55 protein-coding genes are annotated in these 54,284 nt (G+C 38.8%); 10 read left to right on the plus strand and 45 right to left on the minus strand.

The genetic code is table 11. The annotated features are described in order from the left end of the window. Positions 1-712: 712 nt before the first annotated feature. The 35 genes from EKM78_RS05315 to EKM78_RS05485 all read right to left on the minus strand — a co-directional run bounded on the left by EKM78_RS05315 (position 713) and on the right by EKM78_RS05485 (position 29,473). Positions 713-1,747 carry an alpha/beta hydrolase fold domain-containing protein gene (locus EKM78_RS05315; RefSeq protein ID WP_245994788.1) on the minus strand — a complete coding sequence of 345 codons (1,035 nt, stop codon included), beginning with the start codon at positions 1,745-1,747 and terminating at the stop codon, positions 713-715. Positions 1,748-2,309: 562 nt separating this feature from the next. After that, positions 2,310-2,879 (minus strand): cob(I)yrinic acid a,c-diamide adenosyltransferase, encoded by a 570-nt coding sequence (locus EKM78_RS05320; protein WP_125770120.1) that lies wholly within the window; start codon positions 2,877-2,879, stop codon positions 2,310-2,312. 94 nt (positions 2,880-2,973) lie between these two features. Beyond that, the gene (locus EKM78_RS05325; protein ID WP_125770122.1) at positions 2,974-3,684 is read right to left on the minus strand and encodes a uroporphyrinogen-III synthase; all 711 of its coding nucleotides are present in this window, start codon (positions 3,682-3,684) and stop codon (positions 2,974-2,976) included. Next, positions 3,671-4,276 carry a histidine phosphatase family protein gene (locus EKM78_RS05330; protein WP_125770124.1) on the minus strand — a complete coding sequence of 202 codons (606 nt, stop codon included), beginning with the start codon at positions 4,274-4,276 and terminating at the stop codon, positions 3,671-3,673. The genes EKM78_RS05325 and EKM78_RS05330 overlap by 14 nt, the downstream gene beginning before the upstream one ends. Further along, positions 4,273-5,028, minus strand: a complete 756-nt coding sequence (cobS, locus tag EKM78_RS05335; protein WP_125770126.1) for an adenosylcobinamide-GDP ribazoletransferase — start codon at positions 5,026-5,028, stop codon at positions 4,273-4,275. Before cobS ends, EKM78_RS05330 begins: the two co-directional genes overlap by 4 nt. 10 nt (positions 5,029-5,038) lie before the next feature. Next, positions 5,039-5,632 (minus strand): bifunctional adenosylcobinamide kinase/adenosylcobinamide-phosphate guanylyltransferase, encoded by a 594-nt coding sequence (gene cobU / locus EKM78_RS05340; RefSeq protein ID WP_125770128.1) that lies wholly within the window; start codon positions 5,630-5,632, stop codon positions 5,039-5,041. A gap of 4 nt (positions 5,633-5,636) precedes the next feature. Next, entirely contained in the window at positions 5,637-6,374 is a 738-nt protein-coding gene (locus EKM78_RS05345; protein ID WP_125770130.1) for a hypothetical protein, read from the minus strand. A 49-nt stretch (positions 6,375-6,423) separates the two neighbouring features. Then, entirely contained in the window at positions 6,424-7,950 is a 1,527-nt protein-coding gene (locus EKM78_RS05350) for a cobyric acid synthase (protein ID WP_125770132.1), read from the minus strand. 35 nt (positions 7,951-7,985) lie between these two features. Beyond that, positions 7,986-8,657 carry a cobalamin biosynthesis protein gene (locus EKM78_RS05355; RefSeq protein WP_125770134.1) on the minus strand — a complete coding sequence of 224 codons (672 nt, stop codon included), beginning with the start codon at positions 8,655-8,657 and terminating at the stop codon, positions 7,986-7,988. 14 nt (positions 8,658-8,671) lie between these two features. Next, positions 8,672-9,643, minus strand: a complete 972-nt coding sequence (cbiB, locus tag EKM78_RS05360) for an adenosylcobinamide-phosphate synthase CbiB (protein WP_125770136.1) — start codon at positions 9,641-9,643, stop codon at positions 8,672-8,674. Position 9,644: 1 nt separating this feature from the next. After that, positions 9,645-10,718, minus strand: coding sequence for a pyridoxal phosphate-dependent aminotransferase (locus EKM78_RS05365; RefSeq protein ID WP_125770138.1), 1,074 nt, complete (start codon positions 10,716-10,718; stop codon positions 9,645-9,647). After that, complete coding sequence (locus tag EKM78_RS05370; protein ID WP_125770140.1) at positions 10,719-11,234, minus strand: ECF transporter S component; 516 nt, start codon at positions 11,232-11,234, stop codon at positions 10,719-10,721. It abuts the gene before it with no gap. A 21-nt stretch (positions 11,235-11,255) separates the two neighbouring features. Next, on the minus strand, positions 11,256-12,035 hold the full coding sequence (locus EKM78_RS05375; RefSeq protein WP_125770142.1) for an inositol monophosphatase family protein: 780 nt from the start codon (positions 12,033-12,035) through the stop codon (positions 11,256-11,258). Beyond that, the gene (locus EKM78_RS05380) at positions 12,016-12,489 is read right to left on the minus strand and encodes a EutP/PduV family microcompartment system protein (RefSeq protein ID WP_125770144.1); all 474 of its coding nucleotides are present in this window, start codon (positions 12,487-12,489) and stop codon (positions 12,016-12,018) included. Before EKM78_RS05380 ends, EKM78_RS05375 begins: the two co-directional genes overlap by 20 nt. A gap of 15 nt (positions 12,490-12,504) precedes the next feature. Beyond that, positions 12,505-13,185, minus strand: coding sequence for an ECF transporter S component (locus EKM78_RS05385; RefSeq protein ID WP_125770146.1), 681 nt, complete (start codon positions 13,183-13,185; stop codon positions 12,505-12,507). After that, positions 13,175-14,815, minus strand: a complete 1,641-nt coding sequence (locus EKM78_RS05390) for an ABC transporter ATP-binding protein (RefSeq protein ID WP_125770148.1) — start codon at positions 14,813-14,815, stop codon at positions 13,175-13,177. The genes EKM78_RS05385 and EKM78_RS05390 overlap by 11 nt, the downstream gene beginning before the upstream one ends. Next, a complete protein-coding gene (locus EKM78_RS05395; protein ID WP_125770150.1) occupies positions 14,749-15,681 on the minus strand; it encodes an energy-coupling factor transporter transmembrane component T in 933 nt (310 codons plus the stop codon). Before EKM78_RS05395 ends, EKM78_RS05390 begins: the two co-directional genes overlap by 67 nt. 62 nt (positions 15,682-15,743) lie before the next feature. Then, complete coding sequence (locus tag EKM78_RS05400) at positions 15,744-16,094, minus strand: BMC domain-containing protein (protein ID WP_125770152.1); 351 nt, start codon at positions 16,092-16,094, stop codon at positions 15,744-15,746. Positions 16,095-16,109: 15 nt separating this feature from the next. Further along, positions 16,110-17,285 carry an acetate/propionate family kinase gene (locus EKM78_RS05405; protein ID WP_125770154.1) on the minus strand — a complete coding sequence of 392 codons (1,176 nt, stop codon included), beginning with the start codon at positions 17,283-17,285 and terminating at the stop codon, positions 16,110-16,112. A 28-nt stretch (positions 17,286-17,313) separates the two neighbouring features. After that, positions 17,314-18,441 carry an iron-containing alcohol dehydrogenase gene (locus tag EKM78_RS05410; protein ID WP_125770156.1) on the minus strand — a complete coding sequence of 376 codons (1,128 nt, stop codon included), beginning with the start codon at positions 18,439-18,441 and terminating at the stop codon, positions 17,314-17,316. A gap of 16 nt (positions 18,442-18,457) precedes the next feature. Then, positions 18,458-19,876: an aldehyde dehydrogenase family protein gene (locus EKM78_RS05415; RefSeq protein WP_125770158.1), complete on the minus strand. Its 1,419-nt coding sequence runs from the start codon at positions 19,874-19,876 to the stop codon at positions 18,458-18,460. Next, positions 19,876-20,349 carry a GlcG/HbpS family heme-binding protein gene (locus tag EKM78_RS05420; protein ID WP_125770160.1) on the minus strand — a complete coding sequence of 158 codons (474 nt, stop codon included), beginning with the start codon at positions 20,347-20,349 and terminating at the stop codon, positions 19,876-19,878. The genes EKM78_RS05415 and EKM78_RS05420 overlap by 1 nt, the downstream gene beginning before the upstream one ends. A 2-nt stretch (positions 20,350-20,351) precedes the next feature. Further along, the gene (locus EKM78_RS05425; RefSeq protein ID WP_125770162.1) at positions 20,352-20,924 is read right to left on the minus strand and encodes a cob(I)yrinic acid a,c-diamide adenosyltransferase; all 573 of its coding nucleotides are present in this window, start codon (positions 20,922-20,924) and stop codon (positions 20,352-20,354) included. 11 nt (positions 20,925-20,935) lie between these two features. After that, positions 20,936-21,211 (minus strand): EutN/CcmL family microcompartment protein, encoded by a 276-nt coding sequence (locus EKM78_RS05430; protein WP_125707848.1) that lies wholly within the window; start codon positions 21,209-21,211, stop codon positions 20,936-20,938. Further along, entirely contained in the window at positions 21,186-21,701 is a 516-nt protein-coding gene (gene pduM / locus EKM78_RS05435) for a PduM family microcompartment protein (RefSeq protein WP_125770164.1), read from the minus strand. Before pduM ends, EKM78_RS05430 begins: the two co-directional genes overlap by 26 nt. Before the next feature lie 26 nt (positions 21,702-21,727). After that, positions 21,728-22,375, minus strand: a complete 648-nt coding sequence (pduL, locus tag EKM78_RS05440; RefSeq protein ID WP_125770167.1) for a phosphate propanoyltransferase — start codon at positions 22,373-22,375, stop codon at positions 21,728-21,730. Positions 22,376-22,404: 29 nt separating this feature from the next. Then, entirely contained in the window at positions 22,405-22,683 is a 279-nt protein-coding gene (locus EKM78_RS05445) for a BMC domain-containing protein (protein ID WP_269464895.1), read from the minus strand. Positions 22,684-22,697: 14 nt separating this feature from the next. Continuing rightward, entirely contained in the window at positions 22,698-23,144 is a 447-nt protein-coding gene (locus EKM78_RS13260; protein ID WP_125770169.1) for a BMC domain-containing protein, read from the minus strand. Between the two features lie 2 nt (positions 23,145-23,146). Continuing rightward, positions 23,147-23,512, minus strand: a complete 366-nt coding sequence (locus tag EKM78_RS05455) for a glycerol dehydratase reactivase beta/small subunit family protein (protein WP_125770171.1) — start codon at positions 23,510-23,512, stop codon at positions 23,147-23,149. Then, positions 23,512-25,344, minus strand: coding sequence for a diol dehydratase reactivase subunit alpha (locus tag EKM78_RS05460; protein WP_125770173.1), 1,833 nt, complete (start codon positions 25,342-25,344; stop codon positions 23,512-23,514). The genes EKM78_RS05455 and EKM78_RS05460 overlap by 1 nt, the downstream gene beginning before the upstream one ends. 21 nt (positions 25,345-25,365) lie before the next feature. Next, complete coding sequence (locus EKM78_RS05465; protein WP_125770175.1) at positions 25,366-25,902, minus strand: diol dehydratase small subunit; 537 nt, start codon at positions 25,900-25,902, stop codon at positions 25,366-25,368. 17 nt (positions 25,903-25,919) lie between these two features. Then, positions 25,920-26,642: a propanediol/glycerol family dehydratase medium subunit gene (locus EKM78_RS05470; RefSeq protein ID WP_125770177.1), complete on the minus strand. Its 723-nt coding sequence runs from the start codon at positions 26,640-26,642 to the stop codon at positions 25,920-25,922. 28 nt (positions 26,643-26,670) lie between these two features. Then, on the minus strand, positions 26,671-28,335 hold the full coding sequence (locus tag EKM78_RS05475) for a propanediol/glycerol family dehydratase large subunit (RefSeq protein WP_125770179.1): 1,665 nt from the start codon (positions 28,333-28,335) through the stop codon (positions 26,671-26,673). Between the two features lie 35 nt (positions 28,336-28,370). After that, complete coding sequence (pduB, locus tag EKM78_RS05480; RefSeq protein WP_125770181.1) at positions 28,371-29,174, minus strand: propanediol utilization microcompartment protein PduB; 804 nt, start codon at positions 29,172-29,174, stop codon at positions 28,371-28,373. A gap of 11 nt (positions 29,175-29,185) precedes the next feature. Beyond that, a complete protein-coding gene (locus tag EKM78_RS05485) occupies positions 29,186-29,473 on the minus strand; it encodes a BMC domain-containing protein (RefSeq protein WP_048702440.1) in 288 nt (95 codons plus the stop codon). Positions 29,474-29,870: 397 nt separating this feature from the next. Between EKM78_RS05485 and EKM78_RS05490 the strand changes: the two genes are divergently transcribed. Genes EKM78_RS05490 through EKM78_RS05500 form a run of 3 tightly spaced genes read left to right on the plus strand, consistent with a single transcriptional unit; the run spans position 29,871 to position 31,181 of the window. Next, positions 29,871-30,437 carry an NADPH-dependent FMN reductase gene (locus EKM78_RS05490; protein ID WP_245994792.1) on the plus strand — a complete coding sequence of 189 codons (567 nt, stop codon included), beginning with the start codon at positions 29,871-29,873 and terminating at the stop codon, positions 30,435-30,437. Then, entirely contained in the window at positions 30,424-30,777 is a 354-nt protein-coding gene (locus EKM78_RS05495; protein ID WP_425453533.1) for a BMC domain-containing protein, read from the plus strand. Before EKM78_RS05490 ends, EKM78_RS05495 begins: the two co-directional genes overlap by 14 nt. Positions 30,778-30,797: 20 nt before the next feature. Then, entirely contained in the window at positions 30,798-31,181 is a 384-nt protein-coding gene (locus EKM78_RS05500; protein WP_125770185.1) for a DUF4430 domain-containing protein, read from the plus strand. 419 nt (positions 31,182-31,600) lie between these two features. Here the strand turns inward: EKM78_RS05500 and EKM78_RS05505 are convergent, their stop codons facing one another. After that, positions 31,601-32,944, minus strand: coding sequence for an NCS2 family permease (locus tag EKM78_RS05505; protein WP_125770187.1), 1,344 nt, complete (start codon positions 32,942-32,944; stop codon positions 31,601-31,603). Between the two features lie 214 nt (positions 32,945-33,158). Here EKM78_RS05505 and add point away from each other — a divergent pair, with 214 nt between their 5' ends. Continuing rightward, positions 33,159-34,187: an adenosine deaminase gene (gene add / locus EKM78_RS05510; RefSeq protein WP_125770189.1), complete on the plus strand. Its 1,029-nt coding sequence runs from the start codon at positions 33,159-33,161 to the stop codon at positions 34,185-34,187. Positions 34,188-35,037: 850 nt separating this feature from the next. Here the strand turns inward: add and EKM78_RS05515 are convergent. Both EKM78_RS05515 and EKM78_RS05520 read right to left on the minus strand, forming a co-directional pair. Next, a complete protein-coding gene (locus EKM78_RS05515) occupies positions 35,038-37,137 on the minus strand; it encodes an ATP-dependent Clp protease ATP-binding subunit (protein ID WP_125770191.1) in 2,100 nt (699 codons plus the stop codon). 13 nt (positions 37,138-37,150) lie between these two features. Further along, complete coding sequence (locus tag EKM78_RS05520) at positions 37,151-37,372, minus strand: transcriptional regulator (RefSeq protein WP_125770193.1); 222 nt, start codon at positions 37,370-37,372, stop codon at positions 37,151-37,153. Between the two features lie 147 nt (positions 37,373-37,519). On the opposite strand from EKM78_RS05520, the gene EKM78_RS05525 reads away from it, so the two are divergent. Together EKM78_RS05525 and EKM78_RS05530 are read left to right on the plus strand one after the other, a co-directional pair. After that, on the plus strand, positions 37,520-39,235 hold the full coding sequence (locus tag EKM78_RS05525) for a DUF6792 domain-containing protein (protein WP_125770195.1): 1,716 nt from the start codon (positions 37,520-37,522) through the stop codon (positions 39,233-39,235). A gap of 171 nt (positions 39,236-39,406) precedes the next feature. Then, positions 39,407-40,120 carry an SLAP domain-containing protein gene (locus EKM78_RS05530; RefSeq protein WP_125770197.1) on the plus strand — a complete coding sequence of 238 codons (714 nt, stop codon included), beginning with the start codon at positions 39,407-39,409 and terminating at the stop codon, positions 40,118-40,120. 238 nt (positions 40,121-40,358) lie between these two features. On the opposite strand, the gene EKM78_RS05535 is transcribed toward EKM78_RS05530, so the two are convergent. Together EKM78_RS05535 and EKM78_RS05540 are read right to left on the minus strand one after the other, a co-directional pair. Beyond that, positions 40,359-41,699 carry a glucose-6-phosphate isomerase gene (locus tag EKM78_RS05535; RefSeq protein ID WP_125770199.1) on the minus strand — a complete coding sequence of 447 codons (1,341 nt, stop codon included), beginning with the start codon at positions 41,697-41,699 and terminating at the stop codon, positions 40,359-40,361. 49 nt (positions 41,700-41,748) lie between these two features. Beyond that, positions 41,749-42,378, minus strand: a complete 630-nt coding sequence (locus tag EKM78_RS05540) for a VanZ family protein (protein ID WP_125770217.1) — start codon at positions 42,376-42,378, stop codon at positions 41,749-41,751. 109 nt (positions 42,379-42,487) lie between these two features. Here EKM78_RS05540 and EKM78_RS05545 point away from each other — a divergent pair, with 109 nt between their 5' ends. Then, a complete protein-coding gene (locus tag EKM78_RS05545) occupies positions 42,488-44,635 on the plus strand; it encodes an LTA synthase family protein (RefSeq protein ID WP_125770201.1) in 2,148 nt (715 codons plus the stop codon). 67 nt (positions 44,636-44,702) lie between these two features. Further along, a complete protein-coding gene (locus EKM78_RS05550; protein WP_125770203.1) occupies positions 44,703-44,924 on the plus strand; it encodes a hypothetical protein in 222 nt (73 codons plus the stop codon). 223 nt (positions 44,925-45,147) lie between these two features. Here the strand turns inward: EKM78_RS05550 and EKM78_RS05555 are convergent, their stop codons facing one another. Both EKM78_RS05555 and EKM78_RS05560 read right to left on the minus strand, forming a co-directional pair. Next, positions 45,148-46,635, minus strand: coding sequence for a sensor histidine kinase (locus EKM78_RS05555; RefSeq protein ID WP_125770205.1), 1,488 nt, complete (start codon positions 46,633-46,635; stop codon positions 45,148-45,150). A 2-nt stretch (positions 46,636-46,637) separates the two neighbouring features. Continuing rightward, positions 46,638-47,387, minus strand: coding sequence for a response regulator transcription factor (locus EKM78_RS05560; protein WP_125770207.1), 750 nt, complete (start codon positions 47,385-47,387; stop codon positions 46,638-46,640). Positions 47,388-47,487: 100 nt separating this feature from the next. Here EKM78_RS05560 and EKM78_RS05565 point away from each other — a divergent pair, with 100 nt between their 5' ends. Continuing rightward, positions 47,488-48,270: a Cof-type HAD-IIB family hydrolase gene (locus EKM78_RS05565; RefSeq protein ID WP_245994789.1), complete on the plus strand. Its 783-nt coding sequence runs from the start codon at positions 47,488-47,490 to the stop codon at positions 48,268-48,270. A 60-nt stretch (positions 48,271-48,330) separates the two neighbouring features. Here EKM78_RS05565 and EKM78_RS05570 read toward each other — a convergent pair whose 3' ends face one another. Together EKM78_RS05570 and EKM78_RS13070 are read right to left on the minus strand one after the other, a co-directional pair. Next, positions 48,331-49,326 (minus strand): zinc-binding alcohol dehydrogenase family protein, encoded by a 996-nt coding sequence (locus EKM78_RS05570; protein ID WP_125770209.1) that lies wholly within the window; start codon positions 49,324-49,326, stop codon positions 48,331-48,333. A 229-nt stretch (positions 49,327-49,555) separates the two neighbouring features. After that, entirely contained in the window at positions 49,556-50,218 is a 663-nt protein-coding gene (locus tag EKM78_RS13070) for a hydrolase (protein ID WP_245994790.1), read from the minus strand. Between the two features lie 389 nt (positions 50,219-50,607). Here EKM78_RS13070 and EKM78_RS05580 point away from each other — a divergent pair, with 389 nt between their 5' ends. Further along, on the plus strand, positions 50,608-51,156 hold the full coding sequence (locus EKM78_RS05580) for an NADPH-dependent FMN reductase (RefSeq protein ID WP_125770211.1): 549 nt from the start codon (positions 50,608-50,610) through the stop codon (positions 51,154-51,156). Positions 51,157-51,249: 93 nt separating this feature from the next. Here the strand turns inward: EKM78_RS05580 and EKM78_RS05585 are convergent, their stop codons facing one another. Next, positions 51,250-53,964 (minus strand): glycoside hydrolase family 3 protein, encoded by a 2,715-nt coding sequence (locus EKM78_RS05585; RefSeq protein ID WP_245994791.1) that lies wholly within the window; start codon positions 53,962-53,964, stop codon positions 51,250-51,252. Between the last annotated feature and the right edge of the window lie 320 nt (positions 53,965-54,284).

Raw genomic sequence — 54,284 nt, forward strand, 5'->3', positions numbered from 1 at the left:
AACCGCCGTATACGGAACCGTACGTACGGTGGTGTGAGAGGTCGGTAGCCTAGCTACCTCCTACTCGATCGGCTGAGGGCTGTATCCCCGGGCCCCTCCGTCTAGATGGAGACGATATCCCTCCTTGTGTTGAGATTTACCGATTTATTTTGATCAAGTTGGCACTGTTTGCTCGTCCTATTTCTCACATGTCTATCTCAGGCTTTATCTTTTCTGGTAGGAGTAGGTGCTTTCTTTTCTTGTTAGGATATATTTTCTTTCTTTGGATTACTTACTCTTTTCTCGGTTCGCGGGACTTTGCTCCGCTCATTCTTGATTCCTGACTTACATTGCTGTTGTCATTGTTCTTTTTTCTTGATTAAATAAGAAGAAATATCTGTTTTCTTATCTTGCCTTCGCTTCTGGGCTTGCGTTCTCGCTTCACTCGTACTCTCGCCTTTTGCTTATCCTCTGATTCAGAAATATTAGTCCAAAAAAAATAGATACTTTTTGCTTTTGAAATTTGACATCTCTTCTAGTATTAAAATAATTTCATTTTTGGGCTTTTTCTATTTATCTATTTATTTTGATTGACGAATTTATTGCACTATTTAAAATTTTGTTGGAAAAATTTGATTACAAAAAAATGGACGGAAATTTTTTTGTTTTCGTCCATTTTTTGTTTGGTGATTTTATTTAACTGAATTTCTTTTTTGTAAATAGATGTCTTTGATCAATTCAATGATTTTAATGCTTCGTGGATGGCATCTTCACAGCAGGCGCACTTTCCTAAGTAATTTAGAAATGAGTGACCCATTCCTCCGTATCTTATGAAGTCTACTTTTTCTCCTGATGTTCCTACTTCTTCGGCGAAGGCTTCGGCTTGTAGTCTTAGGGGATCGAATTCTCCTACTAAGATTTTCAAATTTTTAAAGGTTGTTGGATCGGCGTATAGTGGGGATATTATTGGTGAGGTTAGATCGACGTCGTTGCCGTTTAAATAAAAGTGGGTTAAGATGCGATCGATTTGTTGACTCTTTAGATAATCTTGACGGAGATATTTTTTTTGATTTGGATTTATGGCGATTTTTTTATAATACCATAGTGGTCCTTTGAAATCTGATCCTTGTACGACTGTTGGGTAAAAGAGGATGTGATTTTCAAAATTGGTTATTCCTAATTGATTCAATAGCTGACTGGCTCCAAGACCAATGCCCGCTCCGGCAGAATCTCCCATTAAGGTTAGATGATTGCGCCTTTTGTTGATCAAGGACGTTACGGCTAAGACATCTAATATTGCGTCTGGATACGGATTATTCGGATATTTGTGATAATCAACACTGTAAATTATTCCATTATAGTAATTGGCCATCATTTTCAAGATTGTCAAAAAGCCGTCATTGTGTGCATCGTAACAAGCTCCACCGTGTACATAAATGATTGCTTGATCGCTGGATTTGACTTTGTTTTGATAAATTTTAAGAAATTTAACTTGGCGTCCCATTTCATTGGCAATAAATGGTTGAACGTTAACGTCATCAAGATCGGCACGAGTAATAATGTTGTTGTCTTGATCACATAGTGAAAAGTGACCATTTTTTTGATCGAGTGAATGTCGTTTCTTTAAACTAGACAAAAATTGTGGATCGTACGTGTGAGCATTGAGCCGATCTTTTACGATCATGTTGACCCCGTCGATGTGTGGAATATCAACTGGACCAATGTGTTGTAAGCGTTGTAGCTCGAGTACATACTCATTTGCAATCATGATGATGACTCCCTTTTGGTAGAATAACGTTAGCAAGCGTTTTAATTATTTTATTAATTAATTCATGAACTGATTTTATTATAAAATAATAAATATCTGATGGGAGTTAAGAATTCAAAATAAAATTGTTAAAAAATGAATTTGCTTTTTTATAATGGTGCTGTTTCCTGATCCATATTTCACACATATTTAAAAGAGAGCGGAGAGGCACGGTCAGCTGCTGAGGATTTTAACGCAGAGAGCGCAGCGAGGTTGGTCAGCTGCTGAGGATTAACGCGGGTGGTCGCACAAGGTGCTGCGAAGCAGTGCCGCGACCACCTGTGTTAACCGGAGGCCGCTACCTCGCGGAGCTCGTTTCAACATCCTTGAGGATAAAGATAAAAAGCACTATCCAAATTACGGCAAGTTTAGCTAAACAAAATTGATAGCACAATCTTGTATCTGTAAATCAGTTTTTCTGACAGTTTCTAAACCGGAGGCCGCTGTGCCTCGGAACTCGTTTCCAAACCAAAAAAGACAAATCCAACATTGCGGATTTTGTCTTTTCTTTGTTATTCTGTTTTTATCTAAAAACTGGTTTGCTATTTCTGTATTGGATATCTTCTACTCCGTCTAGTACGTTGGCGTATCTAGCTGCTGCAAAGAAATAATCCGATAGACGATTAATGAATTTTAGAACGTAGTCGTTTATTGGTTCATCTTGGATCAATGAAACTATTTGTCTTTCGGCTCTTCTCGTTACTGTTCTTGCATAGTGCAATGATGCAGCTGTTTTGGAACCGCCTGGTAAGATAAATTTTTGAGTTTTTGGAACTTTTGCGGTGTATTCGTCGATTTTCTTTTCTAGCCAGTCTACGTAATTGTGATCTTCCGTGAAAATGAATTCATGTTTCTTATCATTTTGGGAGATCGCTAGGTCAGTACCACAGTCGAATAACAATTGTTGGATCTCTGTTAATTCACCTGCTAATTCCTTAGTCTTGTTGCTGAGATCTGCAATTACAACTCCTACTAACGAATTTAATTCATCCACTGAGCCATAAGCTTCGACCCTTTTATCGGATTTAAACATTACGTCATTACCGATAATTCTAGTCTTGCCTTTGTCACCAGTTCTTGTATAAATTTTCATAAGTTCCCTCTCAATCTTATATTAAAAAAACTTCGCCATGTTAGAAATTATTATTGCACGGTGGAATTATAATAGCATATTTATTTAATTATCGTTACTTTTCCCGTGTTATTTTCCATACAGCTTGTTTCAAAATGTTGCGTTTATGTCTGGGAAGATAAGTTTGAAAACCTAAGTCTTCCATGATTCTTTTGGTTGCGGGATCGATGGTGTAATACTTTGCGGCCATGAATTGTTGCGGTATTTTTTCTTCAATCGACTCAAAGCGATAAAACTGAGCTGGGCTGGTGATCAATACTTTAGTGAAATCAGCTTCGGCAATTTTATCGATGGCTTTGGTTTCATCTGCTTTAGTCCACGTATCTTGATACACTTCAATTTCGGTAATTTGGACATTACTATTTATGCTAGCTTCAAAATTACCTTTCAAATAAACTATTTTGTCTCTTTTTGCAAAAATTCCATTTAATCTCTGACTCAATTGCAGCTGATTATCGGCTTGGACTAATAAGACATTATTAAAATGAAAGCTTTGGAGCAATTTGAGTGCAGTTGGTGAGACGACTATTATCGATTTATCAAGTGATATATCAGATTTGATCAACGCTTGGACTGCCAATATATTAGTCACAAGTATTGTTTGGCTTTGTTTAACTAGCTGATATTGGTGGTCATTCCAAGATAAATACTGGATCCGTTTCAGAGGCAGAAAAAGCGGCTGCCAATTGTACAGTTCTATTAACATTTCATCATCAAATTTATCTTCTGGATAAGTTAGCAAAATCGCCATTTTATCGACCCACATTTCTTTCAGTCATCTGAAATTTTATCCCATCGCTACTACTGTATTCAGTATAACAGCCGGCGTCAAAGTGAATATCCCAAAAAACTTCCTGACTCTTGAGTAAAGATTGATCGATCACTCGAAGCGTTCCTAAATGTGCCACTAATAAGATGTTTGAATGATCTTGCTTCTTTGCCGTTTGTATTATCTGGTGCAAACTATTTTGGACCCGTTGACGAAATTGGTAATAATCTTCGGCTTCCGGAGGTACATAATCGAAAGGTTGATCAAGCCATTTTTGCCATTCCACTGGATAAGCTGCTTCAATTTGATCAGCATCTAATCCTTCCCACTTACCGAACCCTTTTTCATTTAAGCCAGCCAATTTAAATAGTGGGATTTGGTCAGTTAATACGGGCATGATCGTTTGATACGTCCGCAACAGACTACTGCAATAGGCAACATCAAAAGATAAAGCATGATGTTTAATGGTCTGAGCTAAATGTTGAGCTTGCTCTTTGCCCGTATCATCAAGTGGGACGTCGCTTGAGCCGTAAAATTTCTTTTGCAAATTCCAAGTGGTTTCACCGTGTCGTGCCACAATCAATTTCATAGTTTCACGACCATGGCATAGCCGATCATGAATAATACTTGGCAAATACTGGCGTAAGCACCAACTGTGTCACCAGTAAATCCACCTAGCTGATGATTGATCCAGCGTTTGTAAACGAGCACAAAAAGAGCAGCCAATAAATAACCAACCAATCCCTTAAAACCCAATGCTAGAAGTATAACTATCACAGCAAATATTTGACTGACTGCTGCTCGCCAAGGAGCGATTTTACCCCAGCTTTTGAGTAAGCCTTGTTCATCTGCCGAATTACTGATCCGTAAAAAAATTAAAGAAATGCCGGTTTTAGTATTCATGATCGTTATTGCAGCTAGAAACACATTTTGCCATAAACTAATATGGCCACTGACAAAATAAGTCAAACCGATCATTAAAGCATAATAATATAACAGTGCTAAGGCCCCCATAGTCCCTAATCGACTGTCTTTCATAATTTGATACATTTTGTCTTTACTTCTCGAACTAAACATCCCATCAGCGGTATCGGCTAATGCATCTAAGTGGAAACCTCCAGTGATCATGCCATCGATCACTAATAAGAAAATCCAGCACAGCCAAGTTGGAAAAACAAAACTCAATCCATAAAAACAAAGCGCTTCAATAGCTCCTAAGATCAAGCCAAAAAGCGTTAAATACTGGATCCCGTGATTAAACTTTTCTTGTGGTTCATCGATCGGAACTGGGATCGGGATCCTAGTAAAAAATTGTCCATACAATATTAACGATGTTATCAAAATACTACCTCTATTTTATTTTTTGCGGTAATCCGCTGATGACAAACCAAACTTCATCACTTTTGCTAGCAATTAATTTATTGACTGCTCCATAAATATCACGTAACATGCGTGTTTCTTTATCGGCAGGAACGATTCCTAAGCCGACTTCATTAGTCACGATAACTAAAGTCTTATTGCGCAGACTATTTACAACCATAATATTGATCCACTGCTGCAAAATATAATGAGTAGCGCGATCGAGATCATCTTGATCCATGTACTGAATGAATGCTTCGATATTACCGTATTTCGTGCCGATCCTAGCTTCTTTAACCCAGTCGTAAAATAAGTTAGTGACCATATTAGTAACATCGTCGATCAAAAATAATTGGCGTTTGGAACTTTCCAGGTATTTGGCAATATTTGCATATCGTTCTTCAGTCATCCATTTACTTGAACGACGAGCCTGATGTTTATTCACTCGAGCAACCATTTCTTTGTCATCGGGATTAACTTCACTTGTGGCTATGTAGCAAACTTCATCATTGGCATCAAAAAGACTTTCGGCAAATTCAGATTTTCCGCTACGACAACCACCTGTAACCATTATTAAATGTTCCATTTATTTACCTCAATTCTGCAATTTGTTTTAAATGCGGATGATTCTTTTTAAACTCCGCTACATCTTGATTATCTACCACGATCAATAACACAGTTGAAGGCCCTGCCGTTTTATTAAATTCAGTTGGCTCAATATCATTTTCGATAAGCAATTCTTGGTGATCACTCTTGGCCAAAACTGACAGCTCATAGCCAATTCCCTTAGAACCAACTGGGATCATGTCAACGACACTTGCTTCTTTGCGCAAATAAAGCGCTTCTTTGACCGAAAAAATATTATCCAAATTAGCCAAAACTTCCTCCCCGACTAACGGTGTCCCGAGTTGAAACACACTAGCTGTCTTTGATGGTGCATCAACACGGTGTGCTGCTTTTCCGATGACGGTCACACTGACGGTGGTCATTTGAATATCTAAATTATCTTCCGTACTGCCATTGATAGCTATGTTGGAAAATCCCATTTCCGCAAGGTCGGTCTGCATTTGTTTAATCATCGAGATCCCAGTCGGATCATATTCCACACTCAAAGTATCCACGACATTTAGCGGCGTTGCCCCGTATGAGATCAACTCTAACATTGCCGTCCTCAAGGTGAACGAGACCGATATTTGTGGAGCACATTTTACGATGTCCAATTTACGATCACCAAAACCAGCACTAATGTCACAGCTAACAACTAGATCTTCAGTTTTAGTAAGTGGTGTAATGGTTAGATCTCGATAATGTTGACTATTTGTTGGCATAATTACTTCCTTAATAACGAGCACGTGAACCGTTGGTTCTAGAAAAAGTTCAGCTACTTCTGCGCTCTTTTTTTGTTGAACGAGCTTGATCCATTATGTCGATTATTTTATCGACATCAACATTTTCTACGAATATCTTTGCTAGTTCGTTGTATTGAGAATCCTTGAAATCTTTTAAAGAACCTATGACGTTTTTTAATGATCCTAAGCCTTTGTAGCTTCTGATGCGATTAAGATACTTTCGCGTCCATTCAGGATTGTCAAAAATCCCATGCAAATAAGTTCCACTTACCATCTGGTCGGAACTTACGGCTCCATCAAGGTGATCACATGATCGACCATTAGTTTGTTCAACGTGTGAAAATGGTTTGACCCCGTCATCTAATACCGTTTTTCCCATGTGGATCTCATAACCATTGACCTCAAGTCCATCTGCGGTGGCCTTTGTGCGATTAGTTGTTTTATTTTCTGAATAATAAGTTGTAACGTCTAACAATCCTAAACCCGGTTGCTCTTTGATATTAGATTCTACATTATTGTCATCGATCAATTTCTTACCGAGCATCTGGTAACCACCGCAAACGCCAAAAACAAAAGTTCCACGCATGTGCAATGACTCGATCGACTGATCAAATTTCTTGTCTTGTAAATACTTCAGGTCGTTGATCGTGCTCTTGGTACCGGGAATAATTACTAGATCTGGTGTTCCTAGTTCATTGGGATCGGTTACATATCGGACTGAAACATCGGGGTGCATTGCTAGACTATTGAAATCGGTAAAATTAGCGATATTAGGCAGCACTACCACGACGACATCTAAATCTTTTGAGACGTCCATGACTTTATTTTTTCGCGACAGAGCAATCGAATCTTCATCATCAATTTTAAGATCTGTGTATGGCATTACTCCTAGCACCGGAACACCCGTTAACGCTTCGATCATATCAACGCCACTTTCTAACATTGAAAGGTCTCCCCGAAATTTATTGATAATGATCCCCTTGATCCGTTTTTGATGTTTCTCGGGCAAGAGTTTGATGGTCCCATAAATCGAAGCAAAGACGCCACCTTTATCAATATCAGCCACTAAAATTACTGGTGTGTCAGCAATATCAGCCATCCCCATATTGACAAAATCTCGATCCAACAAATTGATCTCAGCTGGACTTCCAGCACCTTCTAAAACTACATCATCGTATTCACTTGCAAGCTCTTGATATATATCTGTGACTTCTGATCTGACTTTTGTTTTAAAATCTTGGTATTGCAAAGTACTCATATCTCCAAGGACTTTCCCTTTGACCACTACTTGTGTGTCACTACTAGTTGATGCTTTTAACAAGACCGGATTCATTTTTACATCAGGCATTATCCCAGCAGCTTCCGCTTGAAATACTTGGGCGCGTCCCATTTCTTGTCCATTAGCAGTTATATATGAATTTAGTGCCATATTTTGAGATTTAAATGGAACTACTTTTTCCCCTTGTTGATAAAGATAACGACAAAGTGCTGCTGCCATCCAACTCTTTCCTGAATCGGATGCTGTTCCTTGAAACATGATCGATCTTGCAGTCATACTGATCCTCCGTATCTACTTAAATATCCAGTTAGCTAATGACAAAGTGCTAACGAAACATTTTTACTACTAAATTCTGGAATAAATATCACTTTACCACTGGCCAAATTTGCGGCAGAAGATGCAACATTGCCTATGCCAAGATTATTTTTTAGACTTGGTGAGGTTTGATAATTAATAGCCGTTTGCAATAATTGTTCCTTACTATAAAATTGCGTTTTTGCTTGTAATACTTGAGCCAAATATTGAATATTTGCTTGATTTTGACTCGCATCGATCGATGTAATCAATTTGATCGAATTCCACGATAAATGATTAATACTCATAAAGAGTGCAAAGGCAGTCTGGACATCTCCATATGAAACATCTTCACGACAACTAATACCTAAGGTGCTCTCTTTAGGGACAACATGGATCACTTTTGTACAATCGTCAAAATCAGTTCGGTCAGAAATAACTACTGTTGGCGTGGTCCCCTGATCAGTAATATTTGCTTGCTTGATCTTTGAAAATCCTGAGAAATCGCAATCACTCGTACAATAGTAATCTTCAACTAATAAATCGACTGGTTGATTATTGGCCAGTCTGTGCTCAACGATAGAAGTATTGGTTTCCATGTTGGGACACCAAGCATGCATTTTTTGTAGCAATGCACCAAAATCGTTAGTCGAATTTTTCTTAAAATCACTATTGTTAGTCGTTAACATATCGATCCCTCCTACTAAATATTCCCTACAATTAATAAAATTCCGATTCTGACTAATCCCAAAACAATTAAGCCAATGACCGAAGTAACATATAAAACGCCAATCGTTTGACGAATGTCCTGATTCGAAGCTTCTTTACCAGTTGATGGACCAATAAAAGGCTTATCGACTAGCTTGCCAAAATAATAATGCGGTCCTCCGAGTTGAATATTTAAAGCACCGGCGATGACTGATTCAGGGTATGCACTATTAGGACTATTGTGTTTCAAATGGTCTCGGACACCGATCTTAAAGGCATTTCGATGATCCAGACGTAAAATAAATGCAGCAATAATCATCAATAGCCAAGTCAAACGTGCCGGAATGAAGCCAAAGACGTCATCCATGACAGCGGAAAAACGACCCAGGTTAAGAAAGCGGGCATTTTTATATCCGACCATTGAATCTAAAGTATTTACGGCTTTATATGCCAATCCCAAGACTGGACCACCGATCATTAAATAAAATAATGGTGCAATAACGCCGTCATTAATATTTTCGGCAATCGTTTCGATAGTTGCTTTGGAGATCTCGTCTTCATTTAACTGATCCGTCTCTCGGCCGACGATCATTGATAACTGTTTGCGTGCCGTTAAAATGTCAGCTTTTTGCAAAGAGCGCATGATCTTGTGTGCTTCAAAGGCCAAGCCTTTAACAGAAATCGTTGTATAAGCTAAATAAGTTCCCACGATCAAAAAGAGCCAATAGTTAACTCGTGAAATAAACATGATCAAACCGGAAATTATTGCTGTTGCCAAGACGATGAAGAGCCACATCCAAGTACCGGCCCGTAATTGTTGATCATCATTTAATTTCTTTGCTTCGATCTTTTTGACTGACCAACTGATCATTTTACCGATCAATTTGACTGGATGGGGCCAACTGTGTGGATCACCAAGAATTAGATCTAGTACAAAACCTAACAGCACCATAAGGAAAATATTCATATTAAGACTCGCTTTGACAGACAGTTTTAATGGCTTGGATCAGTTGAACGTTTTCGGCGTGTGAACGAACAGCGATGCGATAATAGCCATTCTCTAATCCACGGTAGTTATTACAATTCCGGATCAAGCAGCCACGTTTTAACAAAGCAGTCGCCAAATCGATCTTTTCACAACGTAATAAATAATAATTAACAGCTGAAGGATAAACTTTGATCTCCAAAATTTTGGCTAATTCAGATTCCAAATAAGTTTTTTCCTGATGCAACCACTGTGATGTCTGCATAGCAAAACTCTGATCATTAAAGACGTCGAGCGACAAACCAGCGGCAAAAGTGTTAACTGACCAAGGTTCGCAATTTTCCATCAGCGTATTGACGAATTGACGGTTAGGAAACAAGGCCATTCCCAAGCGCAGACCTGGAATGGCAAAGTACTTGGTCAACGATTTAATAATGACCACTGAATCAGTTTCAGTTAATTCACCGACAAAACTAAATTGCTTTTTATTGTCGAGGAAGTCAATGAATGCTTCATCCAAGATCAACCAAATACCGTGATGATTGCAGTAGTTTGCCAACTGTCGCAATTGAAAGACATTTAATAGATCTCCGGTCGGATTATTAGGATTAGCCAAGCAAATACAGTCGATTTGTTGATTTGCTTTTAAGTACGCTAAGAAATCATTGATCTCTAGCTTAAAATTAGTGGTTTCTTTCAAGTAGTAATAATTGATTTGACTATTATTTTTAGCAAAAGCTCGTTCGTATTCAGCAAAACTTGGAGCAAGTAACAAAGCATTCTTTGCATCGATCGTCTCGATGACGTTAAAGATCAATTCAACAGAACCATTGCCGACCCAGATCTTTTCTGCGTCATATTGGTAATATGATCCTAAGTTTTGACGAAGAGATCGGTAGTGGACGTCTGGATAATAAACCAAATCTTTGATTGAATCTTTCAAACTGGAAACTAACTTCTCCGGCATTCCCAAAGGATTAATATTAGCACTGAAATCAAGGATCTCATTGGTTGGATCCAACTGGCGAGCGTAGCCTCCGTGAGTAAATTTTGACATTTATTTGTCCTCGTTAAAGAAATTTTTCAATAGCTTTGGAAATCTTTTTCTGATCAAGATATAAATCACTTCTGCCAAAATAATGTTGATGATCGCGGCAATAGTCAATTGAAAGAAGTATGCATAAACTAATTGTTTCAAAATTGGGTAAAGCAACAACAGTTCAAGCGGCACATTTAAAATATAGGCAATAATATCGGAAAAGATAATATAGCTCCACTTTAAGCTGTGTTTTCCCCTTCTGATAGTCGAGAACACGATCATTGTGATCATCATACATAAACCAATGACCAAATGAACTGGCAAAGTTAACGGAAAACCTGACAGTAATGCTGATACTAAATGGCCGAACAAACCTAAAAAAGCACCGGCAACTGGACCTATGGCTAGTGCTCCGAAAAAGGCTGGGAAAGAATCTAAAGCGACCGATCCCATGATCTTGATGTTGGCTCCGACGATGCAAAGTGCTAATAAAATTGCCGTCAGTGTCATTTTTTTTATGTTGTTATTGTTCATTAGTTATCCCCATATACTAATTTAATAAGTTTGGATCTTGCGAATATCGCGATACGTTTGTTGATTGGCAACCATGATATGGTTGACCTTCTGTAAATTAACGTCATTTCCAGACACATTACTAATACGATAGCCTAAAGCTTGAACTAATACATTGCCTGCTGCAATGTCCCACGGATTCAAGGTAGCTAAATAAGCGATGTGTTTACCAGTGATGACCTCGACAAATTCTAAGCCGGCTGATCCCATGACTCTAATACCAGCACTATTCTTCGCGATACGGATCTCTTCAAAAGAATTCCGTAAAAATTGGCGCCAGGAAACCCCTACTAAACCTTCCTTTAGTGGTTGATCAACGGCTGGGTGCAATTTCACTTGATTACAGTAAACACCAGTCTTAAGGCCACCCCAATACAATTCGTTGTTCATGACATCCATAATCCCAGCACAAAGTGGTTTTCCGTCATAGTATGCTCCGATCATGATGGCAAAGCAGTCATGCTTCTTAACTAAATTGAGCGTCCCGTCGATAGGATCAACAAAAAATACTAAACCAGAATTAATGGCGGAATAATCTTTCTCTGGCTTTTCTTCACCGATGATCACCGCCTCGGGATAAGTTTTTGTAATTTGTTGATCGAGCATCTTTTCCACTTCGTAATCGATGCTCGTAACTAAATCGTATTCTCCAGATTTGGTGCGGATGTCATTGATCGAGTCGAGATGTTCGTGAACGTATTTATTGGCTGACAAAATCCAAGTCGTTAAATTGTCCAAAACTTCAGCTTCTGTCGGTTTCATTTTTCACCACATCCTCCTTTAAATAATCGATCAACTCGTTGATCTGGTTGTCCGGTGATGGATCTTCAACATTTGAAATGTAATAGATCTTCGTTGCCCCAGCTAAGATGAGCTGTTCTTTAGCAAAGATAATGTCATCTTCTTTTTCTGCCAAATCGATTTTAGTAACTACACCTATCGCTGGCTTTAAAAACATTCGTGCAAATCCAGGTGAATAAATTTGTCGATGATCCGTTACGCTTTGCATCATGACGACCACATCCGAAGCATTCGCTGTGACATTTAAAGCAGAATACATTCTTCGATGCTCAGTAAATTCACCAGGAGAATCAATTAAATTATTAAAAAATTCGATAGCTTGAGTTTTGTCGTAATTTTGTTTCTCATGCAGCATAACTTGTTTAAACGTTGTTTTGCCACAACCAACAGCTCCAACTAAAAAAGCTTTTTTCATGTGGATTACTCCCTGTTATTCTAATTGATCATTGAATAGATCATATTTAACTTTGTATCTTTGGAAGATCTTGATCCACGCTTTACCTAATAAGAAAATCAATATTGCTGTGAAAATTGCATGTGTCAAATCAAAAGGAACACTGGCGACAATGGCTGCAATCACACTCTTAGGTGTGATCGGTTTGACGAAGCCAAGGATAAAATAAATATCCATGATCCAGCCGTACAAAAAACCTGTCACAAAGCCCCAAATAGTTAACAACCAAATACGGACCTTTTTATCTGACATCAAACCAGAAATTATTCCGACGATACCTAAGGCAAACATTTGCCAAGGAGTCCAAGCTCCTTGACCAAAATACATATTTGAAGCTAACGCAATAATCGTACCCATCAAAAAGCCCGTTTCGGGTCCACTGACAATAGCACCGAGGATCAAAATAAATAACTCCGGCTTCATGGATGTAAAGGCAGCTAAAGCAATCCGCCCTGCCACTGCCAGTGCACAAATAATAGCAATAAAGACAACTTCACGTGAGTTCTTTTGTGAACGATCAAATCTCCAAAAATAAACTCCCATTGTTACAAATAAAAAGACAAAAGATAATAATAAATAATTCTTGCTTCCTAACGCATCTAATAACACTAAAATCACGATTGATGCGACTAATAATAACCATAATCTACGATTCATTTTTAACGATGTCCTCCCAGACTAAAGCTTTCGGGAAATAGTCCCGACTAGCTTTGTTGATTTCCGTAGTATAAAAGTATTTGTTGGGGAAAAATTCGATCGGTGGCTCAAATTTCCCTAAACGACCATCAAACATCAACGATACGAAGTCAAAATACTGCGTTGAAAACAATACATCATGTGTATTGGCAATGATGGTGCCGCCATTTTGCTGATACGAGACCAACAAACTGGCGACTTTTCGTTTCATATTCGGATCTAATCCCTTAGTGGGTTCATCCAAAAATAGCAACAGTGGATCTTTGATCAATCCAATGACTAATGCTAAATATTCTTGCTGACCACCACTAATATCGTATGGAGAAACATCTTGAATATTTTCTAATTGATATTTTTGCAAATATTGTTGAACTAATTCCTGACTGACTGGTTGATCTGTTTGCTCTAACTGATAAGAAATTTCATCTTTAACAGTGTCACTAATGAACAAAAGCGACGGGTTCTGGGGCAAGACAAACAGCTTATCAAAAAATTCTTGGCCCATTTTTTTGACATTTTGACCTTCAATCAAAACTGAGCCGTTCAATGCCTCTAATTGTTTGGTCAAAATTTTTAATAAAGTAGTCTTCCCGACACCATTTGGTCCGAGGATCGCATACGATTTACCTTTTTCAACTTGAAAATTAATGTCATCTAAAATATTGGGCATATTGAATTCAAAACGGAAATTGATCCGTTTAACTTGCAGGACGATCTCTGAGCCAACTCGCTCTTTACTAATGTGATCTTGATAATGCAAATATTCATTTTGTTGAGAGATGAGTTCACTCAAACGTCGATTGCTCAAAGGTAACTTCAAAGTGGGGAAAATTTGATCCCACTGTTGTTCCAAAAAAAGTCGATCGGTTTGCGGAATATAAGCTTGATACTCTGGATCTTGAAATAAACTCCGCAACGCTTGGTCAGTTGGTTGGTCAAGTTGGATCTGACCAGCTTCGATCAAGATAATGCGATTAACATAATAAACTGCCTGCTCTAAAGAATGTTCTACCAAAACTACAGTGATATTAAGATCACTATTGATCTTTTCGACCATTCGGAAAAATTTCTCAGCTGTGATCGGATCAAGTTGCGAAGTCGGTTCATCCAGCAGCAGAATTTCTGGATTTAAAATTAAAGCCGAAGCTAGATTAATGATCTGTTTTTGACCACCAGAAAGTTCTTCTTCTTTTAGATCCAACAAATCGACAATGTCGAAATAAGTTGCGATTTCGGCAATCTTTGAATGGATCATTTCTGGACTAGCTCCTATATTTTCTAAGACAAAGTGGAATTCATCCCTGGCGGTTTCGGTGACCATTTGATTGTCAACAAACTGGGAAATATAAGCCACTCGGCTGAAATCATTATTCTCATCATCATCGAACAAAGTTAACTTACCATTCGTCGGTTTCCCTAAAGCTAACTCGGGCTTTAATTGCCTCAGCAAAGTGCTTTTGCCACTACCGGTCTGCCCGATTATCAAAGCAAAGTCTCCCTTGTTGATCGACAAGTTGACTTGATCTAACGATATTTTTGTGCTGTTGGAATATTTGAAGCTGTAGTCTTCGAAATGAATGATTTCCACCATAAGTAATGAAACTCTCCTATCAATATTGGATAAGTAATAGCAACTAAATTCAAGAGCATGATAATACCGATCAACCACGAAAAACTAAAATCGACATTACCAGAACCAAAGTTAACTTGACCGATCCCATTAGTAAGCATAACCAAATTAAAAATAATTGACATAGTCAAAAATGACCGCATTATGTAGTCGCTTACTTTATTGGTTTCATGCACAAAACTTTGTCTTCTTTGATTGTACCCTTTACTGATAAGTGAGTCAGACATGTTCATGAAGTTAGAAATTGACTTATTCAAGACGATTTCATTCAAATGCATCGTCTGCTTAATTCGATTAATTCGGCTCTTATCCCTTGCAGGAGAAGAGTTTCGGAACTTGTACAGTTGACGAGCATCATTAAAAATATCGATGATTTTAGGAATAAATTTGACTGTTAAGACAAAAATAATAGCTATACTTTTGAAAACATTGGACAAGATTTCGAAAATCAATTTTGTGTGCGTTAATGAATCATAAATGTAAAATGACCACAAAATATTCAAAAAAGAAATCCCTAAAATAAATCCATTAGTTAACGATTGTGTTGATACTGTGACGAATGGGATCTTGAATAGCACATCAGTCCCATTCTGATTGATGACTAAGTTGAATAATAAAGTCAGGATGAATATCAAACCGGAGGCTTTTAAAAAATTGAAGAATTTCTTTCGTCGAACTAGCCAACTAGTCATCAATAGACAAATCAAAATCGCTATTGTGATAAATGGGTTATTGAAAATCAACGAAATAAAGATGACATTGGCTAAATACATCAGTAACGTAAAATTATTAATACTTAAGGTAAAGTTCTTGATCAGTTTATGCATTAGGTGTAATTTCCCCTTAAAAAAATAAAAGGACACACTAAAATAAGTGTGACCATTTTATCTTATGATTTTGTTATTTCAAGGATATCAAACCCTAGTTTTTGATGCAAAGCATCGATACCTTTTTTCAAGGCAGATTCTACAGCGCTGACATCCCCTGTTAAAACAACCGAACCACTAAAACGGTCGATAAAAGCAATTTTAACATCACCTGATTTGCTGGCAATATCGGAGATGATCGCAGCTGCCTCAGGAGGCGTTATAGTAATTATACCAATAGAAACATTTGTTTCATCTATCCCAATACTTCTTAATATTTTTGTATTAGGCATAGCGATCACATGTGCAAGTGTGATCTGCTTTCCTGGTACTGACTCTTGTATAACTCTTCTCAATCCGTTGTGTTCTGTCATTTTTATTCATCCTAGCTAAACTAATCTAAATACATCACGCGCAATAACGATTTCTTCATCAGTTGGGATAACAGCAATATTGACTTTACTGTCATCACTACTGATCACGATTTCGCTAGTGCTGTTTCGACCGTCGTCAATTTCAGCTCCCAAATAATGGAAGTTTTCGATGACAGCTTTTCTAATATTGGCATCATGTTCACCTACACCAGCTGTAAAGACGATCGTATCAACGCCATCTAACTCAGCAATATAAGAACCGATAACCATTTGAATACGATGAACGTATGCTTTAATAGCTAATTCAGCTCGCTTATTGCCCTCTTTGGCTGCTTTTTCAACGTCACGAACATCACTTGATACACCTGAGATCCCTAGTAATCCGGATTTCTTATTGAGGAGATCTTTGATATCTTCAGCGTCTAGACCTTCATTTTCCTGAAGGAATGGGATAATTTGTGGATCTAGATCACCTGAACGAGTACCCATGATCAAACCTGCAAGTGGTGTGAATCCCATGGAATTGTCGATAGTCTTTCCGTCTTTGATGGCAGAAATACTAGCACCGTTTCCTAAATGGCAACTAATGACCTTTGAATCCGCATTTGGGAACAAGTCTTGCACTCGTTCTGAAATATAAAGATGACTAGGTCCATGGAAACCGAAGCGCTTAATTCCATATTTCTTGTAATATTCGTAAGGTATAGCATAAAGACCATTTTCTGGAGGGATAGTCGAATTAAAGGCGGTATCAAAAACCGCGACTTGTGGAGTTTGTGGTAATAGCTTATCAAAAGCTTTAATGCCTAATAAGTTGACCGGATTGTGCAATGGCGACAAAGCAGAGAGCTTATCGATGGTTTTCTCTACGTCATCATTAACGATGACGGACTTTTCGTACTTTTCACCACCATTAGAAATCCGGTGTCCAACGCCTTTGATCTCATCAAGGTCTTGCACGATCTTGTTGTCGACCAAGCCATTGATAACTAACTGCACAGCCTGATTGTGGTCTGAGACATTCAATTCTTGATGTTTTTTTTGATCTCCAAAAGCAATATCGAAAATGGCATTAGAGAAACCAATTCGATCAACTTGTCCTCTGGCGATCAAGTTTTCCTCGGGCATTTCGAACAATTTAAATTTTAAAGATGAACTCCCAGAATTTATTGCTAAAATTTTTGATACCATAATCACCCATCCACTTCTAAAAATTTAACTAACCAATAACTTTTTCATAAACAGCGCGAAGATCATCATCGCTAGGTACAACCGGATTACCTGGGAAGGTAGCATCCTTTTTAGCGTATTCGATCACACGGTCGGTTTCTTTAACTGCTTGATTGTGATCAACACCAAAGGCACGCAATGATTTTGGACAATTCATTTCTTGCATCATTTGGTGGATCGTTCTTTCAATCTTGCGAACAGCTACTTTATCGCCAACAGCTTTGCCGACTAAGCCGCACTTGCGAGCAGCAGCAGCATACTTCTTCAAAGCAACTTCACTATGCTCAGCGTTGTATTCAACGACATAAGGTAATGTCATTGCACAAGCTAACCCATGTGGCATGTGGAAGATTGCTCCAAGTTGGTGAGCAATAGCGTGACAGAATCCAAGGCCAGCAGCGTTAAAAGCCATACCGCCAGCAGTTGAAGCTTCGTGGACTGTCTTTCTTAATTCGTAATTTTGAGGCTGTTTCATAACTACTTCGACTAAATCGTCGAAAATAACACTCATGGCTTTTTCAGAAAAAGCTTCTGTAAACAAATTACTATCTTTAGCAACTAGTGATTCTAGTGAATGTGTTAAAACATCTAAGCCTGAATATGCTGAAACAGATGCTGGCGCACTCATTACTAATTCAGGGAACAAGATAGAAATATCAGGTGTTAAGTAATCGTCCATAATTGGGAACTTAACATTATTCTTATCATCAGTAATTACCGCTGTATTAGTAACTTCAGAACCGGTACCACTAGTTGTTGGAATACCGATGAAACAAGCAACTTTGGTGTTGGCTACTTTTTCACCGAAGAAACGAATTGCCTTAGCTGTATCGATGGCTGAGCCACCACCAACAGCAATCATGATCGTAGGCTTAACTTTTTCAAATACTTGCACACCAGCAATAATATTTGTTAGTGGAGGATTTGGCTTTACATCTGAAAATACCTCGACATGATTATTGGCATGAACGTGACTTCTGATCTTGTTCAACTCGTCACTACCATCAAGAAATGGATCGCAAACCATAAGGATTGTTTGATCTTTAATGGCATCGAGTGTCTCGAGACTGTCCTTACCAGAAATAATATGTGGTTTTAAACTAAAATCTACTACCATTATTTACACTTCCTTATTATTTGTTCCAAGTCTTCAATGAGAATCCTTGAGGTGAATTTAATCTACGACGACGAGTGAATGACTTAGCTGTCGTTGTTCCTTCACCTGTTGGTGTAGCGATTGTTAGAGCTGAAGCTCCTGTAAAGCCAACACCTGTACCAGAGTAAGTAGGACCGTTAACAACGAAAATTGAAGTATTCATGCGGTGAGCGGCTTTGTTGATGTTGATCAAGTTGTTTGAGTGAATGGAAGCAGTATGGTGATTGCCTCCTTCAACATAAACAGCAGTCTTCAAAGTTGAATCGAAATCAGGACAACAAACAATTGGAATAATTGGCATCAACATTTCTGTTAATGTGAATGGATGATCTTTGTCGGCTTCCAAAATGATGATCTTTGGATCACCAGTATAAGAAATGTGAGCTTCATCAAGAATGAATGTCGCATCTTTACCAACAAACTTACGGTTAGGCGTACCGTTTTTATTGATCGTCATATCGATCAGATGATCGATGTCAGCTTTACTAGTAACCATGAAGGCACCTTCAGCTTCCATTTTCTTGATCAATTCATCTTTAACTGGCTTTTCAACAACAACTTCTTTTTCAGCGGTACATAAAATATCGTTATCAAAAGCAGCTGAATCAACGATGTTATGAGCAGCTAAATCAATATCAGCTGTAGCATCAACGATTGCCGGAGGATTACCAGCACCAGCACCGATAGCTTTTTTACCACTTGTCATTGCTTGGTGAACTACAGCTGGACCACCAGTTACTGACAAGGCTGCGATATCAGGATGCTTCATCATTCTTTGAACTGATTCAATTGAAGGTTCTTTGATACCAGTAACTAAATTCTTTAGACCAGTTGCTTGATAAACAAATTCGTTCAATTTCTCAATTGTCCAGCGAGTAATATTCTTTGCGCCAGGATGAGCACCGAAGTAAACGGTGTTACCACCAGCGAGCATCATGATCGCATTAGCAATAACTGTTTCTGAAGGATTAGTACTTGGACCGACCGCACCAATAACACCATAAGGTGCGTATTCGTACATGATCAAACCACCATCACCAGTTTCTGCTTCTGGTTGTAAGATCTCTGGTCCAGGTGTGTTGTACAAAGCGTTGTTTAATTTAGCGATCTTTGCCTCAACTGTACCCATGCCTGTTTCTTCTTTGATTTGCTTAGCCATCCATTCAATGTATGGTTTGAATCCTGTCTTGATAGCATCGATAACTTTGTTTCTAGTCTCGATCGATGCGTCGATAAATGAATCTTCAGCTGCTTTTGCAGCTGCAATAGCATCGTCAACATTATCAAAAATACCATTCTCGCCAGAATCAGTAGATCCTAAACTAGAATTGCCATTTGAGGCGTTTTGTAATTCTTCGCTAAGGATGCTTCTAATCTTTTCTTCTAAATTATCCATTATTTAAGTCCTTCCTTAATGTAGTTGACGATTGCAAGACTAACTGCTTGGTCTTCTTCAACAGCACCGCCACTCACTCCTACAGATCCAACAATTTGATTGTTTACGATAATAGGATTGCCACCAGCAAATGAAGCTAGTTTTCCATCCAACATGCCACCCATTTGATACAAAGGTGCGCCTGGTTGAATCTGAGCACTAATTTCCTTACTTGGCATTTTCATGGCTACAGCTGACCATGCCTTTTTTGGAGCAAGTTCAAGGCTGACCATGTTTGCATTTGGCATATGATAAGTCAAAATTGGTTGAGCATAAGCATCAGTGATGCACATAGTTACACCAACTTTAATTTCATTTGCCTTTTTTTCACCGGCATCTAAAGCCTTTTGAAGATTTTGTCTGCTAAAGGCTGAAGTGCCATCAGAGTTTTTAATTGCACTTTGTACGTTTACAAAAAGATTTTCTGGTGTCATCGTTAATTCACTTCTTTCTTATACAATTCAAGAACTTTATCAACTAAGCCTTCTAACTGGTCGACATAATCTTCGTCTCTGGCCAAGATGTATAGAAAATCTGACAGACGGTTGACGTATTTCATCAAGTCGGGACGAATAGTTGATTCATCATTGAGATGATCAACCAAACGTTCAGCTCTTCGACATACGGAACGGCACAAATGCAAGTGTGCACCGGCTACGCTGCGTCCTGGTAAAATAAACTCATGTAGCACTGGCAACTTGGCTGTGTATTCGTCGATCACATTCTCCAATAGTTTCGTATCATCAGGTCCGATGCTTTTACTATTTTTGTAAAAATTAGCAGCATCAACATTTGCCAATTCTCCCGCAACGATAAACAGATTGTTTTGAATCGTATCGAGGATCTCGACGTTCTTTGGATCTTTACAAAACTTTTGAGCGACACTAATCTGGCTATTTAATTCATCGATTGAACCGTAAGCATCGACTCGCAATGAATATTTTTTGACACGTGTGCCGTCATACAGAGAAGTTTTACCTTTGTCACCTTTTTTTGTATAAATTCCCATGATTAATTCCTCTACTTATCAAACCTATCGATTATTCCTACGATTGCGGAATCACTGGCCTCATTCTTGACTGGACCGTTTTTCGTATCTGAGATCCGTGCAGCTGCACCTCTAACTAAGAGAACAGTTTCACCGATACCTGCTCCAACAGTGTCGATCGACACCTCTTCGCAACGTACTGGATTTTTGGAACTGTCGATCGGTTGAACGATCATTAATTTTTTGCCGACCAATGAATGGGCTTTTTGAGTAGATACAACACTACCAACCACAACTCCCATGTACATTTTCTTCAATCCTTTCCACTGTCTCTATTTTTCTAGAATATAGTTCTTCTTTGGCGTAATCCGTGATCAATTGATGACTGGCCTTCAATAAATAGCTACCTTTCTCAAAAAACATCACGTCATTTCGAGTGATTGCTTTTCTATTGATGGCATTAATAGGTTGACCATCTTTACTCATAAAAGTAAACGGTGTGCGGATCACCAAATTCCAAGGCAACAACTGCAAATCTGAGAATCCGAGTTTTAACTCAAATTGCTCGTCGTAGCTCAAACCTTTTTGGATCCAATCGACCCAAGGATCATCCAGATCAAACGTATTTAAATTACGAATGGTGGACAGATCTAGTGACGATATTACGACTGATTTATTTTCTAAAAAAACTTTTTCATCGGGGATATTCTCCCGTGCTTCAACCTTAAAAGTGTTATGCGATCTAGTTTCAATGACTTGCATCACTGCGTTGATCAATTTTTCTTGATCAGTATTCATCTAGGTCACCACCCTTTCTATAAGGTCTATTTGTTGTCATCATCTTGAATGATGTATGCTTTGGTATCGCTTTGAACATTAGCAGCATTAGCTTCATCAGTATCGATGTGCATTTCTGTCACAAAGTCCTCACGAGGTCTAGCAATTACATCACCATAAATTGTGCAACGATCTTGTGATTGGATCTTAACTTTAACGGTGTCGCCGTATTTAAGGCCATACTTGTCAGCATCAGCTAAACTCATGTGGATATGGCGTTTTGCAGCGATCACACCTTGAACTTTGATCTCAGCGTTGTCAGATTTGACTGTTAATGATGGTGTGCCATCCAAGTTACCTGACAAACGAATAGGAGCATCGATGTCTAATTGACGAGCTTCTGTTCTTGAGATCTCAATTTGTGAGTGACTTCTAGCAGGTCCTAAAAGTCGAACATGTGGGATCTGGAAGCCGTTAGGGCCGACCAACGTCACCGTTTGTTTAGCAGCAAAGTCAGCAGGTTGTCTTAGTTGGCGGTACAATTCAAACTTTTGACCTGGGAACAATGTTGCAAAGTCTTCTTCCGATAAATGGATGTGGTGATTTGAGACTCCAATAGGGATCGCACCATCATCATTGTTTAATTCTTCGCTAATGATTCGACGAATCATTGTGCGTAATTGTTCGTCATTCATTCGAGTTCCTCCACTCTAGTAATTACAGATTATTTGTTGTTTGGTAAGATTTTTTCAACATCTGCGTGTGGACGAGGGATTACGTAACTTGATACGACTTCTCCAACTTCTTCAGCTGATGAAGTACCTGCATCAACGGCAGCTTTAACGGCACCAACATCACCACGAACGATAACTGTTACCAATCCTGATCCAATTTTTTCATAACCTTCTAGAGATACATTAGCGGCCTTTACCATTGCATCGGCAGCTTCGATAGCACCTACTAAACCTTTTGTTTCGATCATTCCTAATGCGTTATTCATAATTGTTTCCTCCAAGTTTATTTTTTCTTGTTATTGGTACTATTGTTTCTAGTATTTTTGTTGCTTCTTGTACGTCTTGTAGTTGTTTTGGCGTTGGAATTTGTTTGACTTGGTTTTGCTTCTTCTGTCTTATTTGTATCTGACTTTTCTTCAGGTACGTTTTTTGTTTCTGGTGCAACTGGTGCACCAGCTTTGGCGTAACTGAATTCTGCTAGATCACTGGCAGGTCTTGCAATAACTCTCGATGAAACAAATTTGCCCACTTTTTCTGCTGAATCTTGGCCTGCTACCACACTGGCATTTACAGCACCAACATCACCTGTGACATAAACTGTCATCCAACCATCGCCACGAGCCCGTTCAACTTTTTCGATTTGAACATCAGCTGTTTTGACCATTGAATCGGCAATATAGACGGCAGTTGAATAACCAACAACTTCGACTAATCCAAGGGATTCACTCATTTTTATTCACCCTTTTCTTTAATGTCTTTGAATGGGATACCTTTAACTAGGCGGGCGGCATTAGTACCCAAATGATTAATATCTTCTTGATCAGAAATACTTACTTTAAAAAGTGGTTCATCCTTTGGCAGATTCTTTTGATGTAAGTATGCGAAGTTTTCGTCATAAGCTAATCCGACTCCTAATTGAGAGGCTAATGCTGCTTGGTAAGCTTGTTCTACTGTTGACATGCTCGATAAATCATCAATGTCATTATCGTTGATCTCTCGAAAAGGAATACCTTCCTCCTCGATTCCATACAGGGCTGTTTGAAATAATCTTGGATCACTAGCCTGAGCGATAAATATTTCTGGTTTTTTGACGTCCATTATTTATTCCTCAAACTTTCGGCATAAGTTAAAATCAATCCTGTTGCAACAGCATTTCTTGGGCCTTCGATAGCACGAATGTTACCTCGACCAGCTACCAAGTTGTAATGCGATAATTCATCCGTGACTAATTGAGGGATCTCAAAGTCTAGTGCAGATCCACCTACGATGACAACGAATGGAATATCACGAATGTTTCCGGTTGGGGAAACATGTTTCAATGCTCGGATGGCATTTTCGACAAAGACCCGCTTTTTGGCTGTTTGTCTAATTGTCTTGATCTTTTCAATGCTTAAATCACCAGGTACCGGAACGAACCCGTCCGGTTTAACTACGACCGTTTTGGCAAATAAGTTACCTGGTAAAGCTTTATCAAAGAACTGAACTGAACCATCTTCATGACGGATAAAGAACAAGCTTTCAACTTTAGCTAAAGGATACTTCTTGATATCTTCGGCTAAGTAAATATCATCCAGTCCTAATTCAGAATTGATGATCATTGAAACCATGTCTCCAGCACCAGCCAAATGGATCGCTACTGATTCACCTGCTGGATTGATGATCGAAGCATCAGTTGAACCAGCACCCAAGTCTAAGATGGCCATTGGAGCTGATGTACCAGGAGTAGTCAATGCTCCTAGAATTGCTGATTGAGCTTCAGCTCCACCAATTTCAACTTTCACTCCGAAGGCTTTCTCCATTTCATCGGCGATCATTGACATTTGCAGATGATCTGATTTGACCATCGAAGCAATTCCAACAGCTTGTTCCATTGAAAACTCTCCGGCTAATCCACCTTTTACATTGATCGGAACCGATGTGTTTACGGCTAACAAATCTTGGATAGCAATGTCATCCATTTGTTTGTCAGTAAGTTTAGCCATCGTTTCCCGGACACGTTCCAGCATGCCACCAATGTTAGTACCAGATTCTCCAGTCACATCATCGATTTGATCAAAGGATGATACTGCATCCATGATCTTATCGGCACCGCCTGAAAGGCCTACTGTCTTAGGCATTGGTTTACCGTGGATCGTGATCGATCCGGCGGGAATAACTCTTTCCTTAACGTCACCTTTCGGCGTTTTGATGACCACAGCCGATCTATTACCGATCAAAGCTCTCGAAACAGGAACGATATTTTTCGTTTCCTCTGAACTCAAGTTAAAGACGGTTGCGATACCATAAGGATTTGACAATTGAGAAATTACTTTACCTTTATCTGCCACTTCCACTGCCGATAACATGTTCATGGGGATCTTATCGATAAATGCGACTTCATCAACGATCGGGATCCTGTTGTCTAGTCGGTTATCAACGAGGACACCATCATCCGATTGTAAAATCGCAGCGGTGATCTTATAGCCATTTTTCCAGTAGGTATTGATCAATTTTGCGACATCCGCAAAATCCAATTCCTCTGGGACAACAACCACGTAATCTTTACCGTCAACTCCCTTATCAGCTAAATCACGGATATCTACTGTATATCCAATGCCGACTCCAACGCCACCAGGTGTTTTGGGATTGTGTCCGATCATAGTTGATTCAGTTATAACTGTTTCGGTGATCGTTTCCATGGCAACATCCCCGATAACGGGCGTTGCTTCATTGATACGGATCAAATCAACATCTTCGATTGCAATTGAGCATTTCTTCAATAGACCATCGATCGAGTTTCTGATACCCATCATGTTTTGCTTCGTACCTTTGATCCCGGTAGTTTCAGCAATATTAGAATTTACAAAATTTATAGAACCATCGGCAGAAATTTCAGCTAACACAACTTCTGTAGATGAATTCCCAATATCAACACCAATTACTCTTTGCAAATTTTTCACCACTAGTGTTAACTAGTTGTCCCCTTTGAGTTTCTTACGTTTTTCATACTCATCAGCTGCTTCGCGAACAAAGGCACCACAGATCTTTGCACCATATTTAGTCTCGAGCTCTTCAGCCATATCGATCAATTCTTGTTTAGATGAACGATATGGACGAAGTGAACCGTACATTTCCAAAACTCTTTCATCAGGGATCTTAGTAAGTTCAGCAGCTCGATCAAAGTTACTTTGAATTGAACTTCTGCCAGCACTAGCGGCAATTTGACCTTGTGCTTTTAAAGTTGCTGGTGAAATACGTAGATCCTCTGGTTTAACATCACCGTTAATAGCAGCTTCTAGGGTTACGTCTTTAACGTTCTTACCAGTTGGAGCATTTACTAAATCTGGATGTTTTTGGAAAAATGGGTAGTCAGCTTGAGTCATTGTCTTACCTGAAGTAGGAGCTGATTGTGGACTGGCTGTTGCAGTATTTGTGCTTGATGAACTGTTAGCTTGCTCTTCTTGCACGTTATTAACAATTTTGCTAATTAAATCATTTATTTCTGTCATTAATACCACCTGTTAGATTAATCGAAATTAACTTCGATCTCGTCTGGTCCCTTTCCAGTTACAACGTATTTTGTTTCCTTGATGTGCATCAAAGCTGATTTAGCTTGATACTTAACACGAGCCATTTGATCATTAACTGTTGGTACCGGTGTAGGTGATTCACCTTTTGCGTAACGAGCAGCGTTAGCACCGATAGCACGGTAAGTTTTCAAATCAATAACTGGTGCTTGTGGGAACAATTCAAGGTTTGATAATGGTTCCAAATCTTTTTGATGAATAATAGTTGTACCTTTAGATTGAATAGCGATGGCAACTCCTGAACCTGAGTATTGGTCACCTTCTGAACCAGCAAATGAAACGTCAGCTGTACGGTAAACTTTGATAACTCGAGCCTTGAGTCCTTGCTCTTCGATTCCGGCAGTTACTTCACGCAGGATGTCTTTATGTTTGATACCCTTCAAGTTTTCTGTCATATGTTCAGCAAATCCTGGTAAAACTGCAACCACAACTTCATCAGTTGAAGTGCCTTTTTTAGCAGGGCCGATATGTTTGAACCAGTCTAGTTGAAGTGGTGCATCGGTTCCTGGAGCAGGTTTAGTAGCAGTTGCAGTCGCTGATGAAGCTTGCGAGTTGCTGGCTTGTCCACCATTAAAATCGACTTTCTTATCAGTAGCTTTTGTTTCTGTAATAACTTGACGAATTATTTCTCTTAATAATTTTTCATTGATTTCTTCACTCATAAGTTGAACCTCCCTTCACACTATCTTTTTATACGTCAGCTGGATTGATGGCCATTGGAACATCTGTGATTCTTTCCCAAAGTTTGTCATCAATATGGTATCCAGTACCAGGACCGTTATAGTCGTTCGTATTATTTACAGCTGAAATAACATTCCAGTCTTTGTCAAAGATAGCTGAAGTTTGTAGGAAGTCTCCGGCAATTCTTTGTTGAAGCAAGTTCAAGACAGCTTGGGCAACATCTGTGAAGCCACCAGCATACAATCCCTTGATAACATCAACACCAGTTACGCCACGATCCATAAGATCTTGAGCAGCCTTCATATCTTCAACCATGTTACGTTCAGGCATATCTTTTGAAGAAAAGGCGTAAGTTGCAGCTTCAATTTCTTCATCAGTGATCTCAGGAAGATCGAGTGACTTAAAGACAGCTTGTAAAGCTTTAGCAGCTTTGTTTCTAGCTTTGATGATGTCAGCTTCTTTAACTGGTACTAAACCACCATTGACCTTGAGATCACGTTGCATAGCATAGTAATCGTCATAATCAGTAGCATCCATGTTTGAACCAGCGAAAGTATTATCGTAGTTAGGAACTGATGAGTAACCTGATGAAATATAATCTGTTCCAGCAAGGAATTGACCTAATAATCTCTCAGTTCTACGGATGTCTGAATGTGAGAATGCTTGGTCATTACCAGAAGCACACTCGATATCCATTGCCATACATAGAAGGTTTTCACCAAGAACTTCACGAATACCTGATGGAACAGCTCCGGGGATACCGATACATGAAACAGCACCATTTTGAAGACCTTGTACACCACAACCTTTAGTGATGAAAATACAACGTGCTTCAAGGTAAAGCATTGATTTCTTTTCAGCATATCCCATCATAACTTCAGAACCTGAACCTGATGTGAAACGCATCTTCAAACCACGTGATGCATAACATGATGCCAAGAATCCTTTAGACCAAGGAGTATCGTCACCATCAGTAAATACTTGTTCAGTACCATAGACTGAAATAGTTTCAGCATAAGCTGTAAATCCACGCATTCCTAAACTCAACTCTTCAGCTTCCTCAACTGAACATTGTGTTAAGACACCTGGACGGCCAGTTTGGGCACCGACCATGATCGAAATGGCATTTAATGGTGCATAACGGGCAACCGCAGTAGTTGTTTCTTGTTCTGGGAATCCTCTAAGCGCTGCATCAGCAGCATCGGCTGCGATAAGCACAGGATTATCACGGATGTTAGTTACGTGACCTTGAGTAGCAGGTGTTTTACGTGGACGCATCTTTTGTGTTGCCATCATCATTTCAACGAAGTTCAGTTGACTAATAACTTCAGCAGCTTTTGCGGGTGTAAAACCTGTTGTGATAGGAATGATCTTGTCACGTGTTACGTTAGGATCACAAAGCATGTTAGCTATTTTTTGTGAATCCATTGCTAATACTTTTTCAGTGGTGTCAAGGTTGATAGCGTGTTTTGCAATGAAGCTATCGATCAAATCGAAATCTTCTTTTTTCTTACCGTCTAATTCAACGATCTCACCATTTTCAATTTTTACACTAGGTTTTGGATCATAAGGTCCGTCCATTGCAACGAAGCCTTCTTCAGGCCATTCGTCAACAAATCCATCTTCATGGACAGGTCTCTTTTCCAATTCCTCAAATCTCTTTTGTCTCTTCAAATTATCCACCTCACGTCTGGACATTTTATTATTTGTTAGATGTATGAAGGGTAATCATTTGTTGGTGTACCACCTAGTTGGCTCAATAACTTAATACCAACATCACGGGCAGAAAGAACTGCTTGTCTCACAGCTCCTGATTCGCCAGAAATGTGTAAAATACCCTCATTTGAAAAACTCGTTCCATGTGCTGGTGATGCGAATGAAATTGCCTCAACATTTGCAGCCTTCAAAGCGACATCAGCCATCACAACGCCAATGCCTGATGGAGCACCGGCGATCAATCCATATGCTTTTCCTTCAGGAGCACCAAAGGCTAAATTACATACTTGACTTGCACGAGCTGTATATTGTAGTTCCAAGTGACCTGCGGGAGTGTTATAAACATCTCCGAAGTGCTTTGGAACGTTCTTCAAAGCAATATGTACGGCTTGGCGAACGTCCGAAACGTCGTCTCCTCCGACAATTACTAAAGAACCATGTCCAGCTCCACCTTTTGTATCACGAGGCATTTGAACACTAATTGCTTCAGTATTAGTTCCTTTAACTGCCTCGTCCATTGACATAATTTGTGGTCCACCACCAGTTCTGGCAGACAAAATACCGATTGAACGATATTCATGATCAACATGTAGATTCTTCAATAATTCTGGATCCACATTGGCGATAGCCATACCGATGGTGTCACCAATGGGAGCTGTACCAATAAATTCTGTTACTCCATTAATAGATGAACTCAAGCGACTCACACCTGCTTTCTGTTTGTCATTAATTACATTATTTCTAAGCACCTGAGATAAAACTCTTTCAACTAGTTCATTTTCGTCAGGCTCAGTCATAGGCTATTCTCCTACTTCTTTGCTGTTTCTAATGCGATTAGTTTGTCGACATCTTCATGTGGTCTTGGGATTACGTAGTTAGATGTAACCTCACCAATGTTTTCAGCGGCAGAAACACCAGCATCAACTGATGCATTAACAGCTCCAACATCGCCACGGACCATAATAGTAACCAATCCGTGTCCAACTTTTTGTTCGCCAACTAATGTAACGTTAGCTGCTTTGAGCATTGCATCGGCAGCTTCAATAGCTGGGACCAATCCTCTTGTTTCTACCAAACCTAAGGCTTCGAGTGCCATAATTAGTACCTCCATTAATTAAAAATTGACTACTCCTAGAGTATAGATGAATTATCGCTTAAAAGTTGTTAATTTTGTAACAATGCCACAATATTGAAAACCTCCTATTTTGACCATTCACAATATAAATCCATATATAAAAGCATTTTATTGCTTAAATATCACATATTTCACAATGTAAGCGGTAGCATCATCCGGCTAAATAATGAAAACCCTTGCAAATATCTTGCTGTCTTTTCACTATTTTGCTGTATTAGCGCTATCATTGTTGATATATCAACGTTCATTTTTTATAAAAAATTAAATTATGGGATAAATATTGACCATTTACCCCCAAAATGTGACACTAATCATAATTATGTGAAGACACAAACAATGAGGAGTGATTTAGGTGACAATGAAGGTCGTAGCCTTTTGTGGGAGTACTAAACCAGGTAGCTATAATCAATATTTGATAAATTTTCTTCGTAAAAAATATATTAATGAGATGAATTTACAAATACTGGATATTGACGATCTACCATTCTTACGTTTTGTTAAATATGCGGACTTCCCTTCAAAAGTGAAGTATATGTGCGAAAGTATTAAGTCTGCCGACGGATTGGTCATCGCAACGCCTGAGATCAATCATGGTATGACAGCCAATATTAAAAACGCCATCGATTGGTGCTCAATGGTACCTTCTTTGTTGATGCACAAACCAGTAATGCTAATGGGGGCATCGACTGGACCACTAGGTACAGTTAGAGCACAAATGCAATTGCGCCAAGTACTTGAATCACCGATGATCAACGCTCACGTAACTAGATCGATCGAATGTTTAGTCACAAATGCTGCTGACCTTTTTGATCAAAATGGCAATCTCACTTCGCAAAAATCAATCGATGTGATGGAACAACAATTCGCTGAATTTAAAAATTTAGTTAACGAAAGACAAAAGGAAATAGCCCATGAACAACAATGAAACAATGCCGGAAAGGATCATACAAGAGTACGTCCCCGGTAAACAAATAACCTTAGCTCATATCATTGCCAATCCCAATCCAGATCTTTATGAGAAACTCGGTGTTTTAGACACGACTGATCCAATCGGTATCATCACTTTAACTCCGGCTGAATCGACCATTATCGCCGGGGATATTGCCGTTAAATCCGGAGACGTTAAAGTAGCATTCTTAGATCGATTCAGTGGCTCGCTTTTTTTGATCGGTCGAATAGACGATCTTGAAACATCTTTGCAAAGCGTCCTTGATTATTTTGAAAATCGACTGAAATTTAGTGTTACAATGATAACCAGAAGTTAACCAAATTTGAGGGGGAAATTATGAAAAAACTAACTTCATTACTACTTGCACTATTATTAATGCTGGGAACGATTGCTCCGGCATCCATCGCCCAAGCTAAGAGCAGCAACAATAACAAGATCAAGGTCACTTACGTCTTGAAGAAGAATAAGAAGACCATCGACAAGAAGAAGCTAACTCTGAAGAAGGGTTCATCTGTCATGAAAGGTCTTAAGAAAGGCTGGAAAGTTTCAGAAAGCAAAGGCTTTATCACATCGATCGATGGCCACAAACAAAATGACAAGAAGCAAGTTTACTGGACATTTACCGTTAATAAGAAACAAGTTAACGTCATGGCAAGTAAGAAGAAACTTCACAATAAAGATCATGTTCAATTCAAGCTTTCTAAATACGAAGCTAAATAGTATCTAACATCTTGATTTAATCTTCGATAAATTGGCAACGACTTGGTCGTTGCTTTTTTTATTGAAATTGACGTTTTGTAACAATAAGAGAGCGCAGCGAGGTTGGTCAGCTGCTGAGGATTAACGCGGGTGGTCGCACAAGGTACGGCTAAGCCGTGCCGCGACCACCTGTGTTAACCGGAGGCCGCTACCTCGCGGAGCTCGTTTCAACATACTTGAGGATAAAAATAAAAACCACCATCCAAACCGCAGCAAGTTTAGTCATCAAAAATGGATAACTCTAGTTCATATCAAATTTGAAGTGTCGCGATCACCTGTGTTAACCGGAGGCCGTTGTCATCTGGAACTCGTTGCCAAAAAAAAGAGGCTACATGTTATTTAACATGTAGTCTCTTTTGATTTTGATGTTATTTTGTTTACTAACTTGGCAATACGTTGATTACGTATAGCAGTAATAAAAATACGAAGAATAAAATGTACATTACTGGATTGATTTCTTTGTGTCTACCAGCTGCGATCATTGTTAATGGATATGCAATAAAACCAAAAGCAATACCATAACTGATGTTATAGGTTAAAGGCATGCCGACGATAGTTAAGAAAGCAGGCATGGCAATTTCGAATTTCTCCCAGTCAATGTATTTCATTGATTGAGCCATCAAGATACCTACGATGATCAACACTGGTGCTGTTACGTTAGTCGTAACAACGGCCAATAGTGGTGAGAAGAACATTGCTAAGGCAAACATCACACCAACTGTCAGTGACGTTAATCCTGTTCTACCACCGATAGCGATACCCGCAGACGATTCTACATAAGCAGCTGTTGGTGTAGTTCCCATAAAGGCGCCACCTAACATAGATACAGAATCAGCCATCAAGGCGCGACCGATTCTTGGCATTTTATTGTTCTTCATGAATCCAGCTTGTTCGGCTAAACCGATCATAGTCCCGGCTGTATCAAAGAATGCTACTAGTAAGAAAATCAATACCACAGCCCACAATTGTGGCTGTTTAATATCCCCTAAATGCTGTACAGCGACACCAAATGTTGGTTTCAAACTAGGGATCGTTGAAATAATATGATCTGGTAATGGGATCAATTTAGTAGCTAATCCTAAAATCGTTGTTAGGATCATTCCGATAAAAATTGATCCGGGGATCTTTCTCGCCATTAAAATCCCAGTGACAACTAGTCCAAAAATTGTTAACCAAGTTGTTGGGACTGTGAATGATCCCATAGTTACAAGCGTTGACTTGCTGGCAGTGATCAAGCCACCACCTTGTGATCCTACAAACGCAATAAATAGCCCAATACCAGCTGCAACAGCTAGTTTTAAATCATGTGGGATCGAGTCGATAACGATCTCACGGATCTTCATCACCGAAATGATCAAGAAGATGACACTGGATACTAATACCCCTGCCATAGCTGTCTGCCAAGGAATACCCATGGCTAGTACTACTGAATAAGTAAAGAATGCATTGTCGCCTAGTCCAGGTGCAATGGCGATCGGATAATTTGCTAATAATGCCATTAAAACTGATCCTAAAATTGCTGATAAGGCTGTAGCAGTAAAGACTGCCCCCTTATCCATACCTGCAGTTCCCAAAACTTGTGGGTTAACGAACAAGATGTATGCCATTGATACGAATGTTGTTAATCCAGCAAGGATTTCACGCCTTACCGTAGTTTTATTCTCATTTAGATGGAATAAACGTTCGATAAAACTTTGATTATTGTTGCCATTTGCTGCATCCAAAATTTATACGCCCCTTAAATATTACTTATTGAATAATCACAGTATGACAAATAACTAAATTATTTGCAAGCAAAAACCGAAACATTAACAATAAAAAAATTATTAATGTTCGTGTATATAGGATTTTTTTCAGTAAAAATACTTGTTATTTTCGGGCAAAACATTTACTCTAGTGTGTAACAAATCTGGAATACCTATTGGAGAGTTTGAATATATGTTACCTAGAAAAGTTTCAAAAGAGTTTATCGAAGGATTACCAAAGTCCGAACTTCATGTTCATCTGGAAGGAACTCTAGAACCCGAACTAAAACTCAAATTAGCTAAGAAAAATAACATCGACATTGGCCAATCTACCATTGAAGATGTTGAGGCAACCTACCACTACACTTCCCTAGCTTCATTTTTAGCAGTTTACTATCCCGGCATGAATGTTTTACAAACTGAATCAGATTTTTACGAATTAGCAATGGCCTACTTGAAAAAAGCCCACGAACAAGGAGTAGTCCACACTGAAATGTTCTTTGATCCTCAAGCGCATATCATCAGAGGAGTACCCTTAAACTACGTGATCAATGGCTTTTATCAAGCTTGTGTAGACGCAAGAGCCTTTGGGATCGACGCCCAATTGATTATGTGCTTTTTAAGAGACATGTCGGCCAGATCAGCAATGGATCTCTTAAACGCCGCTCAACCATACCACAACAAGATCTTAGGAATCTGTCTAGATTCATATGAGCATCACAATCCACCATTGAAATTCATGCAACCATTCAGTCTAGCTGTAGAACAAGGCTACCATATAACAATGCACGCCGATGTTGACCAAATAGATTCCATCGAGCACATCAAACAAGCTCTAGAAATCATTAATGTTGAAAGATTAGATCATGGAACCAACATTGTAGAAAACAAAGATTTAGTCGACTGGGTCAACCAACTACACCTGGGCCTAACATCTTGCCCACTATCAAATGAATTGATCACCGACAATGATCTTAAAGGTGACGAGATCCTAGATCTATTAGACATCGGTGTAAAAGTATCAATAAATTCAGACGATCCAGCTTACTTCGGTGGATACATAGCTGATAATTACTGGGCCTTAGCATCTGAATATAAAGTTACACCAGAACAAATTGTGCAACTTGCGAAAAACTCAATCGAAACATCATGGATCAGCAAAGAACAAAAGCAATTATATTTAGAACAGATCGATAAATATGTGGAAGAATATGATGGCTAATCGTTGATTTTATGTGACTACTGACTTTAATTTTGGTCAGTAGTCTTTTTTATTGTATTGGAGTTGTGATAGAAGCTTGGGACGTGGTTAATACCCGACTCCAAAGCACAGGATAAATTCGATGAACCAGTGCATTTATGGCGCTTATGTTCATTGAATTTAGTAGAAGTAATCCACCGAACAACTAAGCTAGGTAACACTGCCGCCCCAGCTGAACCCATATAGCGCTTCTAACGTCCAATTATGTTGATAATCGATATTTTTTTGAGTTCTAACGACTTTTATCCCAAAATCAATAAGACATTCTTAAAAAAATACACGATTTGGTTTGGTCTAGTTTGGTTTTGATCTTACCAAAAAGAATCAAAACTGAGATAGACATGTGAGAAATAGGACGAGCAAACAATGCAACTTGATCAAAATAAATCGGTAAAACTCAAACCAAGGTGGGATTATGTCACTATCTAGACGGAGAGGCCCGGGGATACAGACCTCAGTGGTGAAATTTTCTTGGCGACGAAGGAGCCTAGAGAAAGGTGCAGTTTTGAAACAAGCGAGCGCACCTTGCTCGATTGGTTCAAAATGTGCCCACCACGTTCCCGACCTTAGTTGTTCGGTGGCGTAGCCACCACCATAACCGGTTGCGCAAGTGCGTTAGCACTTACGTTCCTTTAGCGTATCCCGGGCGCCGGAGTCGGCATTGAACGTACACCCAAAATACTACCTCAACACCCCGCTAACCAAACAAACTAACACTAATCCATCAAAATAAAACGCTTCTGTCTGCCATAGATCTCTTACACCAAAAAAAATAGCAGAGACCACAAAAGTCTCTGCTATAAATCAATCACTATGCTACCTTAGCAGCATTATTCTCGCTGATCACAATCGACCCATCAACCAGATCAGCTCTCAAACTCTTAACATCAAGATGGTCAAGATAAAATTCAGCAACCTTATCACGGATCTGCTGCTCAACCACTCTTCTCAATGGACGAGCACCCATAGCTTCATCATAACCTTCATCGATCAACCAATCCTTAGCTTCAGAACTAATAGCCAATGACAAACCTTTCTTAGCCAAACTCTTATCTACATCATCGATCAATAAATCAACGATCTTATGTAGATCACCTTTAGATAAGTGACTAAATTCAACGATGCCATTGAATCTGTTCAAAAATTCAGGACGGAAGTATGGTGCCAATTTATCCATAAGTTTCTCAGTTTTGTTATTTTCATTACCAAAACCAGCATTTGATGTGGCAATGATGATGGTATTCTTGAAGTCGACGACGTTACCTTGACCGTCAGTCAAACGTCCATCATCCATTACTTGGAGTAATAAGGTCAATACTTGTGGATTTGCTTTTTCGATTTCATCAAGTAAAACAATTGAGTAAGGATTACGTCTTACTTTTTCAGTCAAAGTATTGCCGTTGTCTTCGTAACCGACGTAACCAGCTGAAGTACCGATCAATTTAGAAACGGCTGTTAGATCAGAATACTCTGACATATCAAGTCTAATGATGGCATCTTTACTGCCGAACATGTCATTAGCTAACTGCTTGACTAATTCGGTCTTACCAACTCCGGTAGGTCCAACGAATAGGAAACTTCCGATCGGACGATTGCCTTCATCAAAGCCAGCCCGATTCCGACGAATTGCCCGGACTACCATATCGACCGCTTTATCTTGACCAATGACTTTTGACTTGAGACGATTTCCCATCGTCTTCAATCTTTGAATATCACTAGTACCCATTTGTGAGACTGGAACACCAGTTAATCTCTGGACTGCTTCAGCAATATCATTGATCGTTGCTACTGGTTCAGTTTGCTTTTCAGCACCGTTAGACAATTTCTGTTGAATTTGTTCAATTTCTTTTTTCAAAGATGCTGCTTTTTCAAAATCTTCTGTTGCAGCTGCTTTTTCCTTAGCAGTTTCCTTTTCCTTGAGATCTTTTTCTAAGGTCACCTTATCAGTCACCGGATGCTTAGCAGCCAAGTGAGCTGCTGTCATATCGATCAAATCGATAGCCTTATCTGGCAATGATCTCTGTGGTAAATATTGGACAGAGTAATCAACTGCTGCTTTTAAAACATCATCTGGTAATTTAACGTGATGATGATCTTCATAAGCTTTACGAAGACCCTTCAAGATCTCAAAAGACGATTCTTTGCTAGGTTCGTTGATAACTACATCGTTGAATCTTCTAGCTAAAGCGCCGTCTTTCATAATAGTGTTGCGATATTCGTCTTGTGTGGTTGCACCGATCAAGGACAATTCGCCACGACTTAGTGCTGGCTTGATGATGTCAGCTAAGCCTTTGCTACCCGAGTCATCCCCAGATGAACCGGCTCCCATGATCTGGTGGATCTCGTCAAAAAATAGTACAACATTCTTTGCTTGTTTTACTTCTTTCATCAAGTTTTGAATGTTTTCTTCAAATGATCCCCGATACTGTGTACCAGCTTCAAGTGCTGACAAGTCGATGGAAATAATCTGTTTGTCTTTGATAGCTTCAGGAACATCGCCTTTAACGATAGCTTGTGCGAGTCCTTCAACAACGGCAGTCTTTCCTACTCCGGCATCGCCGACTAAAATAGGATTATTCTTCGTCCGTCTGCTTAAGATCTCAGCCGTCTCTTGGATCTCTTGATCACGGCCAATAACAGGATCGAGTTTCTCATCTTTAGCTTCTTGAGTTAAATTACGTCCTAATTTATTTAAAATTCCATCTTGTTGTTGATTTGTTTGATTTACTGGGATTTGCTTACCTGCGTTTTCTGATTGATATTTAGTTAATTCTTCAGGAGTTAATTCATGTCCGTTCACAAAATAACGTGTACCTGAATTACTCCGCTCGTTCGAGTTCATGAATCTATTGAAAATGTCATCCATATTATCGGTTGAAAATGGATCGGCATCCCAAAATGATCTAGCCATAAAATAGCCTCCCTCATTTGAGATAGTGCATCTCCAATTCACGAAGAACTCTCCACATTTCCAAGTTTTGTGCCTTGGCGATCGCATCGATATCTCTAATATTTAATGATGTCGCGGAAGATTGCTTTTTATTGAAGGATTTATGCAGAGTGGTATATCCGTAGCCACTTTTCTTAGAAATTACATAAATTGTTAAATGGTTATCCTTCAAATAAGATTTGATATCTATATACATGATTCTTATCCTCCACAAATAATAGTATAGCACATCTGTGATATATTACAAGTGTGACATACCACAAATGTGAAATAATTTTCTACTGTTGATTATACCTTAATTTGTTAAAATAAACATGTATCAGTCAAAAAAAGGAATGACACGATGAAGGAATTAGCCAACAATATCGATAAATTATCTAAGATCTATGAACAGTTTGATCTACTAGATTTTCGATGCCACAAAGCACTACCACTTACTTTTAACAAGCAAGATAGTAAAGAATTATTACACCAAAACAAGCGACTTTATTTTAGCTATCGGTATTTAAATAAAGAAAAGACCAGACTGACCAACTTGATCTTAAACGAGGCCATCGACTTAAAAGAGCCAAATTTCCAAACGAATTTAACTCTTCATCCGGAACTGATCGAAAAAGCTTTAAAATTAAAAAACATCGATGATAACCATAATGAAGAAAAGAATATCCAGCCAAAACGTAATCGTAAGATCAATAAATTAAAACATTTGATCGATTTGATCGCGGACGAAGACTTAGCTTTAAGTCGTGGATATCTCAACCAAATGAAGATCTTGATATCTAGTAACTTCCCTGCGCTCTCCCCTTTACGTGAGCAAAAATATCAACCAAAGGAACTACTAAATGATCTCACCTTTCGAACTGATCTCATGCAATTTGATTACGATCGTTACTTGTATGAGGATTTCAAGACCGAAAGTTTTCTAAAATATTTAATTTATCGAGAAATTAAACGGATCCCAAGCTTTGTTAAGTCTTTTGATGCCAGAGAATTGATCCCTGACGCCTACGAGTGTGGTTTTTCAGGGATCGCCTATGAAGTCGAGATCGATGGCATTCGTGAGTGCTACGTGACCTTTAAAGGCACTGAAGCAGACATGGACTACACTGAGCGATCTCGTAGTAAACGGATGGACAAATATATTCTTGAAGGATATAAAGACTGGGATTACAACGTCAATGCCATTCTAATTGGTAACAATATCGATCTTGATCAAATGGAAATTGCCCGTGAATTCATTGCCTATGTTAAAGCTAATATTGAAAAGGACTGCAAGTTATATGGCTTAGGACACTCACTTGGAGGCCATTTCGTCCAAACACTTCAATTGATCGATAATACTTTTGACGCCGGTTATACAATGAACTCCGCCCCAGTCCAACTAAAACAAATCAAAACGATCAAGCCTGAACTCCTCTCCGAAAAGAATTGGCAGAAGCTTTTTAAAATCACTGAAGACAAAACCATCACAAAAACATTAAATAATGAGATTAAAAAGCTATTACCACGCGAATATCCCGAGATAATTAATCAATATTTCGAGCTAGACTTGACCCAAATTTTTTACGAGCTTCCTTATACCATCTGGGTCGGACAAAAATTAGAATACAATTTGAACAATTGGAAATATCCGTTCAAGACCCATCCACATCAGTATATGGACATTCACGAGATCAACTCATATCAAAAATTCTTTGAAGAACTATTCGCTTACACCAAAGACTCTCAATCTGGCGCTCAAGTTATGAAGAGTACCTTCAATTTTGCCAAAGCCAGATTCAAGTTGCTCCGAGAAAACATCGATGATCCTAAAACTGCAAAATATTTTTACGATTATGCCAACTATTTATATGAATCAGGGATCTTCAATGATAAGCCTAAAATAGTAACCGAGAATTTAAGTAAGGAGATCAGCGGCAGCGTTTGGAAAAGTTCAAAACGCGAATGGCCTTTCCTAAAAAGCTTAAATACTGACATGCTGAACTTAGCCATCTATTTCCACATTATTTATGGATCTCGACACTTTATGAGTCGAAAGCCGGTTCGAGAATTTAAATAGAGACGTACACTTGGAATCTAGTGTGCGCCTTTTTACTTTAAATATTTACATTAATAAACATATTTTTAATATAAATAAATTGTTGTATAGGATTTGGAATTCAATTAAAATTAAACCATTGTTTATATAAAATAATACAAACAATCAATATAAAAATGGGGGATTAGAAAAATGAAAAAAGAATCATTTTTCATTGCGGGTACAGCTTTATTAGCAACTGCAATATTTTTCACAACTGGTAATACAGTAGATGCAAGTGGGATTGCTACAACCAAAGCAAATGGTCACATTGCTCAGCTTTATCAAAACGATGGTTCTTTAGCAACTCGCGGATTGGCACCAAATACACCGTGGGCGGTTGGAGAAACGATTTTATTAAATAACGAAACATATTATCAAGTTTCGACCAACGAATACGTGGCCGCTTCAGATGTTAATTATGTGGTAGGGAACAACGACAACGTGACTGTAACAGTACGTACATATAGTGCACCTGTTTTTAGCGATGAAACTAACATGCAATCCGGTAGCTCACTTCCATATAACACCTCGTATAAAGTAAATCGAATTGTTACAAATCAATATGGATTTACTTTCTATCAAGTTTCAGAACATGGATGGGTTCAAGCATTGACGGTAAATGCAAATGGAACTCCTGGAAACAATGAACATATTGATGATTTTAATCCAATGAAATATTCTAAATGGACTGCATCTGCAGATGAAAATCGAGATGTTTTAGTAGCACAAGGTGCCGATGAATATTTAGTTTCCCAGGTACCAGATGAATTTCTAGAAATGGCAGGAACAGTAACCAATCTGCAAGGTGGGGATGCCGGCGGATTCTACCGAATGGTACAGGATTCATACAAAATTAATTACTAAAAATATTTATATAATTTTTCATATCACTTGCACTTTAATACAAAAAAATAAAATCAATCATTTAATTAGTTGATACAATTAAATAATTGATTTTTGTGATTACGTGAACCTGAGTATGTTCGTAATCGATGACCTTACATTCTACTTTTTCAATTTCCAGCTCCATGAAAGAATCAGTAATAAATGTGTAAAAAAACGCCTGGAGCAAAAGCCCCAGGCGCAAAACAAAATTTATATATTATAGACGTTTGTTTAATTCTTTACCAAGTTCTTCAAAACCAGGTTTGCCAAGTAAACCAAACATGTTCTTCTTGTAAGCTTCAACACCTGGTTGGTTGAATGGGTTGATACCATTCAAGTAACCTGAAACGGCAACAGCAGCTTCAAAGAAGTAGATCAAGTAACCTAAAGTAAAGGCATCTTGTTCTGGAATGTGGATACTCATAACAGGTACGCCACCATCGGTATGTGCAAGGACAACACCTTCGTAGGCACGCTTGTTAGCAAAATCCATCGTCTTGCCTTCAAGATATTTCAAACCGTCAAGGTCTTTTTCTTCTTTAGGGATCTCAATATCATGTCTAGGCTTGTCGATCATAACTACGGTTTCCATCAAGTTACGACGACCTTCTTGAATGTATTGACCTAATGAGTGAAGGTCAGTTGAGAAATTAGCTGATGAAGGATAAATACCTTTTTGGTCTTTGCCTTCTGATTCACCCATTAATTGTTTCCACCATTCGCCTAAGTATTGCAAGTTTGGTTCGTAGTTTTCTAACAATTCTGTTGTGTAGCCTTTACGATACAAGATGTTTCTTGTTGCGGCATACTTGTAAGCTTCGTTCTTTGTAAGATCATCTGAAGTATAATCTTCACGAGCTTTAGCAGCACCTTCCATCAACTTATCGATGTCGATACCAGCAACGGCAATTGGCAATAGACCAACGGCTGAAAGTACTGAGAAACGACCACCAATGTCATCAGGAACAACAAATTCTTCGTAGCCTTCTGCATCAGATTCGCTCTTCAAAGCACCTTTAGCACGGTCAGTTGTAGCAAAGATACGTTCTTTAGCGCCTTCTTTACCATACTTAGCAACTAACTTAGCTTTTAATACTCTAAATGCGATCGATGGTTCTGTTGTAGTACCAGATTTGGAAATAACATTGATACTGAAATCACGATCACCAATTACTTCGATCAAATCTGCAAGGTAGTTAGGAGAAATTGAGTTACCAGCAAAGTAAACTTCTGGTACATCGCGTTCATTTTTAACGTTATAAAATGATGAACTTAGAAAGTCAATTGCCATACGTGCACCGAGGTATGAACCACCGATACCGATACCAACAAAGACTTCTGAGTTGGATTGGATCTTCTTAGCAGCTTTCTTGATACGAGCAAATTCATCTTTGTCGTAATCTTTTGGCAAATCGATAAATCCACGGAAATCTTTACCTGCGCCAGTACCTTCACGTAATTCTTTATCAGCAGCAGTTACCATGGCTTGCATTTCGCCAAGCTCATTTTCATGAATAAATTTGCCTAATTTTGAATCATCAAATTTAATGTGTGTCATTCTTCTCTTCTCCTTCAATATCTCTAAAAACTAGATTAATCATTTTTCATCATAATTTCAATTCTTTTATACGTTTTTTCACAATATGACAAATAAAATATAACAGAAATCCGATTGCAGTTCCAATTGTATTACTTATGACATCATCGATATCAGTAACTCCAGTACTTAATAAAAATTGTAGTGTCTCGATCGACACGGAAACGAGAGCGCCAATAATGACTACATGCCAAAAGCCACGGTTTCTCTTGCCGAGTAGCGGTATGAAAATACCCATCGGGATAAACCAGCCAATATTACCAAACAAATTGTAGTAAAAATCAAGCGATGATTTGGCTCCTAGCAATTTAAAAGTTTCCACAAACGGAACCAAGTTAATATCAGACAATGGCCGATGCCAATAAAATTTAAATTGCCACAAGAAGTACCCATCACGGAATACTGTCAAAAAGAATAGTAAGAAGACGTAAAATGCGAAGGTACTTACCCAAAACTCATGTTGAAACGAGGTCTTTTCTTTTTTGAAGCGGAGCCAAATAATTCGAAGAAAAATAAAAAACAACGTGTATAATATTGCTTTATCCGCTCCAAAAAAAGATAATCGGATAAGAGGAAAATGATTAATTCTGGTTGCGTAAAGATTTGCTATATAATTGTATAGCGGGCCTAAAAATATCATATCTTTCATTCCCTCTCAATTTTTATATAATGAATATTATACTTGCAATTAAATCGTTTGTGGATTAATTGCCCAATTTAATAAGTAAACTTTAACAAAGGATTTATAAATGAATAACTTAAAAAAGTTTTTGAATAAACGTGTAGGTTTTATGACCATGCTGATCGTTTTTTTATGGATCAAAACGATCATTGCCTACTACCTAGACTTCAAGCTAGGCGTGGCTGACCCGATCCAACACTTTATTTTGTGGATCAATCCGTTTGCCACTTCTATCTTTTTACTAGGTCTAGCTTTATACATCAGCCGACCGAAAATTTCGTATATCGTTATGGGCATTATTTACGTCATCGAATCGGCGTTATTGTACGGTAATATCTTATACTACCGGCAATTCACCGATTTCCTATCCGTAAATACCATTACTGGCGCTGGGAAGGTCTCTAAAGGACTCGGTGCCAGCGCTGCCAGTATGGCTAATCCCCACGATATCATTTATATTGTCGACTTCATTATCATTCTAGTATTATTTTTGACACATTTCATAAAAATCGATCAATCTAAGTTTAGAAAATTAAATGCGCTAGCAATTTCAATGTTCGGCATCATGCTTTTCTCCTTCAATTTAATGCTGGCTGAATGCAATCGTCCACAATTACTAGGACGCACCTTTGATCGTTCGTACATTGTTAAATACTTAGGATTCAATTCTTACTTGGGATACGATTCGATCAAAACGGCTCAAAATAGCCAAGTTCGATCGTCAGCGGTGGGAACTGACATGGATCATGTTTTAAAATACACTAGCGACAACTATGCAGCACCAAATAAGAAATACTTTGGCAAAGCTAAGGGTAAGAATATCATCATCATCCATCTGGAAAGTTTTCAGCAATTCCTCATTGGCATGAAGGTCAACGGACAAGAAGTAACACCATTTTTAAACAGTCTTTATAACGATAAGAACACTCTCGGGTTTGACAATTTTTATCATGAAGTTGGTCAAGGTAAGACTAGCGATGCCGAGACGATGCTAGAATCTGGCCTCTTCGGGTTGCCGGAGGGTTCATTCTTCACCAGCTTAGGAACTGACAATACTTTCCAAGCTGCCCCAGCGATCTTAGGTCAAAAAGAAGGTTACACGAGTGCGGTCTTCCATGGAAACATCGGTAGTTTCTGGAGCCGAAACGATGTTTATAAGAATATGGGCTATGACTACTTTTTCGATGAATCTTACTTTAACCAAGAAACACCAAATTCAGCTATGCAATATGGCCTTAAGGATAAATTGATGCTCTCGGAAAGTGTCAAATACTTAGAGCAATTGCAACAACCGTTTTATGCTAAATTTATCACAGTCACTAATCACTATCCATTCCAATTGCCAGAAGAGGATGTCACTGGTGATTTTACTAAACCTGACACCGACAATACGACTGTCAATGGATATTTTGAAACAGCTCATTACCTCGACAGTTCACTGAAAGAATTTTTCCAATACTTGAAAGACAGTGGGATCTATGATAATTCGATGATCGTCTTGTATGGCGATCATTATGGCTTGTCGAACAGTCAAAACCCTGCCTTAGCTCCACTGCTGGGTGCTAGTTCTGAAGACTGGAACGATTTTGACAACGCTCAGTTGCAAAAAGTTCCGTTCATGATCCATATGAAAGGCCTTAAGGGGGGCATTGATCACACCTATGGTGGCGAGATCGACGTCTTGCCTACTATCCTACACTTAGCTGGTATCAACACTAAGTCTTATATAGAGATGGGAACTGACTTGTTGTCGAAACAGCACAATTCGATCGTTGCATTTAGAAACAAGAACTTCATAACTCCTCGTTATACTGTTTTAAGAAATGCTGACGGCGATAAAGATGTTTATTTGAATAAAACTGGTGAACTGGTCGATCTCACTGATAAGCCAAAGTTGAAGAAGAAAATTCAGAAGTGGCAACAGACGGTCAACGAACGACTGCAGATCTCTGATACGGTCAATAATAAGAACTTGTTGCGTTTCTATACGCCAAGTGGCTTTACGCCGATCGATCCGAAGAATTATGATTATTCTGACCAAATTCAACGTTTGCTTGATACGCGATCGGCTTTAGGTTTGAAATCTACTAGTATTTATTCGAAGAATAATGATCAATCGACTACTTCCTTGTATCATACTGATGCTAGCGAGCTGAATGGTGATCGTTCTTCGATCGATAGTTGGGATTATGTTAAGAGTAATAGTCAGAAATAGGTTTATTAAATAAAAAAGTTCAAACCAGCAATTTGGTTTGAACTTTTTTTATGGATTGAATAGAGCTATGGCAGACAGAAGAGTTTTGCTTGGGGCACCTTTTGTTAGTTTGTTGAGGTTGGAGGTAGTAGTTTGGTTGCTACGTTCAATGCCGACTCCGGGGCCCGGGGATACAGACGCTGGAACGTGGTGGGCACATTTTGAACCAATCGAGCAAAGTACGCTCGCTTGTTTCAAAACTGCACCTTCATCTAAGCTCCTTCGTCGCCAAGATGAATTTCACCACTGAGGTCTGTATCCCCGGGCCCCTCCGTCTAGATGGAGACAATATTCCCCTCTTAGTTGAGATTTACCGATTTATTTTGATCAAATTGGCACTTTGTGCGCGTCCTATTTCTCACATGTCTATCTCAATTCCTTATTTGGTTAGTAAAAATCGGTACTTTTTGATTTTTCTTTGTTTCTTTTTTACTTGATGTGGTGGAAATAATACTTTGTATTTCATTTGAGAACTACTTATCAGCCTGTTTATGTTCGTATCCTTCATCGTAGAAGTAGACGACGAAGGTGCTTCCTACGTTTGGTTTGCTGGCGACTTCGATTTTGCCACCGTGGTTTTCGACTAATTGATGGACTATGGATAGGCCTAAGCCGGATTCACCGTACTTGCGATTCTTTCTTGATGGATCTGCTTTGTAGTATCTGTCCCAAATGTTTTTGACTTGATCTGACGACATTCCTACTCCGGTGTCTTGGATTTTGAAGACTGATGCGTGATTGTCTTCTTCGCGATAGCCACGGACTACGATATCACCATTGTTGGTGAATTGGATCGAGTTTTGAATTATATTGAACATTACTTGAGTGAAGCGATCATAATCCGCAAAGGTATTCAGTTCTTTTTCTGGTGTTTCTAGTCTTAAGTTGTCGCCTGCTTCTTTCGCTTTTTTGGTTAATTGCGATACGATGTCGTGCAATGGTACGTTTGCATCGAATACTCGTTTTGCTAAAGTGATTTGATTCGTCCGGATCTTTTCGTAGTCTAGATTTTCATTGACTAGTCGGATCAAACGATTTGTTTCATTTCGCATTAATTCGATACTTTGGCCCTTGGACTCTTCAGGAATGGCATCATAAGCTAATCCCTCTAGAAGCCCATTAATGGTCGTCAGAGGCGTTCTCATCTCGTGTGAAGCATCAGCCATGAACTCTTTTCTACGTTGTTCTTGACGCTTAATTTCTTTATCTGAGGCCTCTAGTGACTTGACCATGGTATTAAAGTCATCAGCTAGGTCATCTAGCTCATCGCGGTTCTTACTTTCGATATGGACTGAAAAGTCGTTGTTGGCAACTCTTCTGGTAGCTCCTCTCAGTCGGTTGATCCGGTTGACTTGATATCTTGAGAGTAAGAAACTGAGAATGATGGCGGCTAATAGTGAGATCAATAATGCTATATAAAGGCGATTGTTGATCTCGCCAATATTCGTCTGCAATTGACTAACATCTGACCCTGCCCAAACAGCTGCAACTAGTTTTCCATCTTTGAACCAAGGGGTCAAAACGTAGACATAATTCATATCAGGATTCTTTTTGAACTTCGGATTCCCATCTTGATCCGCTTGTCGCGAAATGTTACGGACGGTTTTTCCCTGTTTCAACTTGTTCCAGTACTTCTTCTTCAAATGAGTGGAAGTTCCCGCAACTGAAGATGGATACACTTGCGTGTTGTTATAATCAAAAATCGCAAAACGAACATTTCGATCCGACAAAACTTGCTCGACCATCGAAATATTATCATCAGTGATATTGTGGATCCGCCCAGTATCCTGGTCCGTGGTCAAAGCGATTTTCTCTAGATTGCCGGCATATCCTTCGAGGTCACGGTAAGTCTTGTTATATTCCCAAGTGGTGGAAGTACTAGTTACGGTGTACAAAATAATCCCTAAAGTAGTCAAAATAACTACTAAGAAACTCAGCATATTTTGATAAATTAATTTCATAATTATTTAGCCTTTACTTCAGAGTCGTCAAACTTATAGCCTACTCCCCAAACTGTTTCGATCACTTGTGGACCGACTTTTTCGATCTTTTGACGAAGTTTCTTGATATGGGCGTCAACGGTTCTTTCTTCACCAAAATAATCATAATCCCACACTTGTTCTAGCAATTGCTCACGTGAAAAGACCCGTTTGGGCTTGCTAGCTAGCGTTTTAAGTAAATCAAATTCTTTGGGTGTCAAGTCAGGGATCTCTTTACCACCTAGATAAGCTTCACGAGTTCCTGCATTCAATTTGAAAAAGCCGGTATCGATGTCAAATTCTTCATTGTTATCTTCTGAACTGGTATCATTGGCAGGATTGTTCTTTGAAGCTTCCTCGGCGATGTTCTCGCTACGACGATGGATAGCCTTGATCCTAGCGATCAATGTGATCGGACTGAATGGTTTCGTCACGTAATCGTCAGCACCAAACTCAAGTCCAAGTACTTGGTCACTTTCACTATCTCGAGCCGTTAACATGATGATCGGCACCGTCTTAGAGACAGCGCGGATCTCTTTGGCAACTTCCATGCCGTCTTTTCCCGGCAAGTTGAGATCTAAGGTGATCATATCCCAGTCGTCTGGTGATTCATTGAATTTCTCGACAGCTTCGTTTCCGTCATAAGCAAAAGTTGCATCCCAATTTTCTTTTTGGAAAAACATGCTCATCATTTCGGAAACAGATTTATTATCTTCAATCATTAATATTTTCATATGTATTAACTCCATTCAACATTTCAGAAATACCCTATATCATTTGGACAAAAGTTGTTAAGATGTAGGAGTACAAAATTTTATTAGGTTGGTGAATACTTTGACATTGCACAACGACTATAAAGGGACTGTCTTTTTCGACTTGGATGGTACATTAATGAATGCCAAATCAGAAATTGACGATTCAGTTGCAAATGCCGTTCATAAATTGCGCGACAATGGTTACTTACCCGTAATCAGTACTGGACGTGCAACAAACGAATTACAACACGTTTTAGGACCCACAGGTATTGATTCTTATATTACTTTAAATGGCGCATTTATCAAATCTGGAGACCAGTTGATCTATGAAAGTGAAATTTCTAATGAAACGATCGAATCAGTGATCAAAGCTGCTCAAAACTTCGGTGACACGATTGCCATGCACACAGGTGATACTACCAAGATCTATGAATACAAACCGATCGTGACTGACTTTTATGCTTCCGTTCACATCGAACAACCAGAGGTGGATCCTGATTTCTACAAACACAATAAGATTCCAATGATCATCGTAGTTTCTCACGAAGGTCCACAACGTTATCAAAAGCTGTTTCCCGATCTGAATTTCTTCAAGACTGGCAAATTTTCTATCGATACTGTTCAGAAAGATGTTTCAAAAATGCATGGTATCAAACACTTGCTCAAGGGCATGGACTTAGAAGATAAGCCTGTTTACGCCTTCGGTGACGGTGCTAATGACGTACCGATGATCAAATTTGCTGATCACAGCGTTGCCATGGGTAACGGTATCGACGAGGTGAAACAACTTGCTGAATTCGTTACGACTGCAAATACTGACAACGGGATCGTTAACGGGTTGAAGCACTTTGATTTAATTTAATTAATTGAAAAATGGCAATATTCGCATAATGAATATTGTCATTTTTTGTTGGAAAAAACTTTAACTTAAAATTACTACTTTTCCCATCATATGACCTGCTTCGACTAACTCGGTCGCTTTGCGGATGTTCTCCACATTGAGCCCTTGAAATACTTTGGTAGTCGTTGATGTTATCTTACCATTATCTAAATCTTGCGCCAATTGGGAAAGGTAATCTCCTTGAGTATACATGCTATCAAGTTTGAAGAATGCTTTCGTAAACATCCACTCCCATTTGAAGTCGACTGATTTTTGCTTCAAATCGGCAACCTTTGATTCATTCAGATTAGTTATCGTAGCGAATGTTCCGAATGGCTTGATCAATTCGACAATTTCCTCCCAGTGCGGATCGTTGTCACTCAAGCCGACGATGAAGTCAAGATATTGATAGCCAAGTTCACGAATTTGCTTGATCAAGTCCTGATGATGATCGACTACTTGATCGGCACCTAGCTTTTTAACGAAAGCAACTTTTTCATCACTCGATGCAGTGGCGATAACTTTCAATCCTGCCAAATGTGCTAGCTGAGTTAATGTGGAACCAACTCCCCCGGCACCATTGATGATCAAAATCGTCTTATCACTGTTGTCAGCTTTTGGATCAATATTTAGTTTCTCGTATAATAATTCACTTGCAGTTAAAGTTACGAGTGGCATTGCCACGCTGTCAGCAATTGATGTCTTCTTTGGAGCTTTGGCAGCAATATTTTGATCGACTAGCTCGTATTCTTGGTAACTACCGTCTCGAGAATAATCTCCAGCATAAAAGACGATGTCATCCTTTTGAAACTTCGTTACCTTGGCTCCGACATCGACCACCTTTCCGTAGCCATCGTATCCTAGTATCTTGGGGCCGTTGAAACTACCAGTCAATTTCTTGCGTGTTGCAATATCAACTGGGTTGATCGATATCCCCTGGACTTCGACTAAAATATCGTTAGGTTTGCATACTGGCAAGGCAGCATCAAATTCCGATAAACTATTTAAATTACTATCAGTAACGCCATATATTTTCATGGTAGTTCCTCCTTTTGTTATCTTTATTTTACAACAAAATAGCTCTTTCATATTTTGTAATTGAATTTTCAATATCATTTGAATCCAATCACTTTTATCATCCCAAAATAAACCATAAGAAAAAGGACAAATTCCGGCATGGAATTTGTCCTTTTGAGTTAATCGTTATTTCACTTTAAAGATCATGATTGATGCTTGACCAATGTTGTTCTTCGTTATGAAAATATATTTAGACGATCTCTACCGTTGCGCTAGTGATCCCGTATGATGGAACCGCACTGTTTGGCATGGCGACGTCTATTTGTTGTGGATTTGAATATGCAAATGTTCCTGTGTCATTGACAGTTCTGTACCAAACGTCTCCTTGAGCAGTAGTGATCTTGATCCTTGTTCCTCTTGGCAAGACGCTTAAATTAGCAGCTACTCCGTCGTAACCCATATTTGAGCCTAACACTGCTGGGTCGTAAAAACTGACTTTGAAAGTTCCAACTGATGTTGTAGCGGGTTGTACTTGTTCTTGCATTGTTGCTGGTTGTGATGTTTGAACTGGTTGAGCTACTGGCTGTGGTTGAACTTCTTGTTGTACTGGTTCAGATACTTCTACAGCTGGCTCTTGTGTTTCTATCTCAGGCATATCAAAGTCTTTTTCACTGCCTTTGATTCCTGGCATGAATTCTTTGTTACCAGGTAACGAAATTTTTTGATTTAATTTATTTTCATCTTTGTTAGAGTCATCAAGGTGGTGTCCCTTGATTGCTTCTTTGATGCTAACAGTAGTTTGAACATCATCATTTTTATTTGCATCAGCAGATACGTTTGCTGAATACCCCATAAAACTAACAAATATTAGCCCTGTAAAAAATAAGGCTTCTAGTTTAAATTGCTTTATCAACTAATCCCTCCGATTTGTTTGAACAACAGAGAGAACTATACAAGATTTATGTTTCATTTATATTACACGAATAATAAATAAGATTGCAGGACAATTAGATTTGTAATAATTGTGTAATATATGTCATGATGTCGTTTTTATTTTTCAAAAAAATGAGTTTTTATGAAATTTTAAGATATTTATCTCATTTAAAGAAATCAATCTTTTTATCATATTTGACGTTTCGATATCATATTAGAACGATAAAATATTTTTTAAAAAAATCACATTATCAAAAATATTCTCTAAAATCATTAATTACCAATATTTCAATTACCGAGAACAATCTTTTGTCAAAAAATTTTTTTTATGCTAACTTGAATTTAACCTATAAATTTGGAGGAATGCATATGTCAAAAAAAATCGCAGTTTTAGTAGGTAGTTTGAGAAAAGGATCATTTTCCAAGCAAATCGCAAAGAATTTGGTAAACTTGTTGCCAAGTGATTATGATGCAGAGTTTGTCGAAATTGGTAATCTTCCACTTTACAATGAAGATATCGATACTCCTGAAAATGTTCCTGCTGAATACACAACGTTCAGAAATACGATGAAAGAAAAGGATGCTGTACTATTTGTTACACCAGAATACAACCGTTCCGTTCCCGCAGCTTTAAAGAACGCTTTAGATGTTGGTTCACGTCCTTATGGCCAAAGCATTTGGGATAAGAAACCAGCCGCTGTAGTCAGTGTCTCACCTGGTGCTATCAGTGGTTTCGGAGCAAACCACCACTTGCGTCAATCGCTTGTATTCTTAAATATGCCAGTAGTACAACAACCAGAGGCATACATCGGAAATGTTACTAACTTATTAGATGATAACGGAAACGTCGATGACAGAACTAAAGGCTTCCTTCAAAGCATCGATGACGCTTTTGTCGACTTAATCAATAGATATTAGAATACTAAGGAAATGATATTTTCCTTAAATATATGAAACTCAAAAAGGTATCTAAGATCAATATACGATCAGAGATACCTTTTTTTTTATTAATTATTCAGCTGTAAAATAATCTACCAAATGAGAACCGTGATTATAAGGAACAGATGCTTCATCGATCATTTTCATGAATCGATCAGACTTCATGATCACCTTCAAAATGTTCATCGCCGACTTTTGCAGGTCACCGATGTAAAGTGAATTGTTATCCTTAAAGCGGCCTGAGATCAGCAAGGTATGTTGATCTAGAATCTGTGCTGTTCCTGCATAGATCATGTCTAAAAGTGATTCATCGATACTGTCAGCATCAGTCAGATCGATTTTCACTACTTCAACTCCCTCAGGATCAGGAATGAAATCGTTCCACAATTCAATTTCATCACTGCTGAATGTTGCAACGTCAAATATTTGTCGCTTTTTAATGATGCCAAACTTGTCGAATTCCGGACCAAGATCAGCAATCGCTGCTAAAAGTTTATCTTGACTTGCACCTGGCATGATCAGGTCGTTACCGGCATGCATACTTGCTACTGGATCGGCCAAACTATACCAGTCGGTCATGACTAAGCCTTGGAAATGCCATTCGTCACGTAAAACATTAGTTAATGATTCAAAGTTTGCACCCGCAAAAGTTCCATTAACTTGATTGTATGAACTCATAACAGCCATTGGTTGTGCGGATCTAACTGTGATCTCAAAATTTTTCAGATAGATTTCTCTTAATGCTTGCTCACCAACGACACTGTTACCTGTATTTCGCTTAGTCTCTTGATTATTGGCTAGGAAATGCTTGATCGTAGCGCCAACACCGGGATTTTCTTGAACGCCGTTCACTTCAGCAGCAGAGATTGTCCCCGACAAGACTGGATCCTCCGAGAAGTATTCAAAATTACGCCCACCTAAAGGATCACGATGAATATTCATTCCGGGAGCTAGCCACATGGTAATACCGAACTCCTTCATTTCTTTTCCAACGGCCGAACCTAACAATTTGATTAAATCTGTATCCCAAGTTTGCGCTAGCATTGTGCCAATTGGCCAAGCGGTCGCATATTGATACTGTGTTTCCCCTGATTCATCTTGATATTTTTGCGTCAGACGAAGACCCGCAGGTCCATCAGCATTAACCGTTTTAGAGATCCCAAAGTTTAGATTTTCTACAGTCTCTCCAGCAGCACCTGGTACTGACTGGGCACCATTACCGACGATGCTGACTGTTTGTTCAGGAGTTAAGACACCTTCAACTAGATCGATCAATTCTTGATCTGACATAGAAGCCACGAATTGTTCGAGCGAGATTTTCTGATGGTAAACATCGACCAATTTCGGTGCATTAGCTGTTTCCAATCTTTGAATCGTTTCATTCAACCCTTTACCTGGTAAGGATCTTGAACGATCAAGAAAAGTCGTTACTTCATTTTCATCGTGATAATTAGCCACTTCTGGACCGGCAAAATTTTCCGCATTTAATAGGAAGAAAGGTACTTGTTTTGTTTGTTTGATTTTGACGTTATTTGAACGTAGTATCGTTGGATCAGTCTCCGGCAATAATTTATGCTCCAGCTGAGAGACTATCACATCTTCGTCTAAGCGAAATTCTGCAATAACCTCGGTATTTTTCGAGCTGTTGCCTATGCGAATTATGTAAGTTCCGGCGACTAATGTAAAAGCAGCCGTCGATTCATCAAAAACAGCTAAATTCTTGACTGGTACAGACAATTTTACAGTCTGTTCTTGTTCAGGATATAGCGGCTTTGTCTTAACAAATCCCACCAGACTTTGATATGGCGTCGGAATATTTGATTGCGGATTAGACACATAAAGCTGAACGACTTCGGCACCACGATAAGTCTCACCAGTATTTTGCACTGAAACATCAATGTCAATTGTTTGCTCATTGACATGAACATGCTTTGTTTGAATGAAAAAATCAGTATAGCTTAAACCAAAACCGAATTCATATCTTGGTTCAATGCCAAAACTATCAAAATATCGATAGCCGACATAAATACCTTCTTGATAATGTGGCTCTTTTTGACCAAAGCTATTAGCTGTGTAATAGTCTTCATATTGCTTTGCCCAAGTATCTGTCAATTTTCCCGACGGAGTTTTACTACCATCCAAGACATTGGCAACAGCACGACCTGCTTGCATACCGGGTTGTGAGATCAACAATACGCTATCTAACAGTGGACAATCTTCAACAAAGGAAGTATCGATCACTCCACCAACATTTAACAAGACTACACTGTTCTCATAAAATTGGCTCATAGCTTGAATATTAGCCAATTCATTTTCAGTTAATAAAAAGTCTCCCGGCTCATTCTTACGATCTTGCCCCTCACCGGCACTTCGGGAGACAACATAGATCCCTGTCTTAGCCTCTGGAAATTCTCCGATTTCTGGATCATCCATTGAAAACGCAGGAGCTAAAATAGCTAATAACGAATCTTTATTTTTATCGTAATAATCACGTTTATTCTTTTCATAAGCACGCTGGTAACGTGTTAACCATCCTTTTGATACGATTTGGAAACCAGCATCTTCTAATCCATCAATAATGCTGATCACATGTCGCTGATTAACATCACTAGATCCAGTACCACACTTCACAACTTCAAAGGCTCCACTTCCAAAAAGTGCGACCTTGTGATTTTGTAACGGCAACACATTATTTTTATTTTGTAGTAGCACCATCCCTTGCTCGGCTACTTTTTGAGACAACTTTGCATTGTTGACCTCACGTTGAGACATCTTGCTTTCCATCATCCATACTCTCCTTTGGTGGAAATTATACCTAACAATAATTCTACACTTTATAGGATGATAATCGAACAAAATACCACGAGAAAATATTATCAATTAGTGAATTTATAAAAAAAAGAAAAGATGCTAATCATTTTTATGGTTGGCATTTTTTTGATTGGTTAGGTTGGTGGTGGTAGTAGTTTGGTTGTACGTTCAATGCCGGTTCCGGGTCGGGGCGCTATATGGGACTGGAACGCTGCCGACTGCTACAATTTTTTTAACCGGACAGATGAAAAACAATAATCAGTCCGGGAGACGATAACAATGAGTAGGAAAAATAA

The sequence above is a fragment of the Companilactobacillus furfuricola genome (assembly GCF_003946325.1).
In the GTDB taxonomy this organism is placed as follows: domain Bacteria; phylum Bacillota; class Bacilli; order Lactobacillales; family Lactobacillaceae; genus Companilactobacillus; species Companilactobacillus furfuricola.

Excerpts from the sequence above, each read along its gene's own strand:
- EKM78_RS05315 (WP_245994788.1), bottom strand. The coding sequence starts at position 1,747 with ATGATTGCAAATGAGTATGTACTCGAGCTACAACGCTTACAACACATT.
- EKM78_RS05320 (WP_125770120.1), bottom strand. The coding sequence starts at position 2,879 with ATGAAAATTTATACAAGAACTGGTGACAAAGGCAAGACTAGAATTATC.
- EKM78_RS05325 (WP_125770122.1), bottom strand. The coding sequence starts at position 3,684 with ATGTGGGTCGATAAAATGGCGATTTTGCTAACTTATCCAGAAGATAAA.
- EKM78_RS05330 (WP_125770124.1), bottom strand. The coding sequence starts at position 4,276 with ATGAAATTGATTGTGGCACGACACGGTGAAACCACTTGGAATTTGCAA.
- cobU (WP_125770128.1), bottom strand. The coding sequence starts at position 5,632 with ATGGAACATTTAATAATGGTTACAGGTGGTTGTCGTAGCGGAAAATCT.
- EKM78_RS05345 (WP_125770130.1), bottom strand. The coding sequence starts at position 6,374 with ATGCCAACAAATAGTCAACATTATCGAGATCTAACCATTACACCACTT.
- EKM78_RS05350 (WP_125770132.1), bottom strand. The coding sequence starts at position 7,950 with ATGACTGCAAGATCGATCATGTTTCAAGGAACAGCATCCGATTCAGGA.
- EKM78_RS05355 (WP_125770134.1), bottom strand. The coding sequence starts at position 8,657 with ATGTTAACGACTAACAATAGTGATTTTAAGAAAAATTCGACTAACGAT.
- cbiB (WP_125770136.1), bottom strand. The coding sequence starts at position 9,643 with ATGAATATTTTCCTTATGGTGCTGTTAGGTTTTGTACTAGATCTAATT.
- EKM78_RS05365 (WP_125770138.1), bottom strand. The coding sequence starts at position 10,718 with ATGTCAAAATTTACTCACGGAGGCTACGCTCGCCAGTTGGATCCAACC.
- EKM78_RS05370 (WP_125770140.1), bottom strand. The coding sequence starts at position 11,234 with ATGAACAATAACAACATAAAAAAAATGACACTGACGGCAATTTTATTA.
- EKM78_RS05375 (WP_125770142.1), bottom strand. The coding sequence starts at position 12,035 with ATGAAACCGACAGAAGCTGAAGTTTTGGACAATTTAACGACTTGGATT.
- EKM78_RS05380 (WP_125770144.1), bottom strand. The coding sequence starts at position 12,489 with ATGAAAAAAGCTTTTTTAGTTGGAGCTGTTGGTTGTGGCAAAACAACG.
- EKM78_RS05385 (WP_125770146.1), bottom strand. The coding sequence starts at position 13,185 with ATGAATCGTAGATTATGGTTATTATTAGTCGCATCAATCGTGATTTTA.
- EKM78_RS05390 (WP_125770148.1), bottom strand. The coding sequence starts at position 14,815 with ATGGTGGAAATCATTCATTTCGAAGACTACAGCTTCAAATATTCCAAC.
- EKM78_RS05395 (WP_125770150.1), bottom strand. The coding sequence starts at position 15,681 with ATGCATAAACTGATCAAGAACTTTACCTTAAGTATTAATAATTTTACG.
- EKM78_RS05400 (WP_125770152.1), bottom strand. The coding sequence starts at position 16,094 with ATGACAGAACACAACGGATTGAGAAGAGTTATACAAGAGTCAGTACCA.
- EKM78_RS05405 (WP_125770154.1), bottom strand. The coding sequence starts at position 17,285 with ATGGTATCAAAAATTTTAGCAATAAATTCTGGGAGTTCATCTTTAAAA.
- EKM78_RS05410 (WP_125770156.1), bottom strand. The coding sequence starts at position 18,441 with ATGGTAGTAGATTTTAGTTTAAAACCACATATTATTTCTGGTAAGGAC.
- EKM78_RS05415 (WP_125770158.1), bottom strand. The coding sequence starts at position 19,876 with ATGGATAATTTAGAAGAAAAGATTAGAAGCATCCTTAGCGAAGAATTA.
- EKM78_RS05420 (WP_125770160.1), bottom strand. The coding sequence starts at position 20,349 with ATGACACCAGAAAATCTTTTTGTAAACGTACAAAGTGCAATTAAAAAC.
- EKM78_RS05425 (WP_125770162.1), bottom strand. The coding sequence starts at position 20,924 with ATGGGAATTTATACAAAAAAAGGTGACAAAGGTAAAACTTCTCTGTAT.
- EKM78_RS05430 (WP_125707848.1), bottom strand. The coding sequence starts at position 21,211 with ATGTACATGGGAGTTGTGGTTGGTAGTGTTGTATCTACTCAAAAAGCC.
- pduM (WP_125770164.1), bottom strand. The coding sequence starts at position 21,701 with ATGAATACTGATCAAGAAAAATTGATCAACGCAGTGATGCAAGTCATT.
- pduL (WP_125770167.1), bottom strand. The coding sequence starts at position 22,375 with ATGAATGACGAACAATTACGCACAATGATTCGTCGAATCATTAGCGAA.
- EKM78_RS13260 (WP_125770169.1), bottom strand. The coding sequence starts at position 23,144 with ATGAGTGAATCCCTTGGATTAGTCGAAGTTGTTGGTTATTCAACTGCC.
- EKM78_RS05455 (WP_125770171.1), bottom strand. The coding sequence starts at position 23,512 with ATGGACGTCAAAAAACCAGAAATATTTATCGCTCAGGCTAGTGATCCA.
- EKM78_RS05465 (WP_125770175.1), bottom strand. The coding sequence starts at position 25,902 with ATGACAGAAATAAATGATTTAATTAGCAAAATTGTTAATAACGTGCAA.
- EKM78_RS05470 (WP_125770177.1), bottom strand. The coding sequence starts at position 26,642 with ATGAGTGAAGAAATCAATGAAAAATTATTAAGAGAAATAATTCGTCAA.
- pduB (WP_125770181.1), bottom strand. The coding sequence starts at position 29,174 with ATGACTGAGCCTGACGAAAATGAACTAGTTGAAAGAGTTTTATCTCAG.
- EKM78_RS05485 (WP_048702440.1), bottom strand. The coding sequence starts at position 29,473 with ATGGCACTCGAAGCCTTAGGTTTGGTAGAAACAAGAGGATTGGTCCCA.
- EKM78_RS05490 (WP_245994792.1), top strand. The coding sequence starts at position 29,871 with ATGAAGGTCGTAGCCTTTTGTGGGAGTACTAAACCAGGTAGCTATAAT.
- EKM78_RS05495 (WP_425453533.1), top strand. The coding sequence starts at position 30,424 with ATGAACAACAATGAAACAATGCCGGAAAGGATCATACAAGAGTACGTC.
- EKM78_RS05500 (WP_125770185.1), top strand. The coding sequence starts at position 30,798 with ATGAAAAAACTAACTTCATTACTACTTGCACTATTATTAATGCTGGGA.
- add (WP_125770189.1), top strand. The coding sequence starts at position 33,159 with ATGTTACCTAGAAAAGTTTCAAAAGAGTTTATCGAAGGATTACCAAAG.
- EKM78_RS05515 (WP_125770191.1), bottom strand. The coding sequence starts at position 37,137 with ATGGCTAGATCATTTTGGGATGCCGATCCATTTTCAACCGATAATATG.
- EKM78_RS05520 (WP_125770193.1), bottom strand. The coding sequence starts at position 37,372 with ATGTATATAGATATCAAATCTTATTTGAAGGATAACCATTTAACAATT.
- EKM78_RS05525 (WP_125770195.1), top strand. The coding sequence starts at position 37,520 with ATGAAGGAATTAGCCAACAATATCGATAAATTATCTAAGATCTATGAA.
- EKM78_RS05530 (WP_125770197.1), top strand. The coding sequence starts at position 39,407 with ATGAAAAAAGAATCATTTTTCATTGCGGGTACAGCTTTATTAGCAACT.
- EKM78_RS05535 (WP_125770199.1), bottom strand. The coding sequence starts at position 41,699 with ATGACACACATTAAATTTGATGATTCAAAATTAGGCAAATTTATTCAT.
- EKM78_RS05540 (WP_125770217.1), bottom strand. The coding sequence starts at position 42,378 with ATGATATTTTTAGGCCCGCTATACAATTATATAGCAAATCTTTACGCA.
- EKM78_RS05545 (WP_125770201.1), top strand. The coding sequence starts at position 42,488 with ATGAATAACTTAAAAAAGTTTTTGAATAAACGTGTAGGTTTTATGACC.
- EKM78_RS05550 (WP_125770203.1), top strand. The coding sequence starts at position 44,703 with ATGGCAGACAGAAGAGTTTTGCTTGGGGCACCTTTTGTTAGTTTGTTG.
- EKM78_RS05555 (WP_125770205.1), bottom strand. The coding sequence starts at position 46,635 with ATGAAATTAATTTATCAAAATATGCTGAGTTTCTTAGTAGTTATTTTG.
- EKM78_RS05560 (WP_125770207.1), bottom strand. The coding sequence starts at position 47,387 with ATGAAAATATTAATGATTGAAGATAATAAATCTGTTTCCGAAATGATG.
- EKM78_RS05570 (WP_125770209.1), bottom strand. The coding sequence starts at position 49,326 with ATGAAAATATATGGCGTTACTGATAGTAATTTAAATAGTTTATCGGAA.
- EKM78_RS05580 (WP_125770211.1), top strand. The coding sequence starts at position 50,608 with ATGTCAAAAAAAATCGCAGTTTTAGTAGGTAGTTTGAGAAAAGGATCA.
- EKM78_RS05585 (WP_245994791.1), bottom strand. The coding sequence starts at position 53,964 with ATGATGGAAAGCAAGATGTCTCAACGTGAGGTCAACAATGCAAAGTTG.